The sequence below is a fragment of the Acinetobacter sp. CIP 102637 genome, assembly GCF_000368425.1.
Classification (GTDB): domain Bacteria; phylum Pseudomonadota; class Gammaproteobacteria; order Pseudomonadales; family Moraxellaceae; genus Acinetobacter; species Acinetobacter parvus.
This window is the reverse complement of record NZ_KB849435.1, coordinates 1,833,570-1,891,240: the sequence shown is the minus strand read 5'-3', so window position 1 is coordinate 1,891,240 and position 57,671 is coordinate 1,833,570. Positions and strand designations below refer to the sequence as shown.

The 57,671-nt window shown below is 43.8% G+C and carries 53 protein-coding genes, 2 tRNA genes, 2 rRNA genes and 2 pseudogenes (2 of these 59 cut by a window edge); 31 read left to right on the top strand and 28 right to left on the bottom strand.

The features are described from left to right. The 5 genes from truA to asd form a co-directional block, all read right to left on the bottom strand. Positions 1–164, bottom strand: partial view of a tRNA pseudouridine(38-40) synthase TruA gene (gene truA, locus F967_RS12105; protein ID WP_004800176.1) — the start only. 634 nt of this gene lie to the left of the window's left edge; only the first 164 of its 798 coding nucleotides appear in the window; its start codon is at positions 162–164; its stop codon lies beyond the left edge, outside the window. Positions 165–179: 15 nt separating this feature from the next. After that, positions 180–1,145, bottom strand: a complete 966-nt coding sequence (locus F967_RS12100; protein ID WP_004800175.1) for an asparaginase domain-containing protein — start codon at positions 1,143–1,145, stop codon at positions 180–182. Between the two features lie 62 nt (positions 1,146–1,207). After that, positions 1,208–2,455, bottom strand: coding sequence for a hypothetical protein (locus F967_RS12095; protein ID WP_004800174.1), 1,248 nt, complete (start codon positions 2,453–2,455; stop codon positions 1,208–1,210). 61 nt (positions 2,456–2,516) lie between these two features. Continuing rightward, on the bottom strand, positions 2,517–4,007 hold the full coding sequence (locus tag F967_RS12090; protein ID WP_004800173.1) for a FimV/HubP-related protein: 1,491 nt from the start codon (positions 4,005–4,007) through the stop codon (positions 2,517–2,519). Between the two features lie 144 nt (positions 4,008–4,151). Further along, positions 4,152–5,270: an aspartate-semialdehyde dehydrogenase gene (gene asd, locus F967_RS12085; RefSeq protein ID WP_004800172.1), complete on the bottom strand. Its 1,119-nt coding sequence runs from the start codon at positions 5,268–5,270 to the stop codon at positions 4,152–4,154. Between the two features lie 202 nt (positions 5,271–5,472). Between asd and F967_RS12080 the strand changes: the two genes are divergently transcribed. Then, positions 5,473–6,606, top strand: coding sequence for an endonuclease/exonuclease/phosphatase family protein (locus F967_RS12080; protein WP_004800171.1), 1,134 nt, complete (start codon positions 5,473–5,475; stop codon positions 6,604–6,606). A 251-nt stretch (positions 6,607–6,857) separates the two neighbouring features. On the opposite strand, the gene F967_RS12075 is transcribed toward F967_RS12080, so the two are convergent. Beyond that, the gene (locus tag F967_RS12075; RefSeq protein ID WP_004800170.1) at positions 6,858–7,673 is read right to left on the bottom strand and encodes a hypothetical protein; all 816 of its coding nucleotides are present in this window, start codon (positions 7,671–7,673) and stop codon (positions 6,858–6,860) included. 171 nt (positions 7,674–7,844) lie between these two features. Between F967_RS12075 and F967_RS12070 the strand changes: the two genes are divergently transcribed. Further along, complete coding sequence (locus F967_RS12070) at positions 7,845–8,903, top strand: RNA-guided endonuclease InsQ/TnpB family protein (protein WP_034431155.1); 1,059 nt, start codon at positions 7,845–7,847, stop codon at positions 8,901–8,903. On the opposite strand, the gene F967_RS12065 is transcribed toward F967_RS12070, so the two are convergent. Together F967_RS12065 and F967_RS12060 are read right to left on the bottom strand one after the other, a co-directional pair. Continuing rightward, positions 8,900–9,766: a DUF6502 family protein gene (locus tag F967_RS12065; RefSeq protein ID WP_004800165.1), complete on the bottom strand. Its 867-nt coding sequence runs from the start codon at positions 9,764–9,766 to the stop codon at positions 8,900–8,902. The genes F967_RS12070 and F967_RS12065 overlap by 4 nt on opposite strands. 57 nt (positions 9,767–9,823) lie before the next feature. After that, positions 9,824–11,038, bottom strand: a complete 1,215-nt coding sequence (locus tag F967_RS12060; RefSeq protein WP_004800163.1) for a cupin-like domain-containing protein — start codon at positions 11,036–11,038, stop codon at positions 9,824–9,826. A 130-nt stretch (positions 11,039–11,168) separates the two neighbouring features. Between F967_RS12060 and F967_RS12055 the strand changes: the two genes are divergently transcribed. Continuing rightward, the gene (locus F967_RS12055; RefSeq protein WP_004800162.1) at positions 11,169–12,773 is read left to right on the top strand and encodes a PT dipeptide repeat lipoprotein; all 1,605 of its coding nucleotides are present in this window, start codon (positions 11,169–11,171) and stop codon (positions 12,771–12,773) included. 57 nt (positions 12,774–12,830) lie between these two features. Here F967_RS12055 and F967_RS12050 read toward each other — a convergent pair whose 3' ends face one another. Both F967_RS12050 and F967_RS12045 read right to left on the bottom strand, forming a co-directional pair. Next, positions 12,831–13,763, bottom strand: a complete 933-nt coding sequence (locus tag F967_RS12050) for an LpxL/LpxP family acyltransferase (protein WP_004800160.1) — start codon at positions 13,761–13,763, stop codon at positions 12,831–12,833. A 2-nt stretch (positions 13,764–13,765) separates the two neighbouring features. Next, positions 13,766–15,673, bottom strand: coding sequence for an ATP-binding cassette domain-containing protein (locus F967_RS12045; RefSeq protein WP_004800158.1), 1,908 nt, complete (start codon positions 15,671–15,673; stop codon positions 13,766–13,768). A 32-nt stretch (positions 15,674–15,705) separates the two neighbouring features. Between F967_RS12045 and F967_RS12040 the strand changes: the two genes are divergently transcribed. From F967_RS12040 to F967_RS11990, 11 genes and pseudogenes are all read left to right on the top strand, one after another. Then, positions 15,706–15,951, top strand: coding sequence for a SlyX family protein (locus tag F967_RS12040; RefSeq protein ID WP_004800155.1), 246 nt, complete (start codon positions 15,706–15,708; stop codon positions 15,949–15,951). A gap of 61 nt (positions 15,952–16,012) precedes the next feature. After that, a complete protein-coding gene (locus F967_RS14235; RefSeq protein ID WP_004800152.1) occupies positions 16,013–16,993 on the top strand; it encodes a PIN domain-containing protein in 981 nt (326 codons plus the stop codon). Between the two features lie 65 nt (positions 16,994–17,058). Continuing rightward, positions 17,059–17,508 carry a hypothetical protein gene (locus tag F967_RS12030; protein WP_004800150.1) on the top strand — a complete coding sequence of 150 codons (450 nt, stop codon included), beginning with the start codon at positions 17,059–17,061 and terminating at the stop codon, positions 17,506–17,508. Positions 17,509–17,541: 33 nt separating this feature from the next. Further along, entirely contained in the window at positions 17,542–20,181 is a 2,640-nt protein-coding gene (gene topA, locus F967_RS12025) for a type I DNA topoisomerase (RefSeq protein WP_004800148.1), read from the top strand. A gap of 88 nt (positions 20,182–20,269) precedes the next feature. Next, positions 20,270–21,028 carry a hypothetical protein gene (locus F967_RS12020; protein ID WP_004800147.1) on the top strand — a complete coding sequence of 253 codons (759 nt, stop codon included), beginning with the start codon at positions 20,270–20,272 and terminating at the stop codon, positions 21,026–21,028. Positions 21,029–21,206: 178 nt separating this feature from the next. After that, complete coding sequence (locus tag F967_RS12015) at positions 21,207–21,779, top strand: HdeD family acid-resistance protein (protein ID WP_004674586.1); 573 nt, start codon at positions 21,207–21,209, stop codon at positions 21,777–21,779. A 122-nt stretch (positions 21,780–21,901) separates the two neighbouring features. Continuing rightward, positions 21,902–23,881: an ATP-dependent helicase gene (locus tag F967_RS12010; RefSeq protein ID WP_004800144.1), complete on the top strand. Its 1,980-nt coding sequence runs from the start codon at positions 21,902–21,904 to the stop codon at positions 23,879–23,881. Positions 23,882–23,942: 61 nt separating this feature from the next. Further along, positions 23,943–24,188 (top strand): RNA recognition motif domain-containing protein, encoded by a 246-nt coding sequence (locus F967_RS12005; protein WP_004800143.1) that lies wholly within the window; start codon positions 23,943–23,945, stop codon positions 24,186–24,188. A gap of 6 nt (positions 24,189–24,194) precedes the next feature. Beyond that, positions 24,195–24,555 (top strand): annotated as a pseudogene (locus F967_RS12000) (ASCH domain-containing protein). Positions 24,556–24,633: 78 nt separating this feature from the next. After that, positions 24,634–25,137, top strand: coding sequence for a DUF6586 family protein (locus tag F967_RS11995; RefSeq protein ID WP_004674592.1), 504 nt, complete (start codon positions 24,634–24,636; stop codon positions 25,135–25,137). Between the two features lie 112 nt (positions 25,138–25,249). Beyond that, positions 25,250–25,528 (top strand): hypothetical protein, encoded by a 279-nt coding sequence (locus tag F967_RS11990; RefSeq protein ID WP_004674593.1) that lies wholly within the window; start codon positions 25,250–25,252, stop codon positions 25,526–25,528. Between the two features lie 56 nt (positions 25,529–25,584). Here F967_RS11990 and F967_RS11985 read toward each other — a convergent pair whose 3' ends face one another. From F967_RS11985 to F967_RS11970, 4 genes are all read right to left on the bottom strand, one after another. After that, on the bottom strand, positions 25,585–27,300 hold the full coding sequence (locus tag F967_RS11985) for a cation:proton antiporter (protein ID WP_004800140.1): 1,716 nt from the start codon (positions 27,298–27,300) through the stop codon (positions 25,585–25,587). 216 nt (positions 27,301–27,516) lie between these two features. Next, positions 27,517–27,672 (bottom strand): 50S ribosomal protein L33, encoded by a 156-nt coding sequence (rpmG, locus tag F967_RS11980; protein WP_003654787.1) that lies wholly within the window; start codon positions 27,670–27,672, stop codon positions 27,517–27,519. 12 nt (positions 27,673–27,684) lie between these two features. Then, positions 27,685–27,921, bottom strand: coding sequence for a 50S ribosomal protein L28 (gene rpmB, locus F967_RS11975; protein ID WP_004649871.1), 237 nt, complete (start codon positions 27,919–27,921; stop codon positions 27,685–27,687). 168 nt (positions 27,922–28,089) lie between these two features. Continuing rightward, positions 28,090–29,544, bottom strand: a complete 1,455-nt coding sequence (locus F967_RS11970; RefSeq protein WP_004800137.1) for a coniferyl aldehyde dehydrogenase — start codon at positions 29,542–29,544, stop codon at positions 28,090–28,092. A 120-nt stretch (positions 29,545–29,664) separates the two neighbouring features. On the opposite strand from F967_RS11970, the gene F967_RS11965 reads away from it, so the two are divergent. From F967_RS11965 to F967_RS11945, 5 genes are all read left to right on the top strand, one after another. Continuing rightward, entirely contained in the window at positions 29,665–30,366 is a 702-nt protein-coding gene (locus tag F967_RS11965) for a TetR/AcrR family transcriptional regulator (RefSeq protein WP_004800135.1), read from the top strand. A gap of 83 nt (positions 30,367–30,449) precedes the next feature. Next, positions 30,450–31,313, top strand: a complete 864-nt coding sequence (gene purU / locus F967_RS11960; protein ID WP_004800134.1) for a formyltetrahydrofolate deformylase — start codon at positions 30,450–30,452, stop codon at positions 31,311–31,313. A gap of 212 nt (positions 31,314–31,525) precedes the next feature. Next, on the top strand, positions 31,526–32,278 hold the full coding sequence (locus F967_RS11955; protein ID WP_004800127.1) for an energy transducer TonB: 753 nt from the start codon (positions 31,526–31,528) through the stop codon (positions 32,276–32,278). Positions 32,279–32,320: 42 nt separating this feature from the next. After that, positions 32,321–32,941, top strand: a complete 621-nt coding sequence (locus F967_RS11950; RefSeq protein WP_004680541.1) for a MotA/TolQ/ExbB proton channel family protein — start codon at positions 32,321–32,323, stop codon at positions 32,939–32,941. Next, on the top strand, positions 32,941–33,345 hold the full coding sequence (locus F967_RS11945) for an ExbD/TolR family protein (protein ID WP_004680539.1): 405 nt from the start codon (positions 32,941–32,943) through the stop codon (positions 33,343–33,345). Before F967_RS11950 ends, F967_RS11945 begins: the two co-directional genes overlap by 1 nt. A gap of 56 nt (positions 33,346–33,401) precedes the next feature. Here F967_RS11945 and msrA read toward each other — a convergent pair whose 3' ends face one another. The 8 genes from msrA to F967_RS11905 form a co-directional block, all read right to left on the bottom strand. Continuing rightward, complete coding sequence (gene msrA, locus F967_RS11940; RefSeq protein WP_004800124.1) at positions 33,402–33,926, bottom strand: peptide-methionine (S)-S-oxide reductase MsrA; 525 nt, start codon at positions 33,924–33,926, stop codon at positions 33,402–33,404. Between the two features lie 157 nt (positions 33,927–34,083). Continuing rightward, a complete protein-coding gene (locus F967_RS11935) occupies positions 34,084–34,500 on the bottom strand; it encodes an META domain-containing protein (RefSeq protein ID WP_004800121.1) in 417 nt (138 codons plus the stop codon). 16 nt (positions 34,501–34,516) lie between these two features. Continuing rightward, the gene (locus tag F967_RS11930) at positions 34,517–35,572 is read right to left on the bottom strand and encodes an Lnb N-terminal periplasmic domain-containing protein (protein WP_004800118.1); all 1,056 of its coding nucleotides are present in this window, start codon (positions 35,570–35,572) and stop codon (positions 34,517–34,519) included. A gap of 20 nt (positions 35,573–35,592) precedes the next feature. Then, positions 35,593–36,102 (bottom strand): dihydrofolate reductase, encoded by a 510-nt coding sequence (locus F967_RS11925; RefSeq protein WP_004800116.1) that lies wholly within the window; start codon positions 36,100–36,102, stop codon positions 35,593–35,595. Positions 36,103–36,125: 23 nt separating this feature from the next. Next, positions 36,126–36,968 (bottom strand): thymidylate synthase, encoded by an 843-nt coding sequence (thyA, locus tag F967_RS11920; protein ID WP_004800113.1) that lies wholly within the window; start codon positions 36,966–36,968, stop codon positions 36,126–36,128. Positions 36,969–37,151: 183 nt separating this feature from the next. Beyond that, positions 37,152–37,727, bottom strand: coding sequence for a xanthine phosphoribosyltransferase (locus F967_RS11915; RefSeq protein WP_004674619.1), 576 nt, complete (start codon positions 37,725–37,727; stop codon positions 37,152–37,154). Positions 37,728–37,871: 144 nt separating this feature from the next. Continuing rightward, positions 37,872–38,588 (bottom strand): DUF3108 domain-containing protein, encoded by a 717-nt coding sequence (locus tag F967_RS11910; protein ID WP_004762148.1) that lies wholly within the window; start codon positions 38,586–38,588, stop codon positions 37,872–37,874. Positions 38,589–39,051: 463 nt separating this feature from the next. Beyond that, positions 39,052–39,732, bottom strand: a complete 681-nt coding sequence (locus tag F967_RS11905) for a hypothetical protein (RefSeq protein ID WP_004680526.1) — start codon at positions 39,730–39,732, stop codon at positions 39,052–39,054. Between the two features lie 241 nt (positions 39,733–39,973). On the opposite strand from F967_RS11905, the gene F967_RS11900 reads away from it, so the two are divergent. Continuing rightward, a complete protein-coding gene (locus F967_RS11900; RefSeq protein WP_004800110.1) occupies positions 39,974–40,858 on the top strand; it encodes an energy transducer TonB in 885 nt (294 codons plus the stop codon). A 37-nt stretch (positions 40,859–40,895) separates the two neighbouring features. On the opposite strand, the pseudogene F967_RS13970 reads toward F967_RS11900, so the two are convergent. The 4 genes and pseudogenes from F967_RS13970 to miaB form a co-directional block, all read right to left on the bottom strand. Then, positions 40,896–41,003: pseudogene (locus tag F967_RS13970) on the bottom strand (antibiotic biosynthesis monooxygenase); the annotation flags it as partial. A 37-nt stretch (positions 41,004–41,040) separates the two neighbouring features. Beyond that, positions 41,041–41,526 carry an rRNA maturation RNase YbeY gene (ybeY, locus tag F967_RS11895; protein WP_004800109.1) on the bottom strand — a complete coding sequence of 162 codons (486 nt, stop codon included), beginning with the start codon at positions 41,524–41,526 and terminating at the stop codon, positions 41,041–41,043. Positions 41,527–41,598: 72 nt separating this feature from the next. Next, on the bottom strand, positions 41,599–42,675 hold the full coding sequence (locus F967_RS11890) for a PhoH family protein (RefSeq protein ID WP_004800108.1): 1,077 nt from the start codon (positions 42,673–42,675) through the stop codon (positions 41,599–41,601). A gap of 39 nt (positions 42,676–42,714) precedes the next feature. Then, positions 42,715–44,166, bottom strand: a complete 1,452-nt coding sequence (gene miaB / locus F967_RS11885; protein ID WP_004680516.1) for a tRNA (N6-isopentenyl adenosine(37)-C2)-methylthiotransferase MiaB — start codon at positions 44,164–44,166, stop codon at positions 42,715–42,717. Between the two features lie 309 nt (positions 44,167–44,475). On the opposite strand from miaB, the gene F967_RS11880 reads away from it, so the two are divergent. From F967_RS11880 to F967_RS11865, 4 genes are all read left to right on the top strand, one after another. Next, positions 44,476–46,374 (top strand): lytic transglycosylase domain-containing protein, encoded by a 1,899-nt coding sequence (locus tag F967_RS11880; protein ID WP_171063116.1) that lies wholly within the window; start codon positions 44,476–44,478, stop codon positions 46,372–46,374. A 73-nt stretch (positions 46,375–46,447) separates the two neighbouring features. Then, on the top strand, positions 46,448–47,086 hold the full coding sequence (locus F967_RS11875; RefSeq protein WP_004762139.1) for a ribonuclease T2 family protein: 639 nt from the start codon (positions 46,448–46,450) through the stop codon (positions 47,084–47,086). Between the two features lie 168 nt (positions 47,087–47,254). Continuing rightward, a complete protein-coding gene (locus F967_RS11870) occupies positions 47,255–48,241 on the top strand; it encodes a malate dehydrogenase (RefSeq protein WP_004674630.1) in 987 nt (328 codons plus the stop codon). 156 nt (positions 48,242–48,397) lie between these two features. Beyond that, positions 48,398–48,640: a DUF2789 family protein gene (locus F967_RS11865; RefSeq protein WP_004674631.1), complete on the top strand. Its 243-nt coding sequence runs from the start codon at positions 48,398–48,400 to the stop codon at positions 48,638–48,640. Positions 48,641–48,664: 24 nt separating this feature from the next. Here the strand turns inward: F967_RS11865 and F967_RS11860 are convergent, their stop codons facing one another. Together F967_RS11860 and F967_RS11855 are read right to left on the bottom strand one after the other, a co-directional pair. Next, on the bottom strand, positions 48,665–49,192 hold the full coding sequence (locus F967_RS11860) for a hypothetical protein (RefSeq protein ID WP_004674632.1): 528 nt from the start codon (positions 49,190–49,192) through the stop codon (positions 48,665–48,667). Between the two features lie 64 nt (positions 49,193–49,256). Next, the gene (locus tag F967_RS11855; protein WP_004800103.1) at positions 49,257–49,865 is read right to left on the bottom strand and encodes a 2OG-Fe(II) oxygenase; all 609 of its coding nucleotides are present in this window, start codon (positions 49,863–49,865) and stop codon (positions 49,257–49,259) included. 118 nt (positions 49,866–49,983) lie between these two features. On the opposite strand from F967_RS11855, the gene F967_RS11850 reads away from it, so the two are divergent. From F967_RS11850 to F967_RS11820, 7 genes are all read left to right on the top strand, one after another. Beyond that, positions 49,984–50,841, top strand: coding sequence for a 23S rRNA (adenine(2030)-N(6))-methyltransferase RlmJ (locus tag F967_RS11850; protein ID WP_004674634.1), 858 nt, complete (start codon positions 49,984–49,986; stop codon positions 50,839–50,841). Between the two features lie 39 nt (positions 50,842–50,880). Beyond that, the gene (gene pssA / locus F967_RS11845; protein WP_004674635.1) at positions 50,881–51,714 is read left to right on the top strand and encodes a CDP-diacylglycerol--serine O-phosphatidyltransferase; all 834 of its coding nucleotides are present in this window, start codon (positions 50,881–50,883) and stop codon (positions 51,712–51,714) included. A 16-nt stretch (positions 51,715–51,730) separates the two neighbouring features. Further along, positions 51,731–52,792: a DUF6670 family protein gene (locus F967_RS11840; protein ID WP_004800102.1), complete on the top strand. Its 1,062-nt coding sequence runs from the start codon at positions 51,731–51,733 to the stop codon at positions 52,790–52,792. A gap of 371 nt (positions 52,793–53,163) precedes the next feature. Next, positions 53,164–54,700, top strand: a 16S ribosomal RNA gene (locus F967_RS11835). A gap of 164 nt (positions 54,701–54,864) precedes the next feature. Next, positions 54,865–54,941: transfer RNA gene (locus F967_RS11830), tRNA-Ile, on the top strand. A 71-nt stretch (positions 54,942–55,012) separates the two neighbouring features. Continuing rightward, positions 55,013–55,088, top strand: a tRNA-Ala gene (locus tag F967_RS11825). Between the two features lie 451 nt (positions 55,089–55,539). Further along, a 23S ribosomal RNA gene (locus F967_RS11820) occupies positions 55,540–57,671 on the top strand (it continues 762 nt past the right edge of the window). Together the 16S and 23S rRNA genes with 2 tRNA genes alongside form the textbook arrangement of a ribosomal RNA operon.

Genomic DNA, 57,671 nt, shown 5'->3' with positions numbered 1-57,671 from the left:
CCTGCATCGGTACGTCCAGCACCATGTAGTAGGATAGGTGCATTGGCAATTTTGCTGAGAACTTTCTCAATGGTTTCCTGAACACTTGCAACGCCTGCCTGTTGGGTTTGCCAGCCACGGTATTGAGTACCACAAAATTCAATACCAATTGCATAACGTTGCATATTTAAACCTCAGTGCTAATGATGATGCCAATGTTCAAAGCGTTGATCATGGGTTGGGTATTTTAAATACATTTGCAATGTTTTTGTATATAAATCGGCATGACTGTGACAATCATTGATTAAAACCCTGGCAGATTGCATCCATGAGCTGACCGCATAACGCTGGTCAAGTTGGCCAAAAGTAACCTGACTGCTGACAATGCTCAGGCACTTTTGATGATATAGATCTTCAAACAAGGCCAAAATCTCATCATTGACAGCGATATTGCCTGTTCCAAAACCTTGCAGCACCAAAAACTGTGCGGGTGCAGCCAGAATGTTTTTGAGTTGTAAGATTAGTTGCTGTTGCGGTATTGGCTGTAGCATGAGGTTAAGCACACACAGTTGTGCAGCCTGTGTAATGTGATCATCTTTTACAATAAACTGATGGGTAGATGTCAGGCATTCTTTAGTAGCAGGGATTCCTGTAAAAGCATCCAGTTCGGTTGTGTGTACTTTCAATGTGGTTTGAGCATGAAAAACCTGTTGGTGGAAAGCAAGATATACACCCGCAGGGAGTTTTAGTACCTGTTCCAGTGCCAAATACAGATTTCCAAGCGCATCGGTAAATTCCCGTGTGTCATTTCCCTCAATATTCAGTAGCGGATACTGGCTTCCTGTAATGATTGCATGGCATGAATCTCCCAGAAAACGGGCAAGTGTTGCCGCAGCATAACTTAGTGTGTCTGTACCATGAATAATCACGAAATATTGGTAATTGTTGTGCTGTAATTGCTGAATCTGTTGTATCAGTTGCAGCCAGTCCACTGCTGTGCATGCACTGCTGTCCTTAATGCTAGGAGCTGCGAAACATTCAACCTGTAAATGGGGGGGGATAACCTTTTCCAGCAAAGGTAAAAAGGCTTGTTCGGGCATTGGCATAAGTGGTTCGCCAATACAGCCAAATGTACCACCCATATAAATCAAAGCGATTTTTTGCATAATCAGAATTTTTGGTATAAAAAAAGCAGTCGGTAAGACTGCTTATATTAGACGGATCAAATTCAGGAAGCTATTTTATTGAGTAACTTTTCTGAATGTTGTTGTTGTTCCGCATTTAAAAGCGTTTGGCTGTTTTTTAACAGTTCCCGTGCTGACTCATAGGCACCAAGCTCAATATATTGTTCAGCCAGCTCAAGGTTAAGCTGTGCTTCATCAAGCTGTTGCAGGTCAGGGAAAGATTGAGCCAATGGATCATTGCCAGTTTTAGGTGCTTGTGGTGCTGGTTCAATAAATGCTGTTGCAGGTTCAGTCTGGATCACTGTCTCTGTAACATCAAAGGTAAACTCAGTTTTTTCAGCCGCAGGTGGTGTCTCTAGCTTGTTCTCAAAGGGTTCAAAATTAAAATCCAGACTTGGAGCTGGAATATCCTCTGACTTGGTTTCAGCCTGATTTGAACTTACTTCCAGACTGGATAGGTCAAAGTTTAATTCAGGCTTGCTCTCTATAATTTTGCTTTCTTCAATTGCTGGAGAGGTCGTGCCTGTCTCTAAATTGAATGAGAACTCAAGGGGTTGCTGTTCTTTGGTCTCTACAGTTTCAGTTACAGGACTAGGTTCGGCACTTTCTTTCTGTTCGAAAGAGAAGTTGAAATCCAGAGGTTGAACTTCAGGAACTGGTTCAGCAGGTTTTTCCTGTTCAGCGGGTGTGCTGTATTCAGACTGTAAATCATCAAAAGACTGTTTGGCTGGGGTTTGAACCAGTGCATCAAAATCAGCGGTATTGTTCTGAACAGGGCTTGCAGCAGGTGTATGCGGTTGTTGAAAATGACTTGGGCTAAACTCAATTGAGTCAGGCTGTCTGTTTCTTTCGTATTCACGGTGTTTTGCTTCAGCGGCTCGTGCAATCTCTTCCAGTTTTAAGGCATGAACATGCTTGATCAACTGATCGGCGGCAAAATCATCCCTCTGTGCCAAATGGATATCAAGCAGGAACAGATACAGCTCATGCTGGGTATTATCCTGTTTTAAGGCCTGATTGATCTGTGCCTCAGCAGTCTGGTAGTTGCCACTTTGAATTTGCTGTTCAAGTTTCTGGCGCAGACTGTCTGGAATCGGGCTGGTGGATTGCGGGGCGGCTTCCTGTTCTTCACGTGCCAGTGTTGTACGTGAAACTTTTTTTGTAGCTGCTGTTTTAGCTGTCTTGCTAGCACCTTTTCTGGATGCCGTATTGCCTTGATTGTCACCACGTTTTTTTAAAACGACTGCAACAACCAGTACAACGACTAGCAGTACAATTATTATAGTTGACATGATCCATACCCCTTGAAGATAGAGCCGCTTTTGTGCAAATTTATGAGAATCTTCCCGTAACCTAGCGTGTTGGCTTTTTAGTTTCCTGTTGCGCTTTCAACTGTTCCTGTAGCTCTGCAAGCCGAGCATTCAGTAACTGAATTCGTTGTTCCTTACCACGTAATGCCAATTCTAACTGTGTTACGTTTCTTTGTAATGTAACGGTTTTTTCGCGTGCTGTCATAACTTTTAATGATAAATCTGCACTGGTTTTTTGTTGTTGTGTGTCTTTTTTCGCACTTCCAGTACTGGAATCTTGATTACTTTCAGCAATCAGGGTCATTTCCGCCTGTTGTAGGCGATATTTTACTTTTCCTGCTGGCACACCATGCGCTGTTTGGGTTGTCATTTGATTTGCATCTGGGTTTTGGCGGCCTGAAACTGTACCCAGATTGAAATTTAAATGAGCACCCTGTCTCAACCGATTGGCATTACCACCAACAAAAGCATGTTCATTCTGCGCCTTGATCTGGTTCATGACTTTGTACACAGGTTGCTGGGTTTGTCCTGCAATTCTCTGTGCAATGCTCCATAGTGACTCATTACGTCTAACCACATGTTGCTGTTGACTATTTTCACCTGATGTTGCAGGTGGGCTGCTTTGGGCTGGCTTCTGCCTGATTGGCTGTTCTTTATTTTTTGCCTGATATTTAGCCACGGTATCCCGCTTTTCTTCCACAGGTTTATTTTCGGTATTTTGGATGGGTTTCTCAGCAGGAACATTCTCATTGACTGGCTGGACATTTGCTGCCTGAACAACGGCCGCCTGTTGAACTTCCTGCCTAATTGTTGGAGTGGTTGGTTTTTGCTCAGTCACCGCGATTTTCGGTGTTGCTGCTTGTGTATTGCTGCCTGCCTGAATGGTGGCCGTCTGTTCTGCTTTAGCTGGAGGTACAACCGAAATGGCAGTTGCAACTGGCGCTTTGCTTTCTGGAACATTTAATGCTGGCGGAAGAGCAAAGGGTGCGTTCAGGAGTTTTTCCTGTCTTAGATTCAGTTCTTTTGAATTTGTTGCTGTATTTGCATTGTAACGGGTACTTTCTGGTAGGTTCAGTGCAATATCTTTTTCACTGACAATATATTTAGGTGCTAGCGTTTTCTCATTGCTGCTTTTAGCTGTCGCAATCTGGGTTTTTTGGCGTATTGGCTGTCTGATATGTTTTAAGTGTGCTGCGCCATTTTCCTGAATTTTAACAATAATGTTTAGCTCTGCATCGGTCATGGGTCTTGACGAGGTAATCACAATCACCCCTTCTCCGTTATTGTTGCGGCGGGTAAAAAAATTAAGGGTGGAGGGTGGCTGGTGTGTTGCACCGAGCATCATCAGGTCTTCTGGCGTTGCAAGGCTAACATCCAGTTTTGAATTGGCATCTGCCTGATGAAAGCTCATTTCCGCATAGAGTAACTCGCCAGGTGCGGACTGGATTTGCAAGGGATCAAGTGTGATTGCATAAAGATGTTGCGAAGATAATATGGTTAAAATGGCAATTTTTAATTTGTTATAAATAGTCATCTTGATCCATGAAACAGTGATGTTTTAGTCAATTCAAAAGTATACATTACCGTGATGTAAATGAATTGTAAAATCTTCATCTGCAATCATAAGAAAAAAGCCGATCAACTGTGATCGGCTTTTGATTTTCATCTGTTTTTTTGCTTAGGCGTGCTTGTATTCTACCAAGATGCGAAGCATACGGCGTAACGGTTCTGCCGCGCCCCAGAGAAGCTGGTCACCCACTGTAAATGCGCCCAGGTATTCTTTACCCATATTCAGCTTGCGCAGACGGCCCACTGGAACAGTTAAAGTACCTGTAACCGCCACAGGAGTCAGGTCAGTCATGGAGGCTTCGCGGGTATTTGGGACCACTTTCGCCCATTGGCTTGAATTGCGGATCATGTCCTCAATCTCGTCAAGTGGCACATCTTTCTTCAATTTCAGCGTTAAAGCCTGTGAGTGGCAACGCATTGCACCAATACGCACACAGTGGCCATCAATCGGAACAATTTGCTGGTTACCCAGAATCTTGTTAGTTTCAACTTGACCTTTCCATTCCTCTTTTGATTGACCACTTTCAAGCTGTTTATCGATATATGGGATCAATGAACCTGCTAATGGCACACCAAAGTTAGACTTTGGAAAACCTTCACCACGTTGCAACTCGGCAATTTGACGATCAATATCAAGGATGGCAGATTTTGGATCGTCCAGTAACGCTTTGGTGTTGTTATACAAATAACCCATGCCTGTGATGAGTTCACGCATGTTTTGCGCGCCCGCACCAGAAGCGGCCTGATAAGTCATTGAGGTTGCCCATTCCACCAAATTGTTCTGGAACAGTGAACCCAAGCCCATCAGCATTAGGGAAACGGTACAGTTGCCGCCAACGAATGTTTTAGTACCATTCACCAAACCATCCTTGATCACGTTCAGGTTGACTGGATCAAGCACAATGATGGCATCATCCGCCATACGCAGGGTGGATGCGGCATCAATCCAGTAACCATCCCAGCCCTCAGCCTTAAGCTTTGGGAAAACTTCAGAGGTATAGTCACCGCCCTGGCAGGTTAAAATGACATCCATTTGCTTCAGGCTGTTAATGTCTGATGCATCCATAAGTGCTGGGGCAGTCTTACCACCAAATGCAGGTGCTTCACCACCTGCATTACTGGTAGAAAAATAGAATGGCTCAATGTGAGCAAAATCATTCTCTTCAACCATACGTTGCATCAGGACAGAACCAACCATCCCACGCCAACCGACCAGACCTACTTTCATGTCATTGTGCCTCGGTATGTAAAAAACTTTATAAGGGGTTTGAGTGTATCAAAAGTGCCTGCAACTGCAAGCTTTACCTAAATAAAACCATAATTTTCTTGAGTGGAATAACTTGTTTGTATTAGATAGAAAATTGATAAGACCATAATATGATTAAGAAATCCATAATATCAGCAATGAAGTGTAATAAGAGTAGGGCAAAATGATAGCAATTGAGGTTTGTGCGGTGCTGGCGATCTGGTTGAGTGGATGGTCATTGATTCGACGGGATGAGTGGTGGTTTAGAGGCGCTGACTTTCCGCGCTTACAGATTCTGGCACTCGGTCTCTTCGCCTTTTTTGCAATGTTATTTGCCATTCCCGAATGGACCTTGACTACCGAGTTGCTGTTTGTTGGATTGGCCGCAGCAATCGCTTATCAGTTGAAAATGGTTCTTCCATACACCCCGATTTGGAAAAAGCAAGTTCAAAAAGTTAAGCCTGAGCAAATCAATGAAAAGCAGCAAATCTCATTGCTGGTCGCCAATGTGCTGACCCCGAACCATAAATATCACCTGTTGCTGGAACAGATTAATCGTTTGCAGCCTGATGTGGTGCTGACACTGGAAACTGACCAGGTTTGGCAGGAAGCATTAAAACCGATTGAAGCGGATTATCCTTACCGCGTTGCAGTGCCTCAGGATAATTTGTATGGAATGCATCTATATAGCCGCTTGCCGTTAGCGGACACCGAAGTGAAATTCATCCTGAGTGATGAAACTCCATCCATCCATGCAACAATACGCCTGCGTTCGGGGCTAAGTGTGCAGTTGTACTGTCTGCATCCAAAGCCGCCAAGTCCCACAGAGGCAAAGGATTCCACCTTAAGGGATGCTGAACTCCTGATTGTGGGCGACCAGATCAAGGATATTGATGAGAGCTGTATTGTGATGGGTGACCTGAATGATGTGGCATGGTCAAGAACCACCCGCCTGTTCCAGCGGATCAGTGGTCTGCTTGACCCGCGTGTGGGGCGTTATTTTATGAATACCTTTCATGCGGATTATCCACTATTACGTTGGTCGCTGGACCATATTTTCCACAGTACGGACTTTGGTCTGGTTGAAATGAAGCGTTTGCCCCATATTGGTTCAGACCATTTTCCAATCTATGTGGTGCTGCAAACGGGACGGATATTTGAACAAAAACAGCAAGAGCTGGAGCAGACAGAAAGTGATGAGGATGAGGCACAGCAGGCGATTCAGGAGGGTATAGCGAAAGCGGAGCAGGAGGGAAAAGTGGTGGTGGATGAACTTGCCCAGACTCATAAAAGTGTAATCATTAAGAATAAGCACTAAACGCTCATGTAAGCATTATCGTACAGTGATTTCAGTCCACAGCGAATAGTCATGGTCGCTTAAAAGATTTATTCTAAATACATCAGCACAGGGATGCAGGAAAGGATTTCCGATTAAGGATAGCAACGCTGAGATGGAAAAAGCATTATGGATATGATGCATGCTATGGAAGCAAAATAATAAAAAATATTGTGAAAGCACAGCCTCATTTGCCCGAGTTTTGCAGGATGCGAAACTCGGGTTTTAATTTTTTATTGAGCCACTTTCATTTTTTGCATTGGTTTACCCGTTGCTGGTTGTTCTGGCGGTGCTGTTTCATTTTCCTGTTCGGTTACAGGTATTTCCTCTTCACCCATTGAGTCCTCAGCTTCATCGGGTTTGGCGACATCCTCTGGATCCATGACTTTCTTCGGTTTGAAAACCTTGTCTACTTGAAGTGTAATTTCCAAAGGCTGACAGTGTGTCCAGCGTAAATCGTTGCTGGATGACTGGATGCTATAATTGGCTGCGGTATATTTTATTTTCCATCGGTCAGCATCTGTCGGTAGTTTGGCATCAAATTCGTAGATACGGGTTTCATAAGGGCGTAATACCTGAATGCTGTCTTGTTCTGCGGTACATCTTAGATATTGATCAGGCTGTATATGAACATTGGTGAGTTCCGACCATACTTCAACCTGTCGGCATTGTGGTAGCTGTTCAAATATATAGTTTGGCGTGGTATTTCTCAGCTCAATCTGTAATGGTGTTGCCGCAAGCTCCTGTACAGTGCCTGACGGGATGGGTTGCTTGCTATCAGCATAGATAAATTGCATGGAGCGTTGTATGCCAAGACACTCATCTGCAACAGTCTCAGGGATGGTCATATAATATTCATAGCTATCTTCATCACCTTTACCATTGCCTGTCGCATCACTGCCTCCAGGTCTTGGTTTCTGCGTGCCTGAACCACTGCCCCCCAGACTGACATTGGCCGCCAGATAATGGTAAACATCGCCACAGGCGGTCAAGGCACTGGCCAAACTACAGAATAAAAGCACTAGGCCTAAATTTTTACCTGAATTCATTTTATCCACCCTTATAAATATAAGGTACTTGTAGATTTATCCATTGGAGCGTAAAACCTCGGGGTTTAGCCTGAGGATATAAGCGACTGGCGTAAGCCATACGACATGAAATGTCGTTTTAAATACTTTTGCTATAATCACTATTAAGAAAAATACGGTTAAAATAATTGTATGAAGACACTCAAATTACGCATAAAAGACAAACATTGCAAGGTGCTAAATCAGATGGCATCTGAGGTGAATTTTGTCTGGAATTACGTGAATGATTTGTGTTTTAAACATCTACAACGAAAACAACAATTCTTTTCAGCATACGACATTGCCAAATACACAAAAGGCACATCGAAAGAATGTAATTTGCATAGCCAAACGATTCAGGCGGTCACAGAAGAATTAGTGACAAGACGCAAGCAATTCAAAAAAGCAAAACTGAAATGGCGAGTCAGCAATAAAAAATCAGCTAGGCGTTCATTGGGCTGGATACCGTTCAAGAAAGTAGCAATCAAATATGCTGATGGATATGTTCAATACGGCAAGCATCAATTCAAACTATGGGACAGCTACGGACTAAGCAAATACAATGTTAAAACAGGCTCGTTTGTAGAGGATAGTCGTGGGCGTTGGTATGTCTGTCTTGTAGTTGATTCAATTAAAACAGAGAAAACCAGCGCTAAAACCTCAATTGGTATAGACTTGGGTTTAAAGGACTTAGCCACTTGTTCAGATGGAGTAAAGCTCAAAGCCCCTCAAATCTATCGGCAATATGAACAAAAACTTGGCATAGCTCAACGTGCGAGAAATAAAAAGCGCGTCAAAGCGATTCACGCCAAGATTAAAAATATACGTCAAAACATGTTGCATCAATTCAGTCATAAACTGGTGAATGAACATGCAGCAATCTTCATTGGCAATGTGAATGCCAAAGCACTAGCACGGACTAAATTAGCTAAGTCTGTATTAGATGCAAGTTGGACAACACTAAGAACCATGCTTAAGTATAAATGCGAGAACGCAGGGGTATGGTATGAAGAAGTCAATGAAGCGTATACCACCCAAACGTGTTCGTGCTGTGGCTCACGCTGTAGTAGTCCGAAAGGTAGGACAGGTCTTGGAATAAGAGAATGGCAGTGCATGGAGTGCGGTACGCTCCATGATCGGGATGTAAATTCCGCACTGAATATTCTTGCGCTCGGACATGAGCGTCTCGCAGGAGGAATCCCCGTCCTTTAGGTCGGGGAGGATGTCAATTTTCTATCGTACTGATAGACCCCAAAACGAAATTGATAATCCGCATCCTGTTTTTCCTGATCTTGTTCGCAGTAGTGAATGGCGGCATTGAGTAACTGTTTGGCCATGTCCTGCCATAGTTCAAGGCTAAGCTGGCGTAGCGCCTCAATCGACGACATGGTGAGTTTTTCCGCCAGTACAGCCTGTTCCAGATGGGTAAAGCTTTTGTTACTAATAAAGTTGTCAATACCCGCTGCAAGGTGATCACTTAAGTTTGCGGAGAACAAAGCCTTGCTTTCCTGCATCTGGTTGTCTGGTGTAAAGCTATTCTGTTGCAGCACCACATTCTGTCCGACCTGTTGCACCACGCCCAGACGCTGCAATTCAAACAGGATTGAACGGGGGTGTTTTTCGGTTGAGATATGCCGAACCAGCGCCTCGAAACTGTTTTCTTCCCCTGAAACTGGAATTTGATGCGGTAATTCAAGGGCAATCCAGCGTGCAATCACACGTGCAGGGACACTAATGGCATAGGTTACCTTAGCTGTTTCAGTGAGCTGGGTGGCTTGTTGCCGAAAGGCACTGACATCCTTGCGGTGCAGGCCAGAGAGCAGGCTGACAGCAGAGTCAGTTTTATTTTGCTTGATCCGTCCCAGCTCAGCTAGGGCCTGTTCGTAGAAAACAGGTTTCAGGGCAGCCACAAAATCGGTATAACCAATGCCTGAATGAATGAGCCAATGCGCAATGTGCTGCATCATTGGAACAATACTTTCCAAGGTGGTTTCTGCATCCTGAGGAATCACGCCCTGTGCATTTGCAGAGGATTGCTCTATAGTGGCGGTCATTTGGTCGGCTGGTTTTTCCATATCAAAATACCCTAAGCGGTTGATGCACTGAACCATGTAAGTGACTGGTTCCGATCACTAAAGAGAGGATGGGAATGTCTCGGCACCAGCATTGTCAATATTAAAATGAGTAAAGGAGACACTGATGGACACATCTAAACTTTCCACACAGTGCCACCAACCCAATGGAATGAACAGCGCCTCTCCCTCATTCAGCACACATTCAATTCTGCTGCTCTGTGCAAATTCAGGAAAGGATTCTACGAGATTTGCGGCATAAGGATCAGCAATTTTACTGAACACCGCAACATCATTGTATAAATGGGCGACTTGCAGGGCTGGAATGAGGGTAATCTTTTTCCTGCCATAGACCTGAACCAGAACATTATTGGTTAAGTCATGGTGCAGGGGAGTAAATGCACCCTTGGGGCCAAACCAGATAAAGCTGCGGTCTGTCAACTGGGCGTGGTCGGTATAGCCATGAAAATGCCCAATATCCCTAAATAGCTTGGTCAGACTGGATTGGCTGACTTTGGCATTATTCGCCGTCATGTAAAAATTATTGGAATGATCGGTTTGGGTGACAAGGTCAACATAGTCCCGCATGGTCATTTTGGTTTTGTGTCGGATGGAGTTTCTTTCAAAGAGTGGGTCCTGTTCACGGTTAAACTGGACCTCAATTTCCTGATTGCCCACCACCTGCTGAAAATAGGCGGGTGACCAGTTTTTCAGTGCAGGCCAGTGATCAATCGCATGCGTCAGGATAACGGGTAAATTTCTGCTGTAATAATGCTGAATAAAAAAATCAAAAGACGGAACCTTAATACGTGCAATCTGTTGGTATTCAGGGTTGAGCCGAGCAAAGCGGTCTAAGGTATCTAATAGCCAATTTCTCTTTTTGACTAAAAAGTGCTGTTGCTGGGCAATCTGAAAGTAGGGGTCCTGTTTCAGTTGCAGCAATTCCTCAGAAATACCCTTTTCACTCAGCCCTTGTACCTGAAGTGTTTGATAAATATCTTTTTGATGCTTTTTATCAAGAACTGCCTGAGCCAGCCATTTTTTTTGCTCAGTACTGAAATGGTCACTGAACTCAGCAGGGCTTGTTGTCCCATTCAACAGTTCCTGCGCTCCAGTAAAAGTTTCATCTGCCTCAAGTGTAATCAGGCCCTCACGCAGCAAAATATTGGCAAGCTCCACAGGGTTGCATCCACGTTCAAAGTTTTCTTCCAGCCATGCACGCCATTCCTCTGGTAATGCATTGAATTGTCTTATTAAGTTTTGCTGAGCATCCATGGCTTTTGACCTATCAATACAATGATTTGACCTTTGGTTATTAATTTAAGCATAAACATATTTGCACTCAAGCAAAAAAGTGTTAAATTTTCACAGACAATATATGTGAAAATTTCACACAGAGGGCAACATGATGAAAAATATATGGACTCAACTTGTGCTTAGCATGACATGCGCAGCTTTGGTGGGATGCGGTGGAAATTCATCTTCAGACAACACGCCGACACCAACACCTACGCCAACACCCACACCCACACCCACACCAACACCGACACCCACGCCGACACCAACACCAACACCAACACCGACACCAACACCTACGCCGACACCCACGCCCACACCAACCCCTACGCCGACACCAACCCCTACACCAACTCCGACTGCCGTTGCAGACCGTTTTGTGGGGACATGGATGGCTGGGCAGGGGGCTTGTATCAATGGTTCTGGCTTAAAAATGAACATTGTTAAGATGGCTGACAATAGCGTCCGTTTTGTCAATGAAACGGTAAAATATGCGAATGCAAAAGACTGTACAGGTGAACTTTCCCCAAGCTACAAACAGCCAAGTGAGTTTAGTTTGGCGACTGAGATTGGGGCAGCACAGACCATACAAAGTTCCAGCTTTAATCAGGCACAATGGCAACTTGAAGTAGGGGGTAAGCTGGGGAGCAAACAGCCTATGGTGTTTGGCTTCAAAAATGCAGATCAGTTCTGTCTTGTGCCCACAGATCAGCCGAATGATATTCATGCTTACTTGCAACAAGTTGATTTTAGTCGGGTGAATACCTGTTATACCCGTAGTGCTCCCTCTTTAAGCCAGCAAAAGCCACAGCAGATTGTTGCAACCGCAAGTTATCGTTTCGGTGACAATCAAACGGCATGGGCAGATGTTCTGAACCAGTTGAATGACCAAGGTCGCCAGGGCTATGCACTCATTACACCGTCAGTTGCATTGAAAAATCCAGAGGGAAGCAACAGCATCTACAAAAACTTATATGTGAAAAATAACGCCTCACAGGATACCTACACCTATACCACAGCCGATGTCAGCACCAATATTGTTGCCAACCGTTATACACTTTGGTTTGATGAGCTGAAAAAGCAGGGTGCTTTGGGTTATCTCTACAAGTTATCTTTTGGAGAAACCTCAAATAATACCCGTAAGTATTTATTTGTGAAAAATGATCAAAAACCAGCGACTTATAGTTATGAAAATCGTTTCTTAACCAGTGCAACACGTGACAATATTTTGGCTGCGTTTAATGACATGGGGGCTAAAGGCTGCAAATTAATTGATGCGGGGTCAACCTATACCAATAATGGTACAAGTAATGGCACATTCTATGTGACTACCTGTGTCAATAGCAGTACCCATCATGGGACATACAGCTATCGTTATGTTCCGCTCACTAGCACGGATGTTGCAACACGAGCAACGATCTTGAAAGAGCAGGCAGCAGAGGGTTATCGCCTGATTGATAAAGATAATAAAGCCAGTTTTGGCTTAACAGCATCAGGCTATTTGTTTGAGAAAGATAGCGAAAATACAGGTACACTTGAATACAAACTTTATGCCGAGGATGCGGTAGATAGTTCAGAAAGCGTTTATGGGGTTGAAAACCGTATTCAGGATCAGGGTAAATTGGGTTGGTTCTTTGCAACACGATTGGGTATGGTGTATACCAACTCACCTCAAAATTATGACCTAAGCACAGGCGTGGTTTTTCCTAAATAAACCATTCAGCATGCGGTGAAAAAAAATCTGTGCTTTCGGGCACAGATTTTTTTATGGTTAATATATTTTGTCATAACCTTCAGGTCGGGTTTTAAAACGGCGGTGAAACCACATCCATTGTGTTGGGGCGATTCTAAGCTGTGCTTCAATAATCTTGTTCACGCGAACCGCATCAGCCACCTCATCCTCACTTGGCATATTTTCAAGCATTGGTTCAATCAGCACCTTATACTGAGGATTGCGGATATCACCATAACGATAGAAATAAAGTGGTATGGCGACAGATTTGGAAATTTTTAGCAAACGACGATGTGCAGTCACCGTTGCGGCAGGAACACCAAAGAAAGGAGCCATCACCCCTTGCTTTAAACCAAAATCCTGATCGGGACTGTACCAGATTGCACCGCCATCTTTGAGCCTGCGAATCAGGCCACGCATATCATCGTGGTCAATCTGGTGCTGGTAAATGGTGGCACGGCAACGATAAATTAGCATATCCAGCATGGGATTGTTTTGTGGACGATAAACCACATCGGGCTCAAAGTATTGAGCACAGATATAACCACCTGCATCCAGCAGGGTACTGTGTGTGCCTAGCAATAAGATGCCTTTACCCTGTGCTTTGGCATGGGTAATATGTTCCAGACCGTCAATGCTATGGCGTCCTTTAAACCATTTCGGACAGTACCAGGCATTCAAGGTTTCAAATACGCCTAACATCATATCGACAAAGACTTGCTTGGCCTGTGCTTCAACCTCGGCAGGTGACCATTCGGGAAAACACAGTTCCAGGTTTCTAAGCGTGGTTTTACGGCGTGACTTGAGTAAATGCCAACATAATGCCGCCAGACTATGTGCCAGTCGCCATTGAATTGACCACGGTAAAATCGCCAATAACATCAGAAAAGTAATGGCAATCCAGATTTTCCAATATTTAGGCAGTAAGAATTCCCATTGAAATTCTCCTGCGATGTATTGTTTCCGCCCCATGTTTAGTTGCCCTTTGACAGGTTCTCCAACGTATCCCAACGTTCCAGTTTTTCCAGCATGACTTCCTCAATTTCTGCTAAACGCTGGCTGGCTTTGGTGGCTGCTTCTGCATCTTTTACAAACCACGAACCATCCGCAAGTTTTGCAGAAAGCTCAGCCTGTTCCTTTTCCAGTTTCTCAATTTCAGCAGGAAGCTGTTCAAGCTCACGCTGATCTTTATAACTAAGTTTGACTTTTTTCGGTGCAGTCGTAGCCAATGCTGCTGCCTCTGCTTTGGCCTGAGCTTTTTTCACATCGCTCTTTTGATCAACCACTTTTTGGTCAGGACGTTGCTCCAGATAGTCTTGATAGCCACCGATATACTCATCAATATTGCCCTTGCCATCAAAGACCCAGGTTGAAGTCACGACATTGTCCATAAAGGCACGGTCATGCGAGATCAGCAACAGGGTGCCTTTATACTCAGACAGCATTTCTTCCAGCAGTTCCAGCGTCACCATATCCAGATCATTGGTTGGCTCATCCATCACAATCAGGTTTGATGGTTTAAGCAATAATTTTGCCAGTAGAATGCGGTTTCTCTCACCACCAGACAACGCTTTTACAGGGGTACGTGCCCGTTCTGGTGAAAATAAGAAGTCTTGTAAATAGCTATAGATATGACGGCGGTTACCATTCACATCGACAAAATCAGAGCCTTCTGACACGTTGGCCATCACGGTTTTTTCAAGATCAAGTGCATTACGCAGTTGGTCAAAATAAGCCACTTCCAGTTGAGTACCTGTTTTCACCGCACCGCTATGTTCAATTTCACCTAAAATCGCTTTGATCAAGGTGGTTTTACCCACACCATTGTCACCGACTAAACCAATGCGATCACCACGTAATACGATCGCTGAGAAGTCTTTGATTAATGGTTGTTCACCATAACTAACGCTTAGGTTCTCAATCTCAAACACCAGCTTGCCTGAGCGATTGGCTTCCTGAGTCGCCATGCTTACTTTGCCCTGTTGTGAACGACGCGCTTTAGATTGTTCACGTAAGGCTTTTAGGGCACGGACACGTCCCTCGTTACGGGTACGGCGTGCCTTGATGCCTTGACGAATCCACGCTTCTTCTTCAGCTAATTTTTTATCAAATAAAGCATTTTGTTTTTCTTCTGCCTCCATTTGTTGTGCTTTGAGGTCGAGGTAACGTGAATAATTGCCCTCATAACCACGCAAAACACCACGATCAAGTTCAACAATACGTGTTGCAATGCTGTCAACAAAGGAACGGTCATGTGAAATAAATAAAAGAGTTAGATTATTCTGGTCGAGCAGGAACTTTTCTAGCCATTCAATACTTTCTACATCTAAATGGTTGGTTGGTTCGTCCAGCAATAACACATCAGGCTGGGTTAATAGGGCACGGGCAAGTAACACACGGCGCTTACGTCCACCAGACAAGTCAGCCAGATCAGCATTTGGATCAAGCCCCATTTTACCCAAAATGGTATTGACCTTATTTTCCAGTGCCCAGCCATCCAACTGATCGAGCTTGTGTTGTAACATGCCCATACGGTCGCAGGCTTCCATATCGCCGAGTACGCACGCATCACTGGCTTCATGATAGGCTTTGAGTACGCTTGCTGCTTCGCCCGCGCCATCAGCAACAATATCGGCGACTTTGCCTGAATCCATTGGCACATCTTGGGCCAACATTGAAACAGTTAAACCATTTTGAATCGAAACTTCACCTGTATCGGGTAATAGGCTTCCCTCAATCAGTTTTAATAAAGTAGACTTACCCTCGCCATTACGACCGATTAAACAGACTCGTTCGCCACGCTCCAGATTAAAGTTCGCGCCATCGAGTAGGGCAGGTCCGCCAAATGCGAGATGGACATCCCTTAAAGTAATATAGGCCATAATGTTTCCTAAAAGCTCAGATGAGGTCTGAAATGACTAAACCACAAAATTTTGATGATCACGCGTCATTGTCCGCACCCATTGAAGATTTGCAAGTGCGAATTGCATTTTTAGACGATTTAGTTGAGCAACTCAATCAACAGCTCACCATTCAGACGAGGGAAATCGCTGATTTAAAAAAACAGATGCAGTTGTTGTACCAGCGTGTTGAAGCATCAGATTTGTCAGAAGGAATTGCACCGTTTGATCCAATGAGTAACAAACCGCCACATTATTGAAAAGATAGACATGACAGGCTAGAGTGATGAAATTGGGGGAATTTATATTTTAAGGATACAAATGAAAAAAATTTTGCTTTTGGATATTGAGAATATTCATAAAACTGAAAAAGAGCTATTACACTTATTGAAAACTTATGCTTGTGTATATTTAGTTTACGCAAAATCACCTGTGACTTTAAGTTTAGATGCATTGATTAAATTTTCTCCTTTTGTCATGGAGAAAAAATTAGTTGTAATTAAAATGCCTAAAATTGGTAAGGATGCGGCTGATTTTGGTTTAGCATTTTTAGCAGGGCAACTTTCAATTCAAATGGATAAGAAAAATACTTGTTTTGATGTTATGTCTAATGATGGGGCTTTAGAATATATTGTTGATTTACTGAAAGTTATGGGTTTTCAGGCAACACAATTAAAAAAAGTGATTGAACAGTCAAGAGAAATATTAAAACCAGTTTCACTTGAAGAACCTACAACAGTCATTCCTGATGTCGAACAATTTGCCCAACACCCACATTTGGTTGTTTTTAAAAAATTCTGTGAATATTTAGCAAAAATTCCAACAAATAAACCAACAAAAATTGAGAGTTTAAAAAATACAATTCGAACAAAAGTACAAGGAGAACAGATTGATGAAAATTTAATCTTTAGTTTATTGATGAATTATAAAATTATCAAAAAAGACGATTTAAAAGTGATTTATTTTGAAAAAAATCTAATGGTATGGGCGAACTTGGTTCTGCCAGAAATGATTGAGAATGAAAAGAAAAAAGAGCAAGTTGGGCAAAACCAAATGTTATTGCCAATCATTCAGAAAGACCATACTTCATTTGATTTGGAAAATATTCGTTTAACTTTAGCGAGAAGATTAAATGTTGCTGCACACTTACGTCCTAAATATGTGGCAGGCTTTACTTTGCTCTTAAAACAAAATTTTCCTGAACAAAATGCTGAAGACTTATTGAATCGTTTAGAACATAACCAATGGTTAAAAGTGAATCAGAGAGAGATTGAATATAGTCCAAGATTGTTGATGCCTTAAATTTGGAACTTGCCTTTTTCATTCAACTTATGTAACGCTAATAAAAGGAAGTTTTGGGCGGCTTTATGAGTAATATTGGAATTTGGATCACGGTTGCGATTGTACTGTTTGTACTTGGCTCTATTTTTGGCTTACGTGTCAGTCCACGGGAAAAAGCACTCGGTTTAATGCGCGATCAAGCTCGCAAAATGGGATTACACCCACGACTCATCGTGGCGCCTGAGTGGACGAAAATTCCAATGGCATCTGAAAAACGCGCCAGTATGGTTGCTTATTATAGTGTGCTGATTCCAGATGCGCGTTTGGCGCTCATGCGAGCGAGAGTAATCGATGGAAAACTTCAGGTGGTGCAGGGTGATCAGAAATTTAATGATTTACCCATTGCATTAAAAGGAGTTTATGCTATTGATATGCAAGCGAACTGTGTCGGGCTGTACTGGGATGAAGAAACTGACCTAAGAGCTACACAACTCGATGATATGAAAGCTTATTTACATGAATTGGCCCAACGCTAATTCTTTGATTGATTATAGGAAAAACGATTTATTATGGCGAATACTCCACGCTCTGCTTCCAAAAGCACAGCAGCTTCTAACTCTGCTGCAACTAAACGTGCCTTAGTGATTGTGGAGTCGCCTGCAAAAGCGAAAACCATTAATAAGTATTTAGGTTCACAATTTATTGTCAGGTCATCGGTCGGTCATGTGCGTGATTTACCGACAGGAGGCGGGGCGAAATCCACTGAAAAGAAGCCTGCCACCCGTACCAAACTGACCGAAGCGGAAAAAGAACAAAAAGCACAATCTGCCCTGATCAACCGTATGGGTGTCGATCCCGAGCATGACTGGATTGCCCATTATGAAGTACTGCCTGGCAAGGAACATGTGGTTGCCGAACTCAGGAAACTCGCCAAAGATGCAGATGCTATCTATCTCGCAACGGACTTGGATAGAGAAGGAGAAGCGATTGCTTGGCATTTGAGAGAAGTGATCGGTGGTGATGATAGCCGTTACCATCGTGTCGTGTTTAATGAGATCACCAAGAATGCCATTCAAGAAGCATTTAAACAGCCAACACGACTTGATTTAAACCGTGTCAACGCGCAACAGGCACGCCGTTTCCTTGATCGTGTGGTGGGCTTTATGGTTTCGCCATTACTCTGGGAAAAGATTGCCCGTGGTCTATCGGCAGGTCGGGTGCAATCTGTTGCTGTGAAACTGGTGGTTGAACGTGAACGTGAAATCCGTGCATTTATCCCAGAAGAATACTGGCAAGTTTTTGCAGATACCATTTCCAAGAAAGAAGACATTCGCTTAGAAGCGGTTAAGCAAGCAGGTAAAACACTCAAGCTTAAAAATAAAGCCGAAACTGACGCGTTGTTAAACGTATTAAAAGACGCAGAATATAAAGTTGCATTACGTGAGGATAAGCCGACTAAGGTTAATCCAAGTGCCCCATATATCACTTCAACCCTGCAACAAGCAGCGAGTACGCGTTTAGGTTTTTCGGTGAAGAAAACCATGATGCTGGCGCAGCGTTTGTATGAAGGTGGTTTTATTACCTATATGCGTACTGACTCAACTTTCTTGAGTGATGACGCTGTGAATATGGTGCGTAACCATATCCAGCAAAATTTTGGTGAAAAATATATTCCAGCGAAGCCAAACCGCTATGGTAATAAAGCAGGCGCACAAGAGGCACATGAAGCAATCCGTCCATCGGATGTGGCTTTGACTGGTGACAAACTTGCAGGTGTGGAACGTGATGCCCAGCGTTTATATGATTTGATTTGGCGTCAATTTGTTGCTTGTCAAATGACACCAGCAGAATATCTGTCATCAACCTTAACAGTTGAAGCATCAAATGTTGAGTTAAAGGCTAAAGGCCGTACTTTGGAATTTGATGGTTTTACCCGCGTTCGTGGGGCCAATAAATCTGATGATGATATTTTATTGCCTGCGGTGAAAGTGGGTGAAGTGCTTAAGTTGGAAAAACTTGATCCGAGTCAGCATTTTACCAAGCCACCTGCACGCTTTACTGAAGCATCTTTGGTGAAAGAATTAGAGAAAAAAGGGATTGGTCGTCCATCAACCTACGCTGCGATTATTTCCACCATTCAGGAACGTGGTTATGTAAAACTGGAAAATCGCCGTCTTTTTGCAGAAAAGATGGGTGAAATCGTGACTGATCGTCTGGATGAAAGTTTTAATAACTTGATGAATTACGCCTTTACCGCAGATTTAGAAGGTCAATTAGACCGTGTCGCAATGGGTGAGCGTAACTGGAAAGAATTACTGGATACATTCTACGGTGATTTCAAAAAGCGTTTGACCAATGCACAGGGTGAAAGCGGCATGCGCCGTAATCAGCCTGTTGAAGTTGCAGATGTGGCTTGTCCTGAATGTTCACGTCCAATGCAGATTCGTACAGGAACAACAGGTGTATTCTTAGGATGTTCAGGTTATAACCTGCCACCGAAAGAGCGTTGTAAAGGCACACTCAACTTAACACCAGTCGAGTCTTTGGCGGCATTGTCGGATGATGATGGTGCTGAAACTGCTGATTTGATGTCGAAACACCGTTGTCCTAAATGCGGTACTGCAATGGACAGCTATGTGGTGGATGGTGGCCGTAAACTGCATGTCTGTGGTAATAATCCAGACTGTGATGGCTACGAAGTTGAAGAAGGCGAATTCAAGATCAAGGGTTATGATGGCCCAACCATTCCATGCGATAAATGTGATGGCGAAATGCAGCTTAAAACAGGTCGATTTGGTCCATACTTCGCCTGCTCAAGCTGTGACAATACCCGTAAAGTGTTGAAGAATGGTCAGCCTGCACCACCGCGTGTTGATCCAATCAAAATGGAACACCTACGCTCAACCAAACACGATGATTATTTTGTATTGCGTGATGGTGCGGCAGGTCTGTTCTTAGCAGCCAGCAAATTTCCGAAAATTCGTGAGACCCGTGCACCAAAAGTGGCTGAATTACGCAGTGTGGCTGAGCAGCTTGATCCGAAGTATCAGTTCTTGTTAGAAGCACCAGATGTTGATCCAGAAGGTAATCCAACGGTCGTGAAATTCAGCCGTAAGAATCAAGCACAATATGTAGGTTCTGAAACCGCTGAAGGCAAGCAAACCAAGTGGAGTCTGGTGTTCCAAGATGGGAAATGGGTAGAAGCTTAAACATTAAAGTTTAAAAAATGCTGGCGATTGCTGGCATTTTTTATTGAACAAATAAAAAGAAAAATTAATTTTGATTGGGGTGAAATGCATGTGGAAAAATATTCGAGTCGCTTGCTTACTACTGGTGTTATTGATTGTTGCAGTCAATGCTTGTCGTGATCAAAATCAGGATTGGAATCAGCCGATAAATATTCTTTTGCATCCGATCAACGCTGATGGTTTACCCTCTACCCAAAAATATATCCAGCAATTGCAGTTGGATGATTTCTATGAAGTCAAACATTATCTGGAAAAAAATAGCCAGCAATATCGAGGGCAAAGCAGTTACTTTATGATCGAGATTGGGCGGGAACTGCAGCAAGCACCGCCGAAGATGTCTGAGCAGCCAAGTATTCTGAATAATATTCTATGGAGTTTAAAGTTTCGATTTTACGCATGGAAGCAGCATCAATCGATTGATGGTTCACCGAGTTTAACTTTATATCTGAATTTCTATGATCCGAAGCAAAATCGGGAACTCAAGCATTCAACTGCGCTGGAACGTGGACGCATTGGTTCAGTCAATCTGTTTGCCTCAGCTAAACAGACACAGCAAAACAATGTGGTATTGGTACATGAGTTATTGCATGGCTTTGGCGCGACTGATAAGTATCATTTAAATACGGGTGAACCTATTTTCCCAATCGGTTATGCACAGGTGGATAAGCAACCTTTGTATCCACAAACCGAAGCTGAAATTATGGGCGGACGGATTCCATTGTCCGAACATAAAAGTAAAATGCCGAATGATTTGGAACAAACCGTGATCAGTGTACTGACTGCTCAGGAAATTGGCTGGATCAAGTAAATTGTGGATAAGTTTTGACTTATCCATATCTTGCAAAACAACAAGCTCAATAAAAAATTATGGAATAAAACACAGGTTTTTCAACATTTTGTTATGAATTCTCAACATGACTTATACAGAATTAGGTCTACAACACGCTCAATATATACATAGCACATTGATGATAAAAGAGTAAATCATGATGAAAACGGTGGGTAACGATCTGATTCGCAATCAGCTACACGCTGATCGTAAATGGTATCTGTTATTGGGTGTCTTGTTGGTTGTTTTCGGTTTGATTCTTTTAGCTGCTTTGCCATTCGCAACATTGTCTGCCGTACTGCTGTTCGGTGTATTGATGATGCTGGGTGGTATCCTGCATTTTGTTGCGGCATTTACGGTGTTTAAGGGCGGTACACGCTGGTTGTGGGCGTTGTTTGGTGTGTTGTATTTGGTGGCAGGTTACTTTGCCTTTACCACACCTGTGATAACCGCTGTTGTGTTGACCAGCTTTTTGGCAGTTGCCTTAATTATTGCGGGGATTATCCGTAGCGTAAACGCATTTATCCTGAGGCCGATTTCAGGCTGGGGATGGGTGTTGTTTTCAGGTGTATTAACACTTTTAACAGGTATCCTGATTTTATCATCACCTGATTCACCGTTCTGGGTATTGGGAATGTTCCTTGCAATTGATATTTTATTTCAGGGAATCAACTATCTGAGTTTTGCAGGAGCGATTAAGCAGTTACCCCATAGTTCAACCACAGTTTAATTCATGATTCATTTGACAAGTGAGAGCATGTGTCACACATGCTCTTTTTGTTTTGTAGCAGAAAATATCTCTCGTACTTTTAGTCTGTTAAAATAGCACTTCGCTTTTAATTGATTGCTTTTATGACGCTTGCCAAGCTAATTGATGAACTGAATCCACAACAAAAACAAGCAGCCACAACGACAGCACAAAATTGTCTGGTCTTGGCTGGAGCAGGTTGTGGTAAAACCAAAACCATTGTGGCAAGAGCAGCATACTTAATTGATCAAGGTTTAGCTGCACAACAAATTCAGATTCTAACTTTTACCCGTCGTGCGGCAAGTGAAATTGTGACGCGGGTTGAGCAGCATATGGGCGCACAGGCCAAAGGTTTACGCGCATCAACCTTTCATACTTTTTGTATGTATTTACTACGTCGTAATCCACGTGCGTTTGGTCTCACCCAGTTCAGTATTATTGATCGGGATGATCAATTGCTGATGTTCCGTCTGTTACGGGGTAAAGACAAGGGCAATGTATTGCCGAAAGCGGCCGAATTGTGTGATCTCTATTCCTATGCTCGTAATACCAAAACCAAACTATCGGATGCTTTAGTTGAGCAGCTACCGCAAGCGCTTGAGTATAAAGCCCAAATTGCTGAATTGATGAAAGCCTATGAGCAACGCAAGCAAGAACGTAATTTTCTGGATTATGATGACATCCTATCTATTGTTGCCGTACATCTGCAAAGTTCACCAGAGCTAGTGCAATGGGTCACTGGTTTTTGTTCCGCCTTATTGGTCGATGAAATGCAGGATACTAATCCACTGCAATGGGCTTTGCTTCAGCCTTTAGTTGGCAAGGTGAAACTGTTTTGTGTCGGGGATGATGCACAATCCATTTATGGTTTCCGTGGCGCTGACTTTGAAAATATTCATCACTTTAAAGAGCGTGTACCTGATGCTGAAGTGCTGACGCTGGAAGTGAATTATCGTTCCACACAAGGCATTCTGGATCTATCCAACTGGTTGCTGGGACAAAGTCCGATTGAGTATGGCAAACATTTACAGGCCTATCGTGGTCAAGGTTTAAAACCACAACTGCATATCTTGAGTAATGAGTTTGAAGAAGCCAACTGGATTGTTCAGGATTTAAATCAGCGACATCTGCAAGGTGCTACTTGGGCTGAACACATGGTTCTGTTGCGTTCAGGATTTAGCGGTCGTTATCTTGAGGGAGCGTTAATTGCGGCAAATATTCCATATCGTTTTATTGGTGGAGTGAAGCTGCTTGAATCAGCGCATGTCAAAGATGTATTGAGCTTGCTTCGCGTTAGTGTCAATCCACAGGATGATCTGGCCTGGATGCGTTTCCTGACGCTCTGGGATGGGGTGGGTGATGTCGGTGCCAGCAAATTGGCGCAGGAATTGATTCAATTACCTGATATTGAGGCACGCTGCCAGCGTTTGGAACGACATGGCAAAGTACCACAACAAGCGATTTTAATCTTGATGCAACTGGATGTATTGCAACACCATGTCGAAGCCTGCATTGGACTGGCACTGGATGCCTTGAATGAACAGCTGGAAAATAATTATAAAACTAAAGACTGGACACGCCGTGTCAAAGACTTTGACCTAGTCAAACAACTGGCACGCAAGCACAGTTCGCTTGGAGAATTCCTTGAGGAATATGTACTTGATCCGATTTCAGTTTCAGAAATTGATAAAACTCCAGATCAGGACTTGGTGACATTGATTACCATCCATTCAGCCAAAGGGGCTGAACAAAAGGTCTGTTATGTGCCGCATGTCTCACCCACACAATACCCTCATGCAAGGGCGCAGGGTGACTTTGATGATGTGGAGGAGGAACGTCGCGTTCTTTATGTGGCCTTAACCCGTGCAGAGAATGAGTTGATTTTGACCAAGCAGAATTTAAATTTATGGTCACATGACCAGTATGATGAGCTGGGTAGAAAAATAGAAAGCTATTTCCTCAATGATTTACCTCAAGATTTGGTCGATGTGCAGATTCATCGTGATATTCCACGTGCCTATGCTCAAGCCAGTCGCTCCCGTTCAACAGCAAACAATTTAGGTTTTGGCATTGATTTCGATTAAACTACCCAGATTGATTTTTTGATTCGCCTATTTAAGCGTGAATCATCTTTTAGGTTTTAGCATGAAAATTTTAGTTCGTAATTTAGACCGTGGCGTGACCGATGCAGAAGTACTCGACTTATTTAAAGCCTATGGCGCAGTTGAATCCTGTGTGGTGGTCAAGGATTCTGCGACAGGTAAATCGAAAGGCTTTGGTTTTGTGGAAATGCCAAATCCACGTGAGGCGGTTAAGGCTGTTAAAGGCCTAAATACCTTGAAAGTGAAAGGCGCTGGTATCCGTGTGAAAATAGCGGAAGACAAAGCCTAAATCCAGATATTAAAGCAATATACCACGTTATCTATTGTCACACCGAATGTTGGGCGGATTGCACAAGGGCTAAAGACCCTGGAGGTTCGCTCATGGCAACTTGAAAAGCTTTTCATTAAAAAACCTGGTCATTGTTGAGAATCAAAACTTCCTTTTGAATGATGGTGATGAGGAAGCGGGATTGGCAGTGGCGCTGATTGACATTCAATCAGCGCATCCGTGGCAGCCAGACGAAATGAATGCTGCATGTGCATCTTATTGGGCAGATGGATATTATGCCTGGGCGATCAATAATGTTCGTCCATTATTACAGCCACTTGAAGTAAGGGCTAAAATAAAGCTTTATATTCTTGAATTGCATGAATGATCTGAAAGATCGCTTTTGTTTTTGGGATAATTCATTTTACAATCTGATTCACTCCTACCTGATTTATAGGTTATCGTTATGTCCCGTGTTGCCCGTTACCATGCTGATCGTACCAATCAAAAATTGTATTTTGCCCGACTTGCATGTCAACAAGCTGAGCAAACTGAACATATCCAACAGGCACAAGCCTATCGTGAGGCAGCAGTATTTCATTTACACGGGGCAATCTTAGCGTTTTTACAAGAATTGGTGCGCTATTATCGTTTAAATGATTTGCAACCGACCTTTAAATCCATTGAGGAACACATGGCGGACAAGGGGCAGGTGTCGCCAGAAGTGCTTGTGTTGCAGCAACTGGCGAAAGATGGCTTTATTGCCGAATTAAAACGTGCTTACCGCATGTGTCAATACGCACCTGAGCCAACAGCACCAGAACCTGAAAATGAGACCTCCTCAAACCTGATTATCAAGGTCACCCAAAGCCCACAGGCATGGCTGCCAGATGCGAAGATTCTGCGTGAGTGGCATCGTGAGTTAAGCCATTTAATTGATGGTTTTCGTAACGAGATGGTTGAGTTTTAGCCTGAATTGATCTTAAACTTGAAATCTGCGCAAACAGGACTCATATAGATAAGACGTGAGAGCGCAAAGTGCAAGGGTACTTTGCCACCATGTTGAAGCATGGAGAAAATATATGTCAATGCAACAGTTAAAAGAGTTATTCGGTAATCAGGAAGCGATACTGGAATTGGTTCAACTTGAAGGTGGCGAACTTGCTTTGCGTAATGCGGGTTCTGAACAGGAACCTTTGGTGAAGATACAGTTTAGTGATGAAGTTAAGGCAATTTTAGGTGAACAGACACCAATGGTTGCACAGCATATGATTCAGGCAGCCCTGTTTGGTTTGCTGGAAAAGCAGATGAATGAGTTGCAGGCCGAGATTGTGGATGAACAACCTACCCATTTCAGCTAATGCTGAATGTTAAAAAAGCGTACTTTGGGTACGCTTTTTTATTGTCCTGAAAATGCTTAATGTGCAGGGGATTGGTGTGCGATTTCAATCTGGTTCAAAATATGATGACTCATATTCTTTGCCATTTCTTCCTTGGCATAGAATACTTCACCCAGGTTTTCCTGCCGAATCACGGCAGCCTCTTCCTTGCTTTCAGCACAGATCAGCACCTGAATCTCAGGGTTAAGCTGTTTGGAAATATCAACAATACGGTGAATATCCAGAATATCCATTGGGGAAATGACTAGTAGGCGTGCATGCTGGATATGGGCCTGAATCAGCACATTGGGTTCAGTTGCCTCACCACTGACCGCAGCAATGCCTTGAGAACGCAGTTTTTCCACAATCTCACGGTTCTCTTCAGCAATCACCACCTTGATGTTTTGCTGTATCAGGTTTTCACTGATACGGCGACCTACGCCACCATAGCCAATAATCACCACCTGATCGCGTAAATAGGCTTGATCCACCTCATCTGGCAGCATGGCCAGTGGGTCAGCACTACGCTCTAATAACCGTGCCAAATGCGAGCGCTCACGAATCCAGCGTTGTACAGGCTCAATGGCTGAGAACACAAATGAGTTGAGGGTAATGGAGAACAGCGCACCCGCCAGAATCAGGTTCTGTGCATCAGGGGTGAGTAAACCTAGTGATAAGCCGAGTGTCGCAAGGATAAATGAAAACTCACCGATTTGCGCCAAACTGGCACCGACCGTTAAAGCGGTATTGATCGGATAACGGAAGAATAAAACCAGTGCTATCGCAGCCAAAGTTTTACCCACCATAATAATGGTAATCACAGCCAAAATGCGTAAAGGCTCTTCAATCAGGATACTTGGATCGAACAACATCCCGACTGAGACAAAGAATAAAATTGAGAAGATTTCACGTAATGGTAGAGTTTCCTCTTCTGCACGATGGCTAAAGTCGGACTCTTTCACCACCATACCCGCGAAGAAAGCACCAAGCGCCATGGAAACGCCAAAAACTGCATAGGAACCGTAGGCAATTGAAACTGCGGCGGCAACCACGGTGAGTGTAAAGAGCTCACGGGAACCTAAACGGGCAACAAACTGCATGATCATTGGGACAAGACGTTTACCAATAATCAGCATAAATGCAATAAAGCCTGTGACTTTGAGTAGGGTAATGCCAATCGTCAGCCAGATACTTTGTGAGGTGTCTGTACCAGGCAAGGCATGTCCGCCCAGTAACACGGCGGTTGCAGGTAAAAGAACCAGGGCGAGAACCATGACAAGGTCTTCAACCAACAGCCAGCCCACTGCGATTTTCCCATTGACCGAGTCGAGTAGCCCACGATCCCCCAGTGCCTTGAGCAAGACCACGGTACTGGCACACGATAAACTTAAACCAAAGATGAGCGCTGAACCGAAGCTCCAACCCCAGTACATGGAAACACCGATACCAAGCAGGGTGGCAACCGCAATTTGTAGAATCGCACCAGGTAGGGCAATACGGCGCACCTGAAGTAAATCATTGAGGGGAAAATGCATTCCCACACCAAACATCAAAAACATAACACCTAGCTCTGCAAGCTGGTTGGCGAGATGAATGTCACCGACGATACCTGGTGTATTTGGGCTAATGATAATGCCCGCAATTAAATAACCGATCAGAGGAGGTAGGCGTAAACGTGCTGCGATATAGCCAAAAATAAGAGCCATACCAAAGCCAACAGCAAGTAATATAATTAAATCAACATCATGTGGCATCGAAGCTCCTTAATCGTTGCGGTTAAGGTAGAAATAAATGAGCATAAAACATGCCAAGAAAACAGCGAATAAATTGTAACAAGTAAAATCGAATTTGTTGATGATAATTTTTTTAATGATCAAAAAAAATCATGTAACTCATTTCTTACTATTAATAGCATTTTTTAGGCAATAAAAAACGGCTTCAAAAGAAGCCGTTTTTTAAGAAAACTAAAATTATTTAATTTTAGCTTCTTTGAAGATTACGTGTTGACGGATTTTTGGATCAAATTTTTTGATTTCCATCTTTTCCGGCATAGTACGTTTATTTTTAGTTGTGGTATAGAAATAACCAGTACCAGCTGTAGAAACGAGACGAATCTTATCACGCATTGCTCAGACTCCTTAGATCTTTTGACCTTGAGCACGGAGATCAGCAACAACTTTCTCGATACCCAATTTATCAATAATACGCATACCTTTAGTGGTTAAGCGAAGACGTACAAAACGTTTTTCGCTTTCTAACCAAAAGCGGTGGTGGTGCAGGTTCGGCTCGAACCGGCGTTTGGTTTTGTTGTTTGCGTGCGATACGTTGTTACCAACGATTGGACGCTTGCCGGTAACTTGGCAAACCTTAGACATGGTGAACTCCATTGCTAGTTCATACAGCACGGTTTCGTGCAACTAGCCATTCAAGTAAACGGATGAAATCATTCAAGGGGCGTTTTATACCAAAAATACGATTAAAAGACAAGCGAATTTAGTAAAAACACGGCATGATCTCGTGTAATAGATCATGCCTTGATCAGCTTAACGAAATAGGGTTTTCAAAAGCAGTTTGTGCGCTGCTTTATTGTACGGCGGCAAAATAAATTTGAGGCTGTACAGTTTTGGACTGACTGGATTAGACATCACTGAGCGTTCATGTGAGAAGCTGAAAAAGCCTTCCTTGCCGTGGTATTTACCCATACCCGATGCACCTATACCACCAAATGGTAGATCATCTTGCGCTACATGAGTGAGGGTTTGGTTAATACCAAAATGTCCAGAATGGGTGCGTCCTGCAACATAATCAGCACGAGCCATATCAATATCAAAATAATAGAACGCCAATGGACGTGGTCGACTATTGATAAATTGAAGTGCATCTTCAATATGTTCATATTCTAGAATAGGAAGAATTGGACCAAAGATCTCATTTTTCATAATTTCCATTTCTGTGGTTACACCTGTGAGTAACGTTGGTGCAATTTTACGAACTTCAGTTAAAGATTCTTTCTTGCTGTTTAACTCGATGATCGTCGCACCTTGATCACGTGCATCTTCTAAATAGCCTTGAAGACGATTGTATTGTTTGTCATTGACAATAGAGGTATAGTCCTTGTTGTCACGCAGTGTTGGGTACATGGTGTTCACAAAATCCTGATAGTGTTTGGTGAATTCTGCCGTTTTGCCTTTAGGTAGGAATATGTAATCAGGTGCAACGCAAGTTTGACCTGCATTCCAAAGTTTACCTACCGCAATACGTTGTGCCACATCACGAATATTCATTGCCGAATGTACAAGAGCAGGCGATTTTCCACCTAGTTCCAGAATTACAGGAACAAGGTTCTGTGAAGCGGCAGCCATCACGGTTTTGCCGACAGACGTTGAACCTGTGAAAATTAATTTATCAAATGCTAAATGACTAAAGGCATCTGAAATCGCGCCACCACCATTGATCACGGTCACCAATTCTTGTGGGAATGCTTCAGAAAGGGCATTTTCAAGCACGTAACCGAATTTTGATGATGCACTTGAAATCTTGATCATGGCATGGTTACCCGCAGCCAATGCACAGATCAGTGGGCCAACTGAAAGCAGCAGTGGATAGTTCCACGGTGCAATAATGCCGATCACGCCTAATGGCTGATACTGTACCCAGCCTTTTGCAGGTTGGTGTAACATGCTGATGTGGCGCTTAGAGGGCTGCATCCATTCAGTCAGGTTCTTGCTATAGTACTTGATATGTTCTAAACAGGTAAGAACTTCACCAATCTTGGTTTCCATAATGGCACGGTTGCCATAATCCTGACTGATTGCGTTCGCAAATTGATCTTGATATTTTACCAAGATGTTTTTAAGTCGGGCTAAGCGTTCAATACGTTCTTTGGCGCTTGGTACAGGATGGCGTTGGTAGGCTGCTTGCTGCTGCTCAAGCAAATCATGTAACCGTTGCACATCGACACGAGGTGTCATCGCGGTTGTTTTTGTTTGACTGTTCATAGGAGTAGACCAAAAAAAGCTTATTATTTTTTAATTTTTAGAGTAAATACTCTAAAGTGTCAAGTCGCTTTATAGGTTTGCTTTATAACCTATTGATAATGTTATAGATGGTTAAAATCAATGTCGCATGCTAAACCGAACAAAACCAAAGATCGAATTTTGCAAATCAGTTTGCAGCTGTTTAATGAGCGTGGCGAGCGTTTGGTCACAACCAACCACATTGCGGCTGAACTGGGGATCAGCCCAGGCAACCTGTATTATCATTTTAGAAACAAGCAGGAAATTATTAAGGAATTAGCACAGCAATATCAGGCTGAAACTTTGGAAATGTTGGCATTACCAACAGATCGACCTTTAAATGCCAATGACAAAATCAGGTATTTTCAGGTGTTGAGCAACCAGTTGTGGGCTTATCGTTTTATTCATCGCGATGTCTATCATCTTGTTGAAAACAATGAGGACTTCCGAAAGGTTTATCCTCGCTTTGCTGGACAGGTGATGCAACAGGGCCAGAAAATTTACCGTGCATTCGTGGATGCTGGCCTGATGAAAATGACGGACTCGGAAATTGAGGCATTGATCATCAACCTTTGGATTGTGCTGACCAACTGGACTAATTTCCTGTACATGTCGGGTCATATTAGTGATAACAATCGTTTAGAAGAAAAATGGGTATGGCAAGCTTTACGACAAATGGTATTTTTGGAAGGTCCTTATTTAATGGGCGAAAGTCGTCAAACGTATGAACAATTATTGAAATCTTTGGGACTGTCGGACTTATTTGCTAGCTTATCTAATCTTAAAAATGATGATGATGAATAAGTAGGTATTTAGTCATAAGCAAAAAAGAGCTAGAATGCTCGGCTTGATTTTTAATTTTGATTCCAATAAGTGATATTAACCACATGAACACGACCACTGCCCATACGGCACGACTACTGATTACTTGCGAAGACAAGCCAGGGATCGTGCAAGCTGTATCGAGCTTTTTGTATCATCAGGGAGCAAACATTACCGCACTTGATCAGTACGCAACAGAAGCTCAAGGCGGACGTTACTTTATGCGTGTTGAGTTTGAGCTGGATCATTTACAGTCCCGTAAAGAAGCCCTGATGCAAACCTTTGCGGCCAATGTTGCAGATCGCTATGAAATGCAATGGAAACTGACTTTCGTGGGTGAATTGAAGAAAGTCGGGATTCTGGTTTCCAAGGTGGACCATGCCTTGCTGGAGCTGTTATGGCGCCATGCACGTGGCTCATTGCCATGTGAAATTACCCAAGTCATCTCAAACCATCCAGATTTGCGTGAATCAGTTGAAAATTTTGGTATTCCATTCCATGTAATACCAGTCAATAAAGACAATAAAGTTGAAGCGTATGCGCAAATTGATGAAATGATGCAGGGCAATGATCTATTGATCTTGGCGCGTTATATGCAGATTTTGAGTGAAGACTTTGTTGCCAAGTGGGAAATGAAGATCATCAACATTCACCATTCATTCCTGCCTGCTTTCGTTGGTGCAAACCCGTACAAACAGGCCTATGAGAAAGGTGTGAAGCTGATTGGTGCCACAGCGCATTATGTCACTGCCGATCTTGATCAGGGGCCAATCATTGAGCAGGATGTTGAACGTGTCAGCCATGACTACAATGTTGAGCAATTGCGTGAGTTGGGCGAGGATGTAGAGCGTAATGTATTGGCACGTGCAGTCAAATGGCATCTGGAAGACCGCATCATTGTCGATGGCAATAAAACCGTAGTGTTCTAATCTATTATTGTGTATGCATTATGTAAAAAGAACATGCTTCAGGGCATGTTTTTTTATGCCTATTTTTCAATGGATAATGATTTGACAAGAAAAAATAGTTGAAAATGAAAACACTTCTCATTTATTATTACGGCACTTTCATTGTTCTATCCGATGAGTGAAATCGTTTTTTATTTTTAAAGCGTCACCATCTATTAGGTAACTAGATTCTCATGAGTCAATCTCCTGCACTATTGAATACATCTCATCCGATGAAGAAAAAAATCCTTGCCGCCCTCGTGGTGGTCGTGATGGGTCATGTGGGAGTTCTGTGGGCGGTGAACCACATGAAAACGATGGAACTTAAACCAGTTGAAAAAGATCCAATCAGGGTAAAATTTGTCAAGATTCAGGAACCACCTAAGCCTGAGCCACCGAAGCCTAAAGAAAAGCCCAAACCACCAGAACCTAAAAAAGAAGTGAAACAGGTCAAGGTGGTTGAAAAGGCATTACCACCACCTAAGAAAATAGAAAAAATTCAGCAGGTTAAAAAAGCCGAGGCACCGAAACCTGTGGTTGAAAAAGTTGAGCCAAAGGTTGAGTCGGTTGTGGTGAGCACGACTGTCACAGAAAAAGTGATTGAGAAACCTCAGCCTGTTGTTGAAGTGCCTAAAGCCGCAGCGCCGCCAGCCGATCCATCGCCAAAACGTGTTTCAATTGGTGGTTCAGGCGTGCAGTGGAGCCGTTCACCAAAACTGTCAGTGTCCGCAAAAGATCTGGAAAACCAGCCGCGTTCGGCAATGGTACTCATCGAAGCAGATGGGAAAGGTAAAATTACCAATGCCCGTATTACGCGTAGTAGTGGTTTGCCAGGTCTGGATGAAAAGATTTTACGTGCCGTTAAAAGTGCGAAATTTAAACCCTATATGGAAAATGGTGTTGCGTACCCAATTCGCGCAGAACAACCGTTTGATCTTAGTCCTTAACCAATTTGAGTCCTCGCGACAGATAAAATCAGGAGTTCGTATATGAACTTTTCAGTTTATTGGCAACATGCAGATGCAGTAAGTAAAACACTGTATTTCATCCTATTAGCAATGTCGATTGCGACATGGACTATTTTCATTCTACGCCTATTGGGAACACGCCAGTTGAAGCAACAGGCCTATGCCCAGCTTGCTCAGGCTCTGGCGACGTTGAAATCTAAACTACAGCCTTTGACCTTTGAACAACGCAAAGCGGTTGCTGAGCAAGCTTTACTTCGTCAAATCTCGGCTGAAAAATCTCAAGCAGAAAAAGGTGTCTCTGTTCTTGGAACAATTGCTTCGCTTGCGCCATTTGTGGGTTTGTTTGGGACTGTTTGGGGTATTTTCCATGCACTGGTCGCTGTAGGTACGAGCGGTCAGGCAGGCTTAGCGCAAGTCGCAACACCTGTTGGTGAAGCGTTGATCATGACTGGTTTGGGATTATCTGTAGCGATTCCTGCGGTATTGGCTTACAACATTTGTGTACGTTTCAATCGTGGCTTGGCACATGATTTACAAGATCAAGCGCATAGCCTGTTAATCGATACGATGTTGCAGCAAGAGACACCTATAAAAACAGAAACTAAAGCGACTCAACAAAGCTTAGTTGGAGGTCAGGCTTAATGGGTTTTCAATTGGGTGAAGACCACGATAGTGGCATGAATGAGATGAACCTCATTCCTCTGATCGACATTATGCTGGTATTGATGATTATTTTCTTGGTCACAGCAACGGTTGCCAACCCCTCCATTCCATTAACCTTGCCAAAAACAACGGCTGAGATACAGCCACCGCCACAGAAACCGATCACGATTAACGTGAACCAGCAAGGTGAAGTGGCTTGGAATGCGGAAGTGGTAAGTCTGGATGAGCTTGAGCAACGCTTTCAGGATCAGGCGAAGCAGTCTGTTCAGCCTACCATTGTGTTGAGGGCGGATAAAGAATCAAAATATGATACAGTTGCTCAGGTGATGTCCCGTGCCAGTGAGGCAGGTTTGACAGATATCGCATTTGCCAGTGAAAACTGATCTTGTAGTGGGCTGGATAAAAAAAGCAACTCTATGATGAGTTGCTTTTTTTTGGGCTATTCGGTTTTGAGCAAGTCCGCAAACCTCGAGCGTAGCTTGGAAAGCTTGGGTGGAATGCTAAAGTTGCAATAACCCTGTGATGGGTTACGGGCATAGAAATTCTGGTGATACTCTTCCGCAGGATAAAATGTAGGTGCTGGACTTAACTCGGTGACAATGTTGAGGTTTTTATCTTCCAGACTCTGAATGACCTGTTCAGCCTGCTGTTTCTGTTCATCATTGAAATAGTAAATGACGGAACGGTATTGTGTGCCAATATCATTGCCCTGACGGTTTAATGTGGTTGGATCATGTGTGGTGAAAAACACGTTCAGGAGTTGTGAATAGCTGATCTGCTGTTCATCAAAATCAATCAGGACCACCTCGGCATGCTGTGTATTGCCCTGACAGACCTGCTCATAATTTGGGTTGTGGACAATACCGCCCGCATAGCCACTCACCACTTTTTCTATACCTTTAAGCTGTAAAAACACAGCCTCTACACACCAAAAACATCCACCACCAAACAGTGCCTGCTGCATATATTTCCCTTTTCTAATCTTTCAGAATGCTATTAAAGTAAACGAAGTGCCTAAAAAGTAAAAGCCCGTATTTGAAACGGGCTTTTACTTCTAACTCAAGACATTATCGGTTCTTGAAAGGAAGCGGCTGAATAACCGTCACAAACTTCACTAAAGTTTAACCTGATTTATCTAGAAACTTCAGCTCATGTCCTTTCACCTCATAGCGATTGGTTTGTGCCAGTGCATCATTGTAGTCACGAGAAATAGTATCCTGGGCACCATGACAGGCCATTAATGTTGACGCTATTTGACCCAGCTTTAAGTGTTGATTATTGCTGTCAAAGCTATCCTGTATTTTGTTACAACCATCTGCACCTGCAAAACGCTTGTTTTTTGCATCAAAATAAATAGCAGGGCGGTTGGGACTGTCGACCTCTATGAATTTGCCGTTGATTTCTGTGGTAATCCACGGACGTTCAAATAGGGTAATTGTTTGTTTTGCTGAATATATTACATCAAAATATAATATGAAATGATTCACGCTTCTATATGTCTTTTCGTAGGATGAACGTAGTTTTTGGTAAATATTCACGTGAATTTATACTTAATTATTCATTCTTTGGTAAACCTGTTCGAATCAATCTGGAAAATGCCTCACTGCTTTGGTCTGACTGCTGCCCAAAATCTGCGGTACGCGTATTGATATGGGCCATCTGATACCATTCTTTCATGCTGTAATTTTGATCCACTGCCTTAAGATCATAGAGGTAATTGGGTAGATAGCCTGATGCCAATAAACGGTAATCTTTAGGCAGTCGTTGTGGATTAATCGCCTGTATCATATCAAATACCAGCGTAGTACAGTTACTGGTCAGCGTGTTGTACCATTTCGCCTCAGCTTGCAACTCATCAGCCTTGTCGAGATACTCGATGAAGAGGGCCTTGCGTTCAGTGGCAGGCATTTTAATGGGAAATAAATAGACTTGTTCATGGCGGATATTGCTTCGGGTATACACAATGTCTTTTTCGTCAGAGGCCACTAGGCTAAGTTCATATTTACGAAAAAAACCGCCAATGGCTGAAAACTCTTCACCCTTTTCTTTGCGAATTTCAATAGAAAAAACCAGGGGCTTTTGATCAGAGAAATCAAAGCTGACCAATGTATGGGCAATTTGTGGCCCCATCCAGTAGGAGGTAATCACATTCACGCCAGTGATTTTATTCAGGTCTATGTGACGGTCTTCCCAGCGAATATCGTAGCTGCCATCTTTATGCCAGTCAAAATTGCGGACCTTATGCAAGGTTACAAGGTCACCGTGTTTTTCATAACTCAACTGTTCGGCAACTTCAGGATCCCAGTCTCGGTCCTGTTTTGCATCCTGGGAAAAATACCAGCCAAGTGAACAGGCAAACACCAGAGAGTAGATAATGATGTCGGTACGGCGGCTAAATAAATGCCCACTGACATAAAAGCCAATCAGGCTCAGGGCGAATAAGCCCCAGATGACAATGACCACACGGCTAAGCACCGTTCCAAGAGGTTGTTGAATCCATAAAGCAAGGCATAACCAGATACTGGAGATGATCACGAACAGGGCAAAAAGGCTGTGTAGGAAACCAATCCCTAGAGCAATAAAGAACTCTCGTGATGCAATGTTATGCATGAGCATCCGCAATCCATTTTTTATTTTTGGTAGCTTGCAAACTCGAACGCTATATTGGTTTTTTCATCAGTATGATGTTCTGAGTTTACTTTATAAAAATCCTCAGAGAGTTCTGGATAATGTGCGTCTCCCCGAACATCCAGATCCACATGGGTCAGTTCAAGGCGATCGGCAATCGCAAGTGTTTGGTTGAAGATCTCTCCTCCACCTATAATAAATAAGGATGACTTTTCAGCGTGTTGTACGTCTGTAAGTGCACCATCAAGTGCCTCTTTGATGCTGTGCGCCACCTTGACACCCTCATACTGCCATGACGGATCACGGGTAATCACCCAGTTCACACGGTTTGGCAGGGCACGTCCCATTGATTCTAGGGTTTTACGGCCCATGATCACCACACCGCCCTGGGTGATGGCCTTGAAATGCTTGAGGTCAGCAGAAATATGCCAGGGTAGAGCATTGCCCTTGCCGATGCAGTTGTTTTTATCCATCGCCACCACGTGAACAACTTCTATACCTTGCCATGCCATTTGATCGTCTCCCTCATCTGATTTTAAACTGCCACAGGTGCCTTGATCGCAGGATGTGATTCATAACCCACAATTTCAATATCTTCAAATTTAAAATCGAAAATATCCTTGATGTCTGGGTTAAGCTTTAACTGGCACAACGGTAAGGGTTCACGCGTAAGCTGTAACTGGGCCTGCTCAAAATGGTTGGCATATAAATGCGTATCACCGCCTGTCCAGACAAAGTCACCTACCTCTAAACCGCATACCTGCGCAATCATATGTGTAAGCAGGGCATAGCTGGCAATATTAAATGGCACACCTAGAAATACATCCGCGCTACGCTGGTAAAGCTGGCATGACAGTTTGTTATCCTGAACAAAAAACTGGAACAGGGTATGACAGGGCGGCAAAGCCACTTTCCCAGCCTCGTTTGGATTCCAGCCTGACACAATCAAACGGCGTGAATTGGGATTGGTCTTGATTTCATTAACCAGCCATTTGATTTGGTCAAAACCATTTTGCTGGTAGCTGCCATCTTCATTTTGTGTTGCGCCGAAATTGCGCCACTGGTGGCCATAAACTGGCCCAAGCTCACCCTCTGGACGACCAAAGCGGGCGGTTTGTTCCGCAGTTGCCCATTCATCCCAAATGGTGACTTTATTGTCCTTGAGATATTGAACATTGGTATCACCTTTCAGGAACCAAAGTAGCTCAATCACAATGGAACGAAAGTGAACTTTCTTTGTGGTTAAAAGTGGGAAACCTTTGGAAAGGTCAAAGCGCATCTGATGACCAAATACCGAACGTGTACCCGTTCCAGTGCGGTCACCCTTGTCACCGCCATTGTCTAGGATATGTTGTAAAAGGTCTAAATATGTACGCATAACTTTCTCTAAAACATTCTGTGGTTAATCAGGATAGGGATTGAAACCAATGAATATGGAACAGCAAAATTGTTGTCATGATACCCTGATTGCGCCCAGCATGACACTTGCGATGTGTAGTATTTTTTCATTTTCCAATATAAAAAAAGAGCGCTCAAGGCGCCCTTTCGTCAGCAGTCAGGCTTATTCTGTGATAAAGCTAACTTTACCATCCGCCAAAGATTTTACGCGTGCCAGCGACTCGACACGGTAGCCTTTCTCAAGCAAGACATCACGGCCTGGCTGGAATGACTTTTCAATCACAATCCCGACACCCACAACTTCCGCATTGGCTTGATGAATGAGGTCGATGAGGCCCAGTGCAGCCTGACCATTTGCCAGAAAGTCATCAATCACCAGTGCCTTGTCGGTTGAACTGAGATGCTTGTTTGAAATGGCAATAGTGCTTTCAGTTTGCTTAGTGAAGGAGAACACTTTAGAGCGGTAAAGATCATCCTTAAGTGTTAAGGACTGATATTTACGGGCAAAAATTACAGGAACACCAAGTTCCAGACCCGCCATGATGGCTGGCGCAATCCCCGATGCTTCAATGGTAATAATCTTAGTAATGCCTGCATCTTTAAAACGAGCGGCAAATTCCTTACCAATCAACTGCATCAGTACAGGGTCGATTTGGTGGTTCAAGAAAGCGTCAACTTTCAAAACTTGGTCAGATAGAACGATACCTTCATTTAAGATTTTCTGTTCTAAAGCGTACACGGGAGAATCCTCTAAACGGATGCTTTTTCAAGCAAAGGCATATTTTAAAAAGCATCCCAAAAATTGCAAGCCAAAATTATCGGGTTGATGCAGTTTTCAACCCTATTTACACACTGAACACGAAGCCGCATATTGTTTTAAAAATTAGTTGGTTTTCCCTGAATAGCCTGTCAATAAAAGGCCATAGGATGATTTGCCATCATTATGGGTCACTTTTACTGGCAGATAGTCGAGCTTTGGTGCCAGCCAGAAAACGGTATTGCGTTCAGGCTTGTCATGCTGGAGTACCACCTTAATTGTGTTAAAAGTACCATAATTGGTCTTGACGGTTTCGTTGCCCTGTTTCACAAAACGACGTTCATCCACAGCCTTGTCATCAGCAATCAAGTAGCGCGGCTGGAGTGTGTTGCCATTCTTTAGGTCTTCACGCAACTGGAGTTCGGCGTTCAACTCATCCAGTGCCCCTGCCTGCCAGGCAAATGAACGGGTTTTGTCATCCTTTTTGGTGTTGATCACCTTGCTGGCTGGATTGAAGTTGATGCTCATGGTGTTGTTGTGGATCAGGACTTTACTGCTGCGGCTAAATTTTTGTGAGATGATTTTATTGTCCACAAAACTAAACTGGCTGGTTTCAGTTGCGGATGCAATACCACCTGCCTTTGCATTGAATACATAGGTCCAGTTTTTGCCTTGTTGCGAAAGGGTACGTGTCGCAGAACCGAGATTCTTGTTGTTGTAGCTGAACTGATAGCTCGCCTGAAAAGGGGCCATTGCCAATGCATGACTCGATAAGCCTGCACATAGGATTGCAGCTGAGGTTACTGTCGTAAAACCAAGAACTTTCGATAATTTCTTTGTCATAACATGGTTTCCTTTGAGTGAATCGCAAAGTAGAACACTCATTTATCATTAAGATTTATAGGGTCTGTTGATATTTCACAGATGCTTGCGACAGAGGACATTTTTTAGACGGTACAAGGCATGACTTACGAAATTTAGCTATCCTAAATGAGTAAGGCATAACGCAGTAGCGGCAAAAAATGTCCCTGTCCCGCAGGGTTATGGCTAAAACTTCTCTAAACTGCGTTATGAAACTTGACAAGGGGGTCGCCATTGCCTGCGTTTCATGCCTTGTTTATGTCGTTTTAGCCGATAACGCAATGCATGGCTGAAATGTCAACAGACCCTAGTTATTATGCCTGTAGATTATGAAGAAAAGATCAGGTTTTTTACTAAGCGCTTGTTAATTTTTCGTATAAAACATGAAGATGTGTATTTTTGAGGCGTGAAAGATTTTATAACATGCCCTATGTATGCGATTTCCTTACCTTCTGCTATCTTTCTGTTGGATAGGGGTAACTTCAGTCTCGTCCAGCCCATCATCATCAAGGTGATCTTCGTTGGATGGATACAGGATTGCGGCCAGATTGACATTGCCCCAGACAATCAATTCGGCGGGGCGTACTCTGGCACGGTTCACATGCACCTTGCTCAGTGTTTCGATAATACTTGGCTTATTTTTAAACCATTGGTTTAAATCAAGATAAAGTAAATCACCTTCGACACTAACGACTTTAAAATGCTCTAAAATTTTGCCTAGAGGATCTTCATCACGAAATTTTTGATAATACCAAATCGCAATATAAAATCCCCATTTCTGCAAGATGTGCTTGAAACGTGCTTCAATGACCTGAGTATTGCTAATCTGTTCAAACACCATTAACTGTACATCTTGATTCATTTCCATCTGAATCAATTTTAAGTCGACAGATAAAGTTGTGTGTAAGCCCTTAACGTCCAGAGTGGTATAGAGGCGTAGCCAGCCATCATAGAGGTCAGCATGCAGGTCTTGCATAATACTGACATTTTCTGTGACATAACGTTCCATTGTCGCATTGACAAACACTTGTGACAATGAAAACTCTCTTTCTTCTTCGATGAATTCTTCGGCTTTTTGGTAAACTTTACGTAGACGTTTAACAACGGATGAAATTAGCGTTTGCATAAAAGTTGTTCCAGAAAGTGAATTGTTTTTAATGCAATGCCACAATCTTTGTAATAACTAAAAATAAAAATAAATTTCTAACTTGCAGTGTAGCAAAATTAATTGCTACATTTTCATAAAATGATGGTATGGAAACACTGTAGCTATAAGTGGATCACATTTTTGTAAAATTTTGAATATCGGTTAGGTTTTTATACGGTAACCACCGTTAGGGATGAGGCATTTTTGTCGCTTGAATCGCATGTTGAAGAAAATAAATTTTCGTTCTGAACTGTCTCCTTATTGGTGGCAAGATCCAGTCTTTATTGCAGCAGTGGCTTTGGCGATGCTGTTGCATGGTATTGTTTTGACCATTCAGTTTGCGATGCCATCACCCGCCGATACCTCAACCAAGGAAATTGCGGTCACGGTTCATCCCAGCAAGGAGCAGGTGAAAGATGCCGACTTTTTGGCACAGGCTGACCAAAAGGGTTCAGGTGAATTCCGCGAGGCACACTTGATGTCGAGTGACATACCCTCACCAATGCAGGCCGATGCAACCACAGGTGAGTCAGAACTGGAAAGCCTGGAAAAGGTTCAACAAAAACGGGAATTAAAATTCGAAGAAAAAGTCTTGATGACCGTACTTAGCTGGCAGAAACAGGCTGAACAGAGTGAGCGGAAAAAGGCACTGGATGAATTGCAAAGCCAGTTTCAGGCGAAAGCTGCAATGGTGGCAAGCCTTGAGGCCCAGTATCTGAAACGCCAGCAAAACTTTAGCCGTAAACAGCGTATTAAAACGGTTGATGGTATTCAGGCAAAGCAGGATGCTTCGGCGGCTTATCTGGATAAGTTCCGTCAGAAAGTTGAGTTGTATGGCAACCGTTACTATCCAGATGAAGCAAAACAACAGCGCCTGTCGGGTGAAGTGCGTCTAATGGTCATCCTGAATGCGCAGGGGGGTATCCGCGCCATTCGCCTTATTGAAAGCTCTGGACATGCAATTCTGGATGAGGCAGCAAAAGCCTCTGTACGCCGTGGTGCACCATTTGGAGCTTTTGATGCCAATATGAAAGATATTTCTGAGTTACGAATTGTGCGTACCTGGCGTTTTGATCCTGTCGATGCTGAATTTGAAGTGCATTGATTATATGGGCGAACAGCATATTGAATAAAACGTAATGCCTTATTCCTTTAAATTGACTCAATGCCTTATTCCTCAGCTTTTGTGCCATTTCTGAGTAGATTGAATCTAGTTCTTTGATAGTGGCTTTAAAAATAACGATATACAATAACGATATACAATAACGATATACATGGGATGCTGTTCTAGATTTCATCTGCCTGATATGGATTTGCAACACCAAGCTTTTTAAGAATCTCAATTTCCAACGCTTCCATTTCTTCAGCATCAGCTTCAGTGGTTTCATGGTCATAGCCAAGCAAATGCAGGATGCCGTGAACCAATAAATGCGTGAAATGATCAGTTGGTGTTTTTTGCTGTTCTGTGGCTTCTTGTAAAACCACGGGAATACAAATCACCAAGTCACCCAAAGGTTCTGCATCCAGTAAGCTAAGCACTTCTTCTGGAATGTCACTTGGAAAAGACAGTACATTGGTGGGTTTGTCTTTCTCGCGGTATTGTAGATTCAACTCGTGGCTTTCTGCCAGATCAACACAGGCAATACCTATTTCACAGTCCGTATTGAAACCAACATGATGCAGCGTGGTTTCGATATTTTTTTTGATTTGACCACGTTTAAGTGGTAGTTCGGCAGCTTGAAAGTCTTGTTGCAGACTTAAATTGATTTTCAAAATAGATCCTTAAAAGCGGCCCCCCTGAGATGCGACTAAAGCACCGCAACAAAAGGGGGATTGGAGATTTTTCTATGAGTGTTGCGCATCTGCCGCAGAATCATTTTCTGCAATCAATGCTTCTTGTCGAGCTTTGCGTTCGGCACGGGCTTCAGCAGACAGGCGTTGCTGTTCGCTGTCCCAGCCCTCGTAGGCCTCAACAATTTTTTGTACCAGTTGATGACGCACCACATCACGGGAATGGAAACGGGTAATATGAATTTCATGGACATTTTCAAGCACCCGTAAGGCATGAGCCAAACCAGATTGCTGTCCACGAGGTAAGTCCACCTGAGTCACGTCACCTGTAATCACGGCACGCGAACCAAAACCTAAACGGGTCAGGAACATCTTCATCTGTTCAGGTGTGGTATTTTGTGCCTCATCTAAAATGACGAAAGAATGATTCAGGGTTCGTCCACGCATATAGGCAAGCGGAGCAACCTCAATTACCTGACGTTCAATCAGTTTGGCCACTTTTTCAAAGCCCAGCATTTCATAGAGGGCATCGTAAAGTGGGCGTAAATAAGGGTCAATTTTCTGGGTGAGGTCACCTGGCAGGAAACCTAGCTTTTCACCCGCTTCAACCGCAGGACGGACCAATAAGATTCTCTGGATTTCATTGCGTTCCAGCATGTCCACTGCGGCAGCAACGGCGAGATAGGTTTTACCAGTACCCGCAGGGCCAATTCCGAATGAAATGTCACTTTGTAAAATACGCTGCACATAGCGTTTCTGGTTGGCACCACGCGGATTGATTCGTCCTTTGCGGGTCTGCAACCAAACGCTATCCAGTCCTGTATGTTCCTGATCTGAATCATCCATCAGTTCACGGTCGGTCTGTGAACCCTGAATCATCAAATGCAGGACATCGGCACTGATTTGTGAAGAAATTTCTGATTCTTGATAGAGCCGTTGCAACAGTGCCTCGGCCCTTTCGATTGTTTCGATATCACCGTCTAGATAAAAGGCATCGCCTCGGTGAGTAATTTTGACATCTAAACGTTGTTCGATTTGCTTTAAATGCCCGTTGTATGCACCGAGCATTCGTTTTAAATGTTCCATGGAAATTTCAGGGAACGTTACAGTACGTTTAATCGCTGAAGTCAAGAGAAACCCTTTTAGCTCACGTGTAGGAATACCCTTACATTACGCCACGTCAGGTTCAAGATTCAAGAGTTCACCATAAACTAAATTTAAAGTTTTAATTTCAGTGATCTCAATCTCCGCGAAACGCCCAATCCACGCGACATCACCGATAAAGCTCACAAGACGGGTATTGTCCGCTGTACCAATTAAAACATTCGGGTCCTTGTCAGACACCTTTTCAATCAGGACACGTTCAATTTTACCCAGCATGGCATCGGTCTTATCAATACTTGATTGCTTAATCACTTGCTGAACCTGAGCCAAACGGTCTTTTTTCACCTGTTCAGGCGTATCATCTGGCAGGTCTGACGCAGGCGTACCAGGTCGTTTTGAATAGATAAAACTATAGGAATGGTCGAAATCCAAGTCCTTAATGAACTGTAGGGTTTCAGCAAAGTGTGCATCGGTTTCACCTGGGAAACCAATAATAAAGTCGCTGGATAAATGCATATCTGGGCGGACCTTACGCAATTTCGCGATCTTATCGATGTAGACATCAATGGTGTGGTTACGTTTCATTGCCTGTAACACATCGTTGGAACCACTTTGCACAGGCAAGTGCAGATGCGACACCATCTGTGGCAGGTCACGGTAGCATTGAATCAGGTCATCTGAAAATTCAAGCGGGTGGGAGGTGGTATAACGCAAACGACCAATCCCTGGAATTTCGGCCACTAAACGCAGTAATTCAGGGAAAGTGCAGATTTCACCATCAAAGGTTTCACCACGATAACCATTCACGTTTTGACCGAGTAGGCTGATCTCGCGTACGCCTTTTTCAGCCAGCCCTGCAATTTCTGCCAACACATCATCCAGTGGGCGAGAAACCTCTTCACCACGAGTATACGGCACTACACAGAATGAACAGTATTTTGAACAGCCTTCCATAATCGAGACAAAGGCTTTAAATCCCTCAACACGTGGTTCAGGCAGGAAGTCGAACTTTTCAATGTCAGGGAAAGAAATATCAACCAGTTTGATTTTTTCTTTCTTCGGCTTTTCCACCTGTGCCTGATGCTGATCAAGCATTTGTGGCAAACGGTGCAGGGTTTGCGGGCCAAATACCATATCCACATAGGGTGCACGTTTCTGGATATTGTCGCCTTCCTGAGAGGCAACACAGCCACCCACACCAATCACCAGATCAGGATTTTGTTCTTTTAGCTTACGCCAGCGGCCTAGGCCACTAAATACTTTCTCCTGCGCTTTTTCGCGGATTGAGCAGGTGTTCATGAGCAGAATATCTGCCTCATTTGGATTGTCGGTGAGCACATAGCCATGTGAATCACCCAGCAAGTCTGCCATACGATGACTGTCATACTCATTCATCTGACACCCTTGAGTTTCAATATACAGCTTCTTTATTGAAACATCAGCGGTGTGCATTGGCTGGGTAACAGTGTTTTCTGAGGCAGCTTTTACAGCACTTGGAATGAATGTTTGAACCGTCATGCAGGCTCCTAAACAAGGTGGATTTAAACAAACCGCGGATTATAGCAGTATTTTTCGATGTGCGCAGAGAATAAAAAACTGAAAAAAATGGACACATTGTGGGTGAAATTACGTGAATCTTAATGAATATGAATCAGCAAGTTACATAACACAACAATAGTGGGAAGCCAGACTTATTACACTATGAGGGCAGGGCAAAACTGGGCAAATGTATTGATGAAAATGAATAAGCAACATGATTTTATAACAACCGTGACCAATAAACTGAATAACAAGAAAAACTTCCGCCGTATTGTGGCGGTTGGTGGAATGATTGTGTGCTCTTCTGTCTATGCGCTGGATGAACAGTTTAACGATGCCCTGCGTGCGGCCAATAGCAGCAACACCGCCTTGCTGGATCAATATCAAGCTGCGATGCAGAATGATGTATTGGGCTATTATCCAGAATATTGGAAACTCAACACCAATCTCGGTTTTCAGCCTGCGTCCTCAATTCTCAGCTTTGCCCAACGCTACCCAAAATCTGCAATGGCTGAGAAGCTAGCGGCGGATTATGTAGAAGAAAAAGTCAAACAAGCGAATTTTAGCGAAGCAAAACCCGTTTTAAGCTATGTGACCAATCCAGACCAGGCCGAAAGTTGCGCGGTTGCGCAGGTCAGGGCACAGACAGGCGACAGTCTGGTTTATGCGGAATATAAAGATGTCTGGTTAGCCACCAATGCCCAGCCTGACTCATGCACAGGATTGGGGCGAATGATGCTTTCCAGCCCGCTTATGACTGCTCAGGACCGTCAGCAAAGGTTGTGGGGACAGTTGCGCGCAGGGCAGTCGGGACAGGCTATTGCAACCGCACAAACCATGGGGCTGAATCTTTCGCTTGCCCAGTTGAACCAGATTCAGGAAAACCCATTGGGGTATTTATGGAGTGCGCCAAAAACCAATGATGCGGATTATGCCTATCTGATTTTTGCTCTGGGGCGTGTGGCTGACAGTGATTTAAGCAATGCCCTGGCAAATATCCAGCGCGCGGCTCAGGATACGCCATCGCCTGTACAAAAATATTTGTACCGTACCATTGGATACGTAGGTGGCACCACAGTGATGAAAAATGGTTTTAATCGTGAAGTGCTCAATGCCTACGACCAAAGTTATGGCTATCCGCTGAGCCCAGAAGAAGCCGAAATTTACGCGCGTCAGGCGACTCGTTTCGGTGCATGGGAAAGCTTGATTCGTGCCATTGATGCGATGTCAGTCACCCAGAAACAGGAAGATCGTTGGCAATATTGGTTGGCGCGTGCCTCTGAGCAACGTTCAGATGCAGCATCAAAACAGGCGGCGCAGCAGATTTATCGCAAACTGGCGCAAAGTGGTGATGACTATCACAATTTGCTTGCCAAGGATCGTTTGGGCGAGCGTTATAACCATCAACCCTATGATGAGCAGCCGAGTTCACAGGATATACAGCGTTTAAATCAAAACATCCATTTTAGACGTGCATTTGCACTTCGGGATGTGAATGCGCCAGCAAACTACACCAACAGGGAATGGAACTGGGCGGTTCGTCAGGCCTACTTGCAGCAGGATGATGGAATGTTGCTGGCCGCGGCAAAACGTGCACATGACATGGGTTGGTATGATCGGGCAATCTATGCGGCTGACCGTACCATCAACAAGCATAACGACACCTACCGTTTTGCAACACCGCACCGTAGCAATGTCACCAGCCATAGTTACAATGCTGGTATTGATCCTGCCTGGGCGTATGGTTTAATGCGTCAGGAAAGCCGATTTGTAACAACAGCACGTTCCAATGTTGGAGCGGGTGGCCTGATGCAGATCATGCCAAACACGGCCAAGTTGGTTGCCCGCCAAATGGGGGAAACCTATAACCCAGCCGCACTGAGCGAAATGAATACCAATATTCGCTATGGCACCTATTACTTGTCCATGATTCAAAGCCAGCTCAGTGGCAATGCGGTACTGGCAACAGCAGGTTATAACGCTGGTCCAAATCGGGCAAGACGCTGGCAGCCAGATTTCCAGAGCATGGCGGCAGACCAGTACACAGAAAGCATTCCATTATTGGAAACACGTGATTACGTCAAGCATGTCATGACCAATGCAACACATTATGGCGTGGTACTAGGGCAGGGTGCGCAATCCTTGCAGAAACGCATGAGTATCATTCCTGTGCGCAATGAACCCTAGAACACGAGATGTTTAATTTGAAACAATGAAGTTTTTGTATTTGATGAAATTGAAAAAAATATTCAAGCGATCAATGTTGTTAACCTTGCAGAGCCTGTTCTGCTACTTGGTTCTATCATTCAGTGCGCCATTATATGCAGCAGATAATAACGATCTGGTGGGTTATGTCATGCATATACAAATGACGCCTGCGGCTTGTGCATTGGATACATCGAAGCAGAAACAGCGCAAATGTCTTGAAGGTTATTCATTAACCATCTCAAGTCTGCTGCCAGAAGTGCCTGTCAATAAAAACTGTGAAACCAAGACTTCAGCAAAACTAAGCCCATTGCAGGCAAGAGTTGTCGCACGGGTTATGCCTGATGAAAACGCACGGGTTCAACTTTGGCAAAATGTTGGCGGCTGTGTCCCTATGAATGCCAGTCAGTATTTCAGGACGGTGATCAACTTTGCCGAGCGCCTGAAAATTCCTGCCGACCTGACCAGTCCAAATACCATTAAGGTGCAAAAGGAAAACCTGCGTCAGCAATTTGCCAAGCTCAATCCATCCCTGCCACCAAACGGAATCCGTTTTAGCTGTCAGGCTTCCAGATTCGATTCCATCCTGACGGAAATCCGTGTGTGTTACCAGAAAAATGGGCAATACAAACAATGTGCAAGCCATATTGTCACGGGCTGTCCAAACGAATTTACCATCAAGGGCAGCTATTAGGCATTTTTTCTAGCTTAATTTGTATTTTCTATCAGACTTTTGTTGAAATGCATTCTCTTTTACATGCATCTATGTTCGCTTTAGAGTACAATCTTTGCCGTTTATGATAATTCGGTTGAAGAACAAGAAAATTCAATCGTGCTAACGCATCTCACTGGAGAATATCACATGAAGCAACCCGTTCGTGTTGCCGTTACAGGCGCTGCTGGTCAAATTGGTTATAGCTTACTATTCCGTATAGCAAGCGGTGAAATGTTAGGTAAAGATCAACCAGTCATTCTGCAATTGCTTGAAGTTCCTGTTGAAAAAGCTCAACAAGCGCTTAAAGGTGTAATGATGGAACTTGATGACTGTGCTTTCCCATTATTGGCGGGCATGATCGGGACTGATGATCCAAAGGTTGCATTTAAAGATGCAGACTATGCGTTGTTGGTAGGTTCTCGTCCACGTGGCCCTGGTATGGAACGTGCTGACCTGTTGAAAGTAAATGGCGAAATCTTCATCGGTCAAGGTCAGGCTTTAAACGAAGTTGCCAGCCGTAACGTTAAGGTATTGGTTGTAGGTAACCCTGCAAACACCAACGCTTATATCGCGATGAAATCTGCTCCAGACCTTCCAGCGAAAAACTTCACCGCAATGTTGCGTCTTGACCACAACCGTGCGTTGACCCAGATCGCTCAGAAAGCGGGTGTTGCGGTTGCTGACATCGAGAAATTGACAGTTTGGGGTAACCACTCTCCAACAATGTATGCTGACTACCGTTTTGCAACTGCAAATGGCGAAAGCTTGAAAGACAAGATCAACGATGCGGAATGGAATAAAGATGTATTCCTTCCAACTGTTGGTAAACGTGGTGCTGCGATTATCGAAGCGCGTGGTTTGTCTTCAGCTGCTTCAGCTGCCAACGCTGCAATAGACCATATGCGTGACTGGGCGTTGGGTACAAATGGCAAATGGGTAACTATGGGTATTCCATCTGACGGTTCTTACGGTATCCCTGAAGGCGTAATGTACGGTGTACCAGTGACTTGTGAAAATGGCGAGTACACCCGTGTTGAAGGTCTTGAAATTGATGAGTTCAGCCGTGAACGTATGGACAAGACACTTCAGGAACTTGAAGAAGAACGTGCGGCAATTGCTGACATGCTAAAATAATTTATCTTTGTGATAAATTGAAAGCACTCTCCAAGAGAGTGCTTTTTTGTTGCGATAAAAAACAAAAAACAACAAGAAAATATAGACATAACTCTCCATGTAATCAGTATTTGCTGGTAGATTATTTTGATCTAGATAATGATGTGGAGAATAACAATGTTTGAACAACAACCAACGCTTAAGCTTTTATTTGAACAACTGGGACTTGAGGCGGATGATGCCTCAATTGAAAGTTTTGTAAAAACCCATCAGCTTGGGGCTGATCAAAAACTACATGAGGCTGAATTCTGGAGTGCTGGCCAGCGTGATTTCCTAAAAAGCCATTGGGAAAAAGATGACGACTGGGCCATTGTGATTGATGAGCTTAACCAGCAACTGCATTTAGATAGCACTCAATAGGCACACATAAAAATAAAGCTCACATTAGTGAGCTTTATTTCGAATCAGGGTTTTAAACCATTCTTTCTCACGGGCAAGGCTAAATGCAGGGTGAACCTGTAACAGTTCCAGATCATGGTCTAAACAGGAGACATACTTTTTCAGCCAATGTTGGGTTAATGCCTGTTCCTTTTTCGCTGCTGAGGCATAAGCCAGAAAGAAATAAATCTCTAAGCTTTCGGTATAAGCCAAAGGTTTAAGAATTTGCTGAGTAATTAAGGCGAACCGTTGCTCCTTAGTCAATTCAAAATAAATCATATAAGCCTTTGCAAGGCATAAAGACAGATTTAAATATAGACTTAAAGGCATTTCTTCATATTCAATGCGAGCCTGTTCAAGTAGAACAATCGCTTCCTGCAAAAAATGCAACTGTTCCTGACGGACATGGCTCAGCAAGACCAGTTGCAAACGCAATTCAGCCCGTTCCAAAGCCAGTTCAGGGGTATTACCATTTAAATAAAGTTGGTCGGTTTCACCAATCCGTGCAATCACCTGTTTGGTTTCATTTGACATTTATCGATCCAAAATCGTCAGTTATACCGAGTTATATCGGGCTGTTTTTCGTAATTTAAAGGATTTAACCATTCCATATTGAGTTTCCACTTCGTAGCCATGCGGTGATGGATAAACGCTGTTGTTTCGATAACAGAACTTCATGTAATAAATCACTTTGAAAGATCGCAAGGCGATTGGGTAGGGGCTGGATGATATGCCACTGATCATTCTTATCCTGCAAACGTAATTGACCACCCCAATCTTCCTGCCAGTCTTTATGCAGATAGAACACGGTTGAAATCATTCGGTCATTTTTCTGTTGTGGATTATCCCGATGCAGCGTATAAAACTCACCTGCGTGATAACAGGCAAAATGCGCCTCCACCTCTTTAATTCCCAGATAAAAAGCCTGATTCAAAACTTTGGATAAATGTTCCAGAGTCTGGATATGTTGTTGCGCAATGGGAAGTTGATCATCAATCCATAAAATATGATCGCTACGAATGTGACTCATCACACCATTCTGTACACCTGCCGCCCTGAACTGTTCCAGATGTAAACTACATTCATCTACCAGAGCCTGTACATATTCATTTGGATACACCTCATCAATCAGGGCAAATCCAGCATCATTTAAATCATCCAGAATCTTGTCCAGATTCCAGTGGCTTGGGAGGGAAGAAGATTGCATACAGTTCCAGTTCACGCTTAATCGTTTATAGGGCAATTTGAGGTGATCACATCAATGCTAAAGAATAGCCTCTATTTTCATGTTAAACTATCCTCTGAATTGAGGAATAATTGTCAACATGAATTACCGTCACCATTTCCATGCGGGTAACTTTGCCGATGTTATGAAGCATGTACTCTTGCTTCAACTGCTCACGCGTTTAAATGCCAAAGATAAACCTTATCGATATATTGATACTCATGGCGGGGCGGGCAAGTATGATCTATCACTTGCGCCAGCGCAAAAATCTGGCGAGTTCTTAACAGGGATTCATCGTCTGGTACAGTTGGGTGAAATGGAAAAACGCCAGGCACCTGAAGCCATTCAGGAATACCTGAAACTGGTGGAAAGCCTGCGTGCTGAAGAGGGCAAAGGCAGCTATCCTGGTTCTCCGTGGTTTGCCTTGCAGGCGATGCGTGAAATTGATAAAGCGACTGTGTTTGAAATGCAGCGTGATGTATTCCAGCAATTACGCCACAACATCCGTGATAAACGTATGGGCTTGCATGAGCGTGATGCTTATGAGGGTTTGTTGGGTGTTATTCCACCTAAAGAAAAACGTGGTTTGGTCATGATCGACCCACCTTATGAGATCGAGCGTAAAGATTTCCCACAACTGGTTGAGCTGTTGCAGACTGCCTATAAAAAATGGCCTACAGGTGTATTTGCGGTTTGGTATCCAATTAAAGACCGTGCCATGATCGAACGTTTTGAAAAGAAAATGTTCAAGACGGGGATTCGCCGTCAGTTGGTGTGCGAAATCTGTGTATGGCCAGATGACACACCAGTCGGGTTAAATGGCTGTGGTTTGTTGGTGATCAACCCACCCTGGAAGTTCTCAGAAGATGCGGACCAGGCTCTACAATGGCTATTCCCACATTTGCGCATGAGTGAAAATGGTGGTCACGCTGCGGTGCGTTGGTTGGTGGGTGAATAAGCCCACCACCGTCACGATATTCTCGAGGAATTGAAAATAATGACAAATTCTCTTAAACCAGATTCTGATTTAGATAATAGAGACCATTCTTTCGATGGCATCACATTTGAAGTGGAAGAAGAAGAGCAGACGCATGAGGGACAGAAAGTAAAACGCCGTGGCATCTATCTATGGCCTAACCTGATTACCACTGCTGCACTTCTTTCGGGTTTCTATTCCATCATCGCAAGCATGAATGGAAACTTTAACCAGGCGATTTATGCCATTTTTCTGGCGGCATTGCTGGATGGTCTGGATGGTCGTGTTGCACGCGCAATCGGGGCACAAAGTGCATTTGGCGAACAATATGATTCACTGTCTGACCTATTGGCATTTGGTGTTGCGCCAGCAATTCTGATGTATAGCTGGAGTTTACATGACCTTGGCCGTATTGGTTTGGCATGTTGCTTTATCTATACGGCCTGTGCCGCATTCCGTTTAGCACGTTTCAATGTGCAGATTGGCGTGGTAGACAAGCGTTACTTTATTGGAATTGCCAGCCCGCTTGCAGCGGTGACGGTGATCTCAATGGTCTGGGTTGAACAGGATTTTCCATTCGTTTTTGACTTAAAGGATATCGTGGTTCAGGTTGTTAACTGTGTGGTTATGATAGGTATTGGCCTATTGATGATTTCAAATATCAAGTACTACTCATTTAAACAAATGGACCGCAAACGTGTACCTTTTGTTGTGATGCTGCCTGTGGTCTTGATTTTTGCCGCAATCACGTACAACATTCCAGTAGGAATCCTGATGGTATCTATTCTCTATATTCTTTCAGGCTTGGTAACCACTTTATTTGCCAAAAAGAATGATTCAAAAATAACAACCTAAAAAATGGAGGTTCAGTATGCCAATATTGATGAATAACAATCAATTAAAGCTGCTGAACCTGAATAAGACAGATGCTTTAACTTTTTATCCCCCAAAAGGCTTGTTCAAGATTGTCTATCAGGCCTTGATTTTGCCAAACTTGCCTGAACCGTTTCATTATCTCAACTTTATCAGCCTGATTGGGCAACCACGAATTCCTGTCTGTTATAACGCCAGCGCAATTGCGACCACAGCTATTGATACCGCAACTGTTTTGGTCAGTAGTAGTGTTGCCACTGTAGGGCATCTCAAAAGTTATAGTGCCAAAGAACAGTGTCAGTTTGAAATGGACCGTTATCAATTTTTAGATGTTGACCATATTCAGGCAGAATTTCCCAATTATTACTTTAAGCGTATTGATGAAGAATTAAGTTGTCAGCTTAAGGTAAATACCCATGCGGAAATAGAAAATCATTCAGCTTTACAATGGGGTGTAGCGGACTATTGGTATGCAAGATGCCAGTGTGAGGGTGAAATCACCTACAAAAAACAGAAATACCAAATTGAGGCACAGGGCATCTTAAAACATGCCAGGGCAATTTATTTACCTTTCATAGCCTTTAATTTTTTTACTTATCAAATTATTCAGGTGACTCCAGACTTACAAATCGTATTCTCAGAACTAAGAAACCAATGGAACAACATCGTTTTTTCAAGAATTGAGATTCAGTCTGCGGGACAGGAAACACGACTTTATGAGAAACAGGTCATTTTTGATGTGACACGGGTCTATCCTAAAATCCAGACACCGAATGGTCGGGAAATGTATTTGCCCAGAGAGTTTATTTGGCAATATCAAGAAAATGATGAGGTTGTTTTTCATCTACAGGCACAAAGCCGAGGGGACTATAAATTTGGCTTGGCAGCGGGTTATGTGGGAAGCTTCAACTACCAATTGTTCTGGAAAAATGAAAATTATGAGGGTTCAGGCTATTGTGAATACATCGACTGTCGTCCCTTGCATTGGCAGGAAAAAAGTAAGACTGAACAAATAATGGACCAAATTCCACATTTTCAACCCTATTTGTGCAAGAAGTAGGCAGTTGTTGCAATAATTTAAAGAAAGGGGTTGTAAGGTATTTAGAATGATCTATAATGCGACTCCATCGGCGGTGCTGTTGATTGAAAGTTGTTTTAAATCAATTATTTAAAGTGGTTTAAAATAAAGTTGAAATTGATGGTTGACTTTAAAGAGATTTAGGGTAACATAGCCGACCTAGCTTGATGATGACGAATCATTGAGAAGATCATTAAGAGAATAGAAGAACAACTTGTGTGGATTTTTACTGATTGATTGATCGATATATTATCATTGATTGATGGTAGAAATTACTCGAAGTTTATTTGAGCGAATTTTTAGTCAGAAAATTGATGAGCCAAGATTTGTAGCCATAAGCTACTAATGATTTTAAACTGAAGAGTTTGATCATGGCTCAGATTGAACGCTGGCGGCAGGCTTAACACATGCAAGTCGAGCGGGGATTGGGTGCTTGCACCTAATCTTAGCGGCGGACGGGTGAGTAATGCTTAGGAATCTGCCATTTAGTGGGGGACAACATTCCGAAAGGGATGCTAATACCGCATACGCCCTACGGGGGAAAGCAGGGGATCTTCGGACCTTGCGCTAAATGATGAGCCTAAGTCGGATTAGCTAGTTGGTGGGGTAAAGGCCTACCAAGGCGACGATCTGTAGCGGGTCTGAGAGGATGATCCGCCACACTGGGACTGAGACACGGCCCAGACTCCTACGGGAGGCAGCAGTGGGGAATATTGGACAATGGGCGGAAGCCTGATCCAGCCATGCCGCGTGTGTGAAGAAGGCCTTTTGGTTGTAAAGCACTTTAAGCGAGGAGGAGGCTACCTGGATTAATACTCTAGGATAGTGGACGTTACTCGCAGAATAAGCACCGGCTAACTCTGTGCCAGCAGCCGCGGTAATACAGAGGGTGCGAGCGTTAATCGGATTTACTGGGCGTAAAGCGTGCGTAGGCGGCTGATTAAGTCGGATGTGAAATCCCTGAGCTTAACTTAGGAATTGCATTCGATACTGGTCAGCTAGAGTATGGGAGAGGATGGTAGAATTCCAGGTGTAGCGGTGAAATGCGTAGAGATCTGGAGGAATACCGATGGCGAAGGCAGCCATCTGGCCTAATACTGACGCTGAGGTACGAAAGCATGGGGAGCAAACAGGATTAGATACCCTGGTAGTCCATGCCGTAAACGATGTCTACTAGCCGTTGGGGCCTTTGAGGCTTTAGTGGCGCAGCTAACGCGATAAGTAGACCGCCTGGGGAGTACGGTCGCAAGACTAAAACTCAAATGAATTGACGGGGGCCCGCACAAGCGGTGGAGCATGTGGTTTAATTCGATGCAACGCGAAGAACCTTACCTGGCCTTGACATAGTAGAAACTTTCCAGAGATGGATTGGTGCCTTCGGGAATCTACATACAGGTGCTGCATGGCTGTCGTCAGCTCGTGTCGTGAGATGTTGGGTTAAGTCCCGCAACGAGCGCAACCCTTTTCCTTACTTGCCAGCATTTCGGATGGGAACTTTAAGGATACTGCCAGTGACAAACTGGAGGAAGGCGGGGACGACGTCAAGTCATCATGGCCCTTACGGCCAGGGCTACACACGTGCTACAATGGTCGGTACAAAGGGTTGCTACCTAGCGATAGGATGCTAATCTCAAAAAGCCGATCGTAGTCCGGATTGGAGTCTGCAACTCGACTCCATGAAGTCGGAATCGCTAGTAATCGCGGATCAGAATGCCGCGGTGAATACGTTCCCGGGCCTTGTACACACCGCCCGTCACACCATGGGAGTTTGTTGCACCAGAAGTAGGTAGTCTAACCTTAGGGAGGACGCTTACCACGGTGTGGCCGATGACTGGGGTGAAGTCGTAACAAGGTAGCCGTAGGGGAACCTGCGGCTGGATCACCTCCTTAACGAAAGATTGACGATCGGTAAGAATCCACAACAAGTTGTTCTTCGAGATATGTCTTTGAAGATTTAGAGTCAAGCTTTTAAAAAAGAGCGAGAGTCAAACACTACGCACAGCGAAGCTGTTTGTCTTGCGAAACTTTTAAAGCGAAGCTTTAAAACTTTCTCAGGGTCTGTAGCTCAGTTGGTTAGAGCACACGCTTGATAAGCGTGGGGTCACAAGTTCAAGTCTTGTCAGACCCACCACTACTGACGAAGTGATGAATAATCACAAGCTACTAGATGAGAAGATATATCGTTCATTATGATTGTAAGCTGGGGACTTAGCTTAGTTGGTAGAGCGCCTGCTTTGCACGCAGGAGGTCAGGAGTTCGACTCTCCTAGTCTCCACCAGAGCTTCGATCAGCAAAGCAACGCTTTGCCGAAGCGCAAGACAAGCAGCTATGCTGCGCGTAGTATCTGATCTAATATGGTAGTGAAAGATATTTTTAAATTATAGAACTTAATAAATAAGGTGAATCAAGAGATTGATTTAGATTTATTAACTTCTGTGATTTATCACAGTTTACTGCAAGCTGACGAGGCTGTAGTTAATCATTAACAGATTAGAAAATTGAGTCTGAAATAAATTGTTCACTCATTCAATAACAAAGCAAGAAGAATTAATTCTTTAAGCTGAGTTGTTAGAAATGAGAACTAGCAAAAACACTGAATCAAGCGTTTTGGTATATGAATTTAGATTGAAGCTGTATGGTGATTAAATTCACAGACAACAAACCAGTAGCAATTAAGTTTGCAACGATAACACTCACTTGTATGTGTTAACGACTGTTTGGGGTTGTATAGTCAAGTAATTAAGTGCATGTGGTGGATGCCTTGGCAGTCAGAGGCGAAGAAAGACGTGATAGCCTGCGAAAAGCTCCGGGGAGGCGGCAAATATCCTGTGATCCGGAGATATCTGAATGGGGGAACCCACTTACCATAAGGTAGGTATTGCAACATGAATACATAGTGTTGCAAGGCGAACGAGGGGAAGTGAAACATCTCAGTACCCTTAGGAAAAGAAATCAATTGAGATTCCCTCAGTAGCGGCGAGCGAACGGGGATTAGCCCATTAAGTTATGTATGTTTTAGTGGAACGCTCTGGGAAGTGCAAACATAGTGGGTGATAGTCCTGTACACGAAAGGGCATATACGATGATGTCGAGTAGGGCGGGGCACGTGAAACCTTGTCTGAATATGGGGGGACCATCCTCCAAGGCTAAATACTCCTGACTGACCGATAGTGAACCAGTACCGTGAGGGAAAGGCGAAAAGAACCCCTGTGAGGGGAGTGAAATAGATCCTGAAACCGCATGCATACAAGCAGTGGGAGCCGACATGTTCGGTGACTGCGTACCTTTTGTATAATGGGTCAGCGACTTACATTCAGTAGCAAGGTTAACCGCATAGGGGAGCCGTAGAGAAATCGAGTCTTAATAGGGCGTTTAGTTGCTGGGTGTAGACCCGAAACCGGGTGATCTATCCATGAGCAGGTTGAAGGTTGGGTAACACTAACTGGAGGACCGAACCCACTGTCGTTGAAAAGCCAGGGGATGACTTGTGGATAGGGGTGAAAGGCTAATCAAACTCGGTGATAGCTGGTTCTCCCCGAAAGCTATTTAGGTAGCGCCTCGGACGAATACCATTGGGGGTAGAGCACTGTTTCGGCTAGGGGGTCATCCCGACTTACCAAACCGATGCAAACTCCGAATACCAATGAGTACTATCCGGGAGACAGACTGCGGGTGCTAACGTCCGTAGTCAAGAGGAAAACAATCCAGACCGCCAGCTAAGGCCCCAAAATTATAGTTAAGTGGGAAACGATGTGGGAAGGCATAGACAGCTAGGAGGTTGGCTTAGAAGCAGCCACCCTTTAAAGAAAGCGTAATAGCTCACTAGTCGAGTCGGCCTGCGCGGAAGATGTAACGGGGCTAAAACTATATGCCGAAGCTGCGGATTTGCAATTTATTGCAAGTGGTAGGGGAGCGTTCTGTAAGCCGATGAAGGTGTATTGAGAAGTATGCTGGAGGTATCAGAAGTGCGAATGCTGACGTGAGTAACGACAATGCGAGTGAAAAACTCGCACGCTGAAAGACCAAGGGTTCCAGTCCAACGTTAATCGGGGCTGGGTGAGTCGACCCCTAAGGCGAGGCCGAGAGGCGTAGTCGATGGGAAATTGGTTAATATTCCAATACTTCTATGTAATGCGATGAGAGGACGGAGAAGGTTAAGTCAGCCTGGCGTTGGTTGTCCAGGTGGAAGGTTGTAGGCATGTATCTTAGGCAAATCCGGGGTACTGTATGCTGAGAACTGATAGCAAGCTGTACTTGTACAGTGAAGTGGCTGATACCATGCTTCCAGGAAAAGTCTCTAAGCTTCAGTTACATAGGAATCGTACCCGAAACCGACACAGGTGGTCAGGTCGAGTAGACCAAAGCGCTTGAGAGAACTCTGCTGAAGGAACTAGGCAAAATGGTACCGTAACTTCGGGAGAAGGTACGCTGCCGACGGTGATAGGATTTACTCCTTGAGCTATTGGCAGCCACAGAAACCAGGCCCCTGCAACTGTTTATTAAAAACATAGCACTCTGCAAACACGAAAGTGGACGTATAGGGTGTGATGCCTGCCCGGTGCTGGAAGGTTAATTGATGGGGTTAGCGTAAGCGAAGCTCTTGATCGAAGCCCCAGTAAACGGCGGCCGTAACTATAACGGTCCTAAGGTAGCGAAATTCCTTGTCGGGTAAGTTCCGACCTGCACGAATGGCATAATGATGGGGGCGCTGTCTCCAGCAGAGACTCAGTGAAATCGAATTCGCCGTGAAGATGCGGTGTACCCGCGGCTAGACGGAAAGACCCCGTGAACCTTTACTGCAGCTTGACATTGAACTTTGATCTTACTTGTGTAGGATAGGTGGGAGGCTTTGAAACCGAGA

Coding starts and splice junctions, on each gene's coding strand:
- F967_RS12100 (WP_004800175.1), bottom strand. CDS start 1,145: ATGCAAAAAATCGCTTTGATTTATATGGGTGGTACATTTGGCTGTATT.
- F967_RS12095 (WP_004800174.1), bottom strand. CDS start 2,455: ATGTCAACTATAATAATTGTACTGCTAGTCGTTGTACTGGTTGTTGCA.
- F967_RS12090 (WP_004800173.1), bottom strand. CDS start 4,007: ATGACTATTTATAACAAATTAAAAATTGCCATTTTAACCATATTATCT.
- asd (WP_004800172.1), bottom strand. CDS start 5,270: ATGAAAGTAGGTCTGGTCGGTTGGCGTGGGATGGTTGGTTCTGTCCTG.
- F967_RS12080 (WP_004800171.1), top strand. CDS start 5,473: ATGATAGCAATTGAGGTTTGTGCGGTGCTGGCGATCTGGTTGAGTGGA.
- F967_RS12075 (WP_004800170.1), bottom strand. CDS start 7,673: ATGAATTCAGGTAAAAATTTAGGCCTAGTGCTTTTATTCTGTAGTTTG.
- F967_RS12070 (WP_034431155.1), top strand. CDS start 7,845: ATGAAGACACTCAAATTACGCATAAAAGACAAACATTGCAAGGTGCTA.
- F967_RS12065 (WP_004800165.1), bottom strand. CDS start 9,766: ATGGAAAAACCAGCCGACCAAATGACCGCCACTATAGAGCAATCCTCT.
- F967_RS12060 (WP_004800163.1), bottom strand. CDS start 11,038: ATGGATGCTCAGCAAAACTTAATAAGACAATTCAATGCATTACCAGAG.
- F967_RS12055 (WP_004800162.1), top strand. CDS start 11,169: ATGATGAAAAATATATGGACTCAACTTGTGCTTAGCATGACATGCGCA.
- F967_RS12050 (WP_004800160.1), bottom strand. CDS start 13,763: ATGGGGCGGAAACAATACATCGCAGGAGAATTTCAATGGGAATTCTTA.
- F967_RS12045 (WP_004800158.1), bottom strand. CDS start 15,673: ATGGCCTATATTACTTTAAGGGATGTCCATCTCGCATTTGGCGGACCT.
- F967_RS12040 (WP_004800155.1), top strand. CDS start 15,706: ATGACTAAACCACAAAATTTTGATGATCACGCGTCATTGTCCGCACCC.
- F967_RS14235 (WP_004800152.1), top strand. CDS start 16,013: ATGAAAAAAATTTTGCTTTTGGATATTGAGAATATTCATAAAACTGAA.
- F967_RS12030 (WP_004800150.1), top strand. CDS start 17,059: ATGAGTAATATTGGAATTTGGATCACGGTTGCGATTGTACTGTTTGTA.
- topA (WP_004800148.1), top strand. CDS start 17,542: ATGGCGAATACTCCACGCTCTGCTTCCAAAAGCACAGCAGCTTCTAAC.
- F967_RS12020 (WP_004800147.1), top strand. CDS start 20,270: ATGTGGAAAAATATTCGAGTCGCTTGCTTACTACTGGTGTTATTGATT.
- F967_RS12015 (WP_004674586.1), top strand. CDS start 21,207: ATGATGAAAACGGTGGGTAACGATCTGATTCGCAATCAGCTACACGCT.
- F967_RS12010 (WP_004800144.1), top strand. CDS start 21,902: ATGACGCTTGCCAAGCTAATTGATGAACTGAATCCACAACAAAAACAA.
- F967_RS12005 (WP_004800143.1), top strand. CDS start 23,943: ATGAAAATTTTAGTTCGTAATTTAGACCGTGGCGTGACCGATGCAGAA.
- F967_RS11995 (WP_004674592.1), top strand. CDS start 24,634: ATGTCCCGTGTTGCCCGTTACCATGCTGATCGTACCAATCAAAAATTG.
- F967_RS11990 (WP_004674593.1), top strand. CDS start 25,250: ATGTCAATGCAACAGTTAAAAGAGTTATTCGGTAATCAGGAAGCGATA.
- F967_RS11985 (WP_004800140.1), bottom strand. CDS start 27,300: ATGCCACATGATGTTGATTTAATTATATTACTTGCTGTTGGCTTTGGT.
- rpmG (WP_003654787.1), bottom strand. CDS start 27,672: ATGCGTGATAAGATTCGTCTCGTTTCTACAGCTGGTACTGGTTATTTC.
- rpmB (WP_004649871.1), bottom strand. CDS start 27,921: ATGTCTAAGGTTTGCCAAGTTACCGGCAAGCGTCCAATCGTTGGTAAC.
- F967_RS11970 (WP_004800137.1), bottom strand. CDS start 29,544: ATGAACAGTCAAACAAAAACAACCGCGATGACACCTCGTGTCGATGTG.
- F967_RS11965 (WP_004800135.1), top strand. CDS start 29,665: ATGTCGCATGCTAAACCGAACAAAACCAAAGATCGAATTTTGCAAATC.
- purU (WP_004800134.1), top strand. CDS start 30,450: ATGAACACGACCACTGCCCATACGGCACGACTACTGATTACTTGCGAA.
- F967_RS11955 (WP_004800127.1), top strand. CDS start 31,526: ATGAGTCAATCTCCTGCACTATTGAATACATCTCATCCGATGAAGAAA.
- F967_RS11950 (WP_004680541.1), top strand. CDS start 32,321: ATGAACTTTTCAGTTTATTGGCAACATGCAGATGCAGTAAGTAAAACA.
- F967_RS11945 (WP_004680539.1), top strand. CDS start 32,941: ATGGGTTTTCAATTGGGTGAAGACCACGATAGTGGCATGAATGAGATG.
- msrA (WP_004800124.1), bottom strand. CDS start 33,926: ATGCAGCAGGCACTGTTTGGTGGTGGATGTTTTTGGTGTGTAGAGGCT.
- F967_RS11930 (WP_004800118.1), bottom strand. CDS start 35,572: ATGCATAACATTGCATCACGAGAGTTCTTTATTGCTCTAGGGATTGGT.
- F967_RS11925 (WP_004800116.1), bottom strand. CDS start 36,102: ATGGCATGGCAAGGTATAGAAGTTGTTCACGTGGTGGCGATGGATAAA.
- thyA (WP_004800113.1), bottom strand. CDS start 36,968: ATGCGTACATATTTAGACCTTTTACAACATATCCTAGACAATGGCGGT.
- F967_RS11910 (WP_004762148.1), bottom strand. CDS start 38,588: ATGACAAAGAAATTATCGAAAGTTCTTGGTTTTACGACAGTAACCTCA.
- F967_RS11905 (WP_004680526.1), bottom strand. CDS start 39,732: ATGCAAACGCTAATTTCATCCGTTGTTAAACGTCTACGTAAAGTTTAC.
- F967_RS11900 (WP_004800110.1), top strand. CDS start 39,974: ATGTTGAAGAAAATAAATTTTCGTTCTGAACTGTCTCCTTATTGGTGG.
- miaB (WP_004680516.1), bottom strand. CDS start 44,166: ATGACGGTTCAAACATTCATTCCAAGTGCTGTAAAAGCTGCCTCAGAA.
- F967_RS11880 (WP_171063116.1), top strand. CDS start 44,476: ATGATTGTGTGCTCTTCTGTCTATGCGCTGGATGAACAGTTTAACGAT.
- F967_RS11875 (WP_004762139.1), top strand. CDS start 46,448: ATGTTGTTAACCTTGCAGAGCCTGTTCTGCTACTTGGTTCTATCATTC.
- F967_RS11870 (WP_004674630.1), top strand. CDS start 47,255: ATGAAGCAACCCGTTCGTGTTGCCGTTACAGGCGCTGCTGGTCAAATT.
- F967_RS11865 (WP_004674631.1), top strand. CDS start 48,398: ATGTTTGAACAACAACCAACGCTTAAGCTTTTATTTGAACAACTGGGA.
- F967_RS11860 (WP_004674632.1), bottom strand. CDS start 49,192: ATGTCAAATGAAACCAAACAGGTGATTGCACGGATTGGTGAAACCGAC.
- F967_RS11855 (WP_004800103.1), bottom strand. CDS start 49,865: ATGCAATCTTCTTCCCTCCCAAGCCACTGGAATCTGGACAAGATTCTG.
- F967_RS11850 (WP_004674634.1), top strand. CDS start 49,984: ATGAATTACCGTCACCATTTCCATGCGGGTAACTTTGCCGATGTTATG.
- pssA (WP_004674635.1), top strand. CDS start 50,881: ATGACAAATTCTCTTAAACCAGATTCTGATTTAGATAATAGAGACCAT.
- F967_RS11840 (WP_004800102.1), top strand. CDS start 51,731: ATGCCAATATTGATGAATAACAATCAATTAAAGCTGCTGAACCTGAAT.